At 43.6% G+C, this 57,671-nt stretch carries 56 protein-coding genes and 1 other RNA gene (1 of these 57 running past the window's edge); 34 read left to right on the top strand and 23 right to left on the bottom strand.

Annotated features, from left to right (window positions below):
• The 11 genes from dnaK to HOL16_05490 form a co-directional block, all read left to right on the top strand.
• A protein-coding gene (gene dnaK, locus HOL16_05540) for a molecular chaperone DnaK (protein ID MBT5390155.1) crosses the window boundary here: on the top strand, positions 1–1,387 show its 3' portion. Its footprint begins 548 nt before the window's first position; only the last 1,387 of its 1,935 coding nucleotides appear in the window; the start codon falls outside the window, past its left edge; it ends in the stop codon at positions 1,385–1,387.
• A gap of 74 nt (positions 1,388–1,461) precedes the next feature.
• On the top strand, positions 1,462–2,658 hold the full coding sequence (dnaJ, locus tag HOL16_05535) for a molecular chaperone DnaJ (GenBank protein MBT5390154.1): 1,197 nt from the start codon (positions 1,462–1,464) through the stop codon (positions 2,656–2,658).
• Complete coding sequence (gene nth, locus HOL16_05530) at positions 2,655–3,305, top strand: endonuclease III (protein ID MBT5390153.1); 651 nt, start codon at positions 2,655–2,657, stop codon at positions 3,303–3,305. Before dnaJ ends, nth begins: the two co-directional genes overlap by 4 nt.
• Before the next feature lie 62 nt (positions 3,306–3,367).
• A complete protein-coding gene (locus HOL16_05525) occupies positions 3,368–3,619 on the top strand; it encodes a hypothetical protein (GenBank protein MBT5390152.1) in 252 nt (83 codons plus the stop codon).
• The gene (locus tag HOL16_05520; GenBank protein MBT5390151.1) at positions 3,594–3,971 is read left to right on the top strand and encodes a type II toxin-antitoxin system death-on-curing family toxin; all 378 of its coding nucleotides are present in this window, start codon (positions 3,594–3,596) and stop codon (positions 3,969–3,971) included. Before HOL16_05525 ends, HOL16_05520 begins: the two co-directional genes overlap by 26 nt.
• 124 nt (positions 3,972–4,095) lie before the next feature.
• Positions 4,096–5,031 (top strand): tol-pal system protein YbgF, encoded by a 936-nt coding sequence (gene ybgF / locus HOL16_05515; protein MBT5390150.1) that lies wholly within the window; start codon positions 4,096–4,098, stop codon positions 5,029–5,031.
• Positions 5,018–6,406 carry a tRNA lysidine(34) synthetase TilS gene (gene tilS, locus HOL16_05510; GenBank protein ID MBT5390149.1) on the top strand — a complete coding sequence of 463 codons (1,389 nt, stop codon included), beginning with the start codon at positions 5,018–5,020 and terminating at the stop codon, positions 6,404–6,406. The genes ybgF and tilS overlap by 14 nt, the downstream gene beginning before the upstream one ends.
• Before the next feature lie 75 nt (positions 6,407–6,481).
• Positions 6,482–8,419 carry an ATP-dependent metallopeptidase FtsH/Yme1/Tma family protein gene (locus tag HOL16_05505; GenBank protein MBT5390148.1) on the top strand — a complete coding sequence of 646 codons (1,938 nt, stop codon included), beginning with the start codon at positions 6,482–6,484 and terminating at the stop codon, positions 8,417–8,419.
• Between the two features lie 21 nt (positions 8,420–8,440).
• Positions 8,441–9,832: a phosphoglucosamine mutase gene (locus tag HOL16_05500; GenBank protein ID MBT5390147.1), complete on the top strand. Its 1,392-nt coding sequence runs from the start codon at positions 8,441–8,443 to the stop codon at positions 9,830–9,832.
• Between the two features lie 232 nt (positions 9,833–10,064).
• Entirely contained in the window at positions 10,065–10,334 is a 270-nt protein-coding gene (locus HOL16_05495) for an MGMT family protein (GenBank protein MBT5390146.1), read from the top strand.
• Positions 10,312–10,938 (top strand): COQ9 family protein, encoded by a 627-nt coding sequence (locus HOL16_05490; GenBank protein ID MBT5390145.1) that lies wholly within the window; start codon positions 10,312–10,314, stop codon positions 10,936–10,938. The genes HOL16_05495 and HOL16_05490 overlap by 23 nt, the downstream gene beginning before the upstream one ends.
• A gap of 46 nt (positions 10,939–10,984) precedes the next feature.
• Here HOL16_05490 and HOL16_05485 read toward each other — a convergent pair whose 3' ends face one another.
• From HOL16_05485 to mutS, 3 genes are all read right to left on the bottom strand, one after another.
• Positions 10,985–11,248: a Txe/YoeB family addiction module toxin gene (locus tag HOL16_05485; GenBank protein ID MBT5390144.1), complete on the bottom strand. Its 264-nt coding sequence runs from the start codon at positions 11,246–11,248 to the stop codon at positions 10,985–10,987.
• Positions 11,233–11,490, bottom strand: a complete 258-nt coding sequence (locus HOL16_05480; protein MBT5390143.1) for a type II toxin-antitoxin system Phd/YefM family antitoxin — start codon at positions 11,488–11,490, stop codon at positions 11,233–11,235. The genes HOL16_05485 and HOL16_05480 overlap by 16 nt, the downstream gene beginning before the upstream one ends.
• A gap of 334 nt (positions 11,491–11,824) precedes the next feature.
• Positions 11,825–14,440, bottom strand: coding sequence for a DNA mismatch repair protein MutS (gene mutS / locus HOL16_05475; GenBank protein ID MBT5390142.1), 2,616 nt, complete (start codon positions 14,438–14,440; stop codon positions 11,825–11,827).
• Between the two features lie 164 nt (positions 14,441–14,604).
• Between mutS and HOL16_05470 the strand changes: the two genes are divergently transcribed.
• The 7 genes from HOL16_05470 (at position 14,605) to msrA (ending at position 22,591) form a co-directional block, all read left to right on the top strand.
• Positions 14,605–16,869, top strand: coding sequence for an NADP-dependent malic enzyme (locus tag HOL16_05470; protein ID MBT5390141.1), 2,265 nt, complete (start codon positions 14,605–14,607; stop codon positions 16,867–16,869).
• A gap of 4 nt (positions 16,870–16,873) precedes the next feature.
• The gene (locus HOL16_05465; protein ID MBT5390140.1) at positions 16,874–17,848 is read left to right on the top strand and encodes a phosphate ABC transporter substrate-binding protein; all 975 of its coding nucleotides are present in this window, start codon (positions 16,874–16,876) and stop codon (positions 17,846–17,848) included.
• Positions 17,849–17,944: 96 nt separating this feature from the next.
• On the top strand, positions 17,945–19,180 hold the full coding sequence (gene pstC, locus HOL16_05460) for a phosphate ABC transporter permease subunit PstC (protein ID MBT5390139.1): 1,236 nt from the start codon (positions 17,945–17,947) through the stop codon (positions 19,178–19,180).
• Entirely contained in the window at positions 19,173–20,456 is a 1,284-nt protein-coding gene (gene pstA, locus HOL16_05455; protein MBT5390138.1) for a phosphate ABC transporter permease PstA, read from the top strand. The genes pstC and pstA overlap by 8 nt, the downstream gene beginning before the upstream one ends.
• A gap of 10 nt (positions 20,457–20,466) precedes the next feature.
• A complete protein-coding gene (locus HOL16_05450; protein ID MBT5390137.1) occupies positions 20,467–21,234 on the top strand; it encodes a phosphate ABC transporter ATP-binding protein in 768 nt (255 codons plus the stop codon).
• Positions 21,235–21,245: 11 nt separating this feature from the next.
• Positions 21,246–21,980 (top strand): phosphate signaling complex protein PhoU, encoded by a 735-nt coding sequence (gene phoU, locus HOL16_05445; protein MBT5390136.1) that lies wholly within the window; start codon positions 21,246–21,248, stop codon positions 21,978–21,980.
• Between the two features lie 8 nt (positions 21,981–21,988).
• Entirely contained in the window at positions 21,989–22,591 is a 603-nt protein-coding gene (gene msrA / locus HOL16_05440; GenBank protein ID MBT5390135.1) for a peptide-methionine (S)-S-oxide reductase MsrA, read from the top strand.
• Between the two features lie 19 nt (positions 22,592–22,610).
• Here the strand turns inward: msrA and HOL16_05435 are convergent, their stop codons facing one another.
• The 5 genes from HOL16_05435 to ffs form a co-directional block, all read right to left on the bottom strand.
• A complete protein-coding gene (locus HOL16_05435; protein ID MBT5390134.1) occupies positions 22,611–23,198 on the bottom strand; it encodes a 5-formyltetrahydrofolate cyclo-ligase in 588 nt (195 codons plus the stop codon).
• Positions 23,199–23,210: 12 nt separating this feature from the next.
• Positions 23,211–23,810 carry a recombination protein RecR gene (gene recR / locus HOL16_05430; protein ID MBT5390133.1) on the bottom strand — a complete coding sequence of 200 codons (600 nt, stop codon included), beginning with the start codon at positions 23,808–23,810 and terminating at the stop codon, positions 23,211–23,213.
• A gap of 12 nt (positions 23,811–23,822) precedes the next feature.
• Positions 23,823–24,146 (bottom strand): YbaB/EbfC family nucleoid-associated protein, encoded by a 324-nt coding sequence (locus HOL16_05425; protein ID MBT5390132.1) that lies wholly within the window; start codon positions 24,144–24,146, stop codon positions 23,823–23,825.
• A 3-nt stretch (positions 24,147–24,149) separates the two neighbouring features.
• On the bottom strand, positions 24,150–25,769 hold the full coding sequence (locus HOL16_05420; GenBank protein MBT5390131.1) for a DNA polymerase III subunit gamma/tau: 1,620 nt from the start codon (positions 25,767–25,769) through the stop codon (positions 24,150–24,152).
• Positions 25,770–25,794: 25 nt separating this feature from the next.
• Positions 25,795–25,892: signal recognition particle sRNA small type (gene ffs / locus HOL16_05415), an RNA gene on the bottom strand.
• A gap of 120 nt (positions 25,893–26,012) precedes the next feature.
• On the opposite strand from ffs, the gene HOL16_05410 reads away from it, so the two are divergent.
• Both HOL16_05410 and HOL16_05405 read left to right on the top strand, forming a co-directional pair.
• A complete protein-coding gene (locus HOL16_05410; GenBank protein ID MBT5390130.1) occupies positions 26,013–26,657 on the top strand; it encodes a molybdenum cofactor biosynthesis protein in 645 nt (214 codons plus the stop codon).
• Between the two features lie 37 nt (positions 26,658–26,694).
• The gene (locus HOL16_05405) at positions 26,695–27,384 is read left to right on the top strand and encodes an RlmE family RNA methyltransferase (GenBank protein MBT5390129.1); all 690 of its coding nucleotides are present in this window, start codon (positions 26,695–26,697) and stop codon (positions 27,382–27,384) included.
• Between the two features lie 133 nt (positions 27,385–27,517).
• Here HOL16_05405 and HOL16_05400 read toward each other — a convergent pair whose 3' ends face one another.
• Positions 27,518–28,183, bottom strand: coding sequence for an OmpA family protein (locus HOL16_05400; protein ID MBT5390128.1), 666 nt, complete (start codon positions 28,181–28,183; stop codon positions 27,518–27,520).
• 447 nt (positions 28,184–28,630) lie between these two features.
• Here HOL16_05400 and HOL16_05395 point away from each other — a divergent pair, with 447 nt between their 5' ends.
• Genes HOL16_05395 through der form a run of 3 tightly spaced genes read left to right on the top strand, consistent with a single transcriptional unit; the run spans position 28,631 to position 32,010 of the window.
• Positions 28,631–29,335 (top strand): tetratricopeptide repeat protein, encoded by a 705-nt coding sequence (locus tag HOL16_05395; GenBank protein MBT5390127.1) that lies wholly within the window; start codon positions 28,631–28,633, stop codon positions 29,333–29,335.
• Between the two features lie 8 nt (positions 29,336–29,343).
• Positions 29,344–30,657, top strand: a complete 1,314-nt coding sequence (locus HOL16_05390) for a PQQ-binding-like beta-propeller repeat protein (protein MBT5390126.1) — start codon at positions 29,344–29,346, stop codon at positions 30,655–30,657.
• 6 nt (positions 30,658–30,663) lie between these two features.
• A complete protein-coding gene (gene der / locus HOL16_05385) occupies positions 30,664–32,010 on the top strand; it encodes a ribosome biogenesis GTPase Der (GenBank protein MBT5390125.1) in 1,347 nt (448 codons plus the stop codon).
• Between the two features lie 20 nt (positions 32,011–32,030).
• Here der and HOL16_05380 read toward each other — a convergent pair whose 3' ends face one another.
• From HOL16_05380 to HOL16_05370, 3 genes are all read right to left on the bottom strand, one after another.
• Positions 32,031–32,294, bottom strand: a complete 264-nt coding sequence (locus HOL16_05380; GenBank protein MBT5390124.1) for a Txe/YoeB family addiction module toxin — start codon at positions 32,292–32,294, stop codon at positions 32,031–32,033.
• Entirely contained in the window at positions 32,291–32,557 is a 267-nt protein-coding gene (locus HOL16_05375) for a type II toxin-antitoxin system prevent-host-death family antitoxin (GenBank protein ID MBT5390123.1), read from the bottom strand. The genes HOL16_05380 and HOL16_05375 overlap by 4 nt, the downstream gene beginning before the upstream one ends.
• Positions 32,558–32,632: 75 nt before the next feature.
• The gene (locus tag HOL16_05370) at positions 32,633–33,391 is read right to left on the bottom strand and encodes a 3-deoxy-manno-octulosonate cytidylyltransferase (protein ID MBT5390122.1); all 759 of its coding nucleotides are present in this window, start codon (positions 33,389–33,391) and stop codon (positions 32,633–32,635) included.
• 97 nt (positions 33,392–33,488) lie between these two features.
• Between HOL16_05370 and HOL16_05365 the strand changes: the two genes are divergently transcribed.
• Both HOL16_05365 and HOL16_05360 read left to right on the top strand, forming a co-directional pair.
• Positions 33,489–34,037 carry a cytochrome c family protein gene (locus HOL16_05365; protein MBT5390121.1) on the top strand — a complete coding sequence of 183 codons (549 nt, stop codon included), beginning with the start codon at positions 33,489–33,491 and terminating at the stop codon, positions 34,035–34,037.
• Positions 34,038–34,097: 60 nt separating this feature from the next.
• Positions 34,098–35,936 carry an ABC transporter substrate-binding protein gene (locus tag HOL16_05360; protein MBT5390120.1) on the top strand — a complete coding sequence of 613 codons (1,839 nt, stop codon included), beginning with the start codon at positions 34,098–34,100 and terminating at the stop codon, positions 35,934–35,936.
• A 70-nt stretch (positions 35,937–36,006) separates the two neighbouring features.
• Here HOL16_05360 and HOL16_05355 read toward each other — a convergent pair whose 3' ends face one another.
• Together HOL16_05355 and HOL16_05350 are read right to left on the bottom strand one after the other, a co-directional pair.
• Entirely contained in the window at positions 36,007–36,594 is a 588-nt protein-coding gene (locus tag HOL16_05355) for a redoxin domain-containing protein (GenBank protein MBT5390119.1), read from the bottom strand.
• Positions 36,595–36,726: 132 nt separating this feature from the next.
• Entirely contained in the window at positions 36,727–38,124 is a 1,398-nt protein-coding gene (locus HOL16_05350; GenBank protein ID MBT5390118.1) for a hypothetical protein, read from the bottom strand.
• Positions 38,125–38,425: 301 nt separating this feature from the next.
• Here HOL16_05350 and HOL16_05345 point away from each other — a divergent pair, with 301 nt between their 5' ends.
• Entirely contained in the window at positions 38,426–40,639 is a 2,214-nt protein-coding gene (locus HOL16_05345; GenBank protein MBT5390117.1) for an ATP-dependent RecD-like DNA helicase, read from the top strand.
• A gap of 14 nt (positions 40,640–40,653) precedes the next feature.
• On the opposite strand, the gene HOL16_05340 is transcribed toward HOL16_05345, so the two are convergent.
• Positions 40,654–41,016: an STAS/SEC14 domain-containing protein gene (locus tag HOL16_05340; GenBank protein ID MBT5390116.1), complete on the bottom strand. Its 363-nt coding sequence runs from the start codon at positions 41,014–41,016 to the stop codon at positions 40,654–40,656.
• A 29-nt stretch (positions 41,017–41,045) separates the two neighbouring features.
• Complete coding sequence (locus HOL16_05335; GenBank protein ID MBT5390115.1) at positions 41,046–41,402, bottom strand: STAS/SEC14 domain-containing protein; 357 nt, start codon at positions 41,400–41,402, stop codon at positions 41,046–41,048.
• 130 nt (positions 41,403–41,532) lie between these two features.
• On the opposite strand from HOL16_05335, the gene HOL16_05330 reads away from it, so the two are divergent.
• The 6 genes from HOL16_05330 (at position 41,533) to sucB (ending at position 49,342) form a co-directional block, all read left to right on the top strand.
• Positions 41,533–42,195: a phospholipase gene (locus HOL16_05330; protein MBT5390114.1), complete on the top strand. Its 663-nt coding sequence runs from the start codon at positions 41,533–41,535 to the stop codon at positions 42,193–42,195.
• Positions 42,196–42,252: 57 nt separating this feature from the next.
• Positions 42,253–43,215 carry a malate dehydrogenase gene (gene mdh, locus HOL16_05325; GenBank protein MBT5390113.1) on the top strand — a complete coding sequence of 321 codons (963 nt, stop codon included), beginning with the start codon at positions 42,253–42,255 and terminating at the stop codon, positions 43,213–43,215.
• 24 nt (positions 43,216–43,239) lie between these two features.
• Positions 43,240–44,409 (top strand): ADP-forming succinate--CoA ligase subunit beta, encoded by a 1,170-nt coding sequence (gene sucC, locus HOL16_05320; protein MBT5390112.1) that lies wholly within the window; start codon positions 43,240–43,242, stop codon positions 44,407–44,409.
• Positions 44,410–45,309 carry a succinate--CoA ligase subunit alpha gene (gene sucD, locus HOL16_05315; GenBank protein ID MBT5390111.1) on the top strand — a complete coding sequence of 300 codons (900 nt, stop codon included), beginning with the start codon at positions 44,410–44,412 and terminating at the stop codon, positions 45,307–45,309.
• Positions 45,310–45,375: 66 nt separating this feature from the next.
• Positions 45,376–48,264 carry a 2-oxoglutarate dehydrogenase E1 component gene (locus HOL16_05310; protein ID MBT5390110.1) on the top strand — a complete coding sequence of 963 codons (2,889 nt, stop codon included), beginning with the start codon at positions 45,376–45,378 and terminating at the stop codon, positions 48,262–48,264.
• Between the two features lies 1 nt (position 48,265).
• Entirely contained in the window at positions 48,266–49,342 is a 1,077-nt protein-coding gene (gene sucB / locus HOL16_05305) for a dihydrolipoyllysine-residue succinyltransferase (GenBank protein MBT5390109.1), read from the top strand.
• Between the two features lie 20 nt (positions 49,343–49,362).
• Here the strand turns inward: sucB and HOL16_05300 are convergent, their stop codons facing one another.
• Entirely contained in the window at positions 49,363–49,881 is a 519-nt protein-coding gene (locus tag HOL16_05300; protein MBT5390108.1) for a hypothetical protein, read from the bottom strand.
• A gap of 191 nt (positions 49,882–50,072) precedes the next feature.
• Here HOL16_05300 and HOL16_05295 point away from each other — a divergent pair, with 191 nt between their 5' ends.
• Together HOL16_05295 and HOL16_05290 are read left to right on the top strand one after the other, a co-directional pair.
• Positions 50,073–50,777: a response regulator transcription factor gene (locus HOL16_05295; GenBank protein MBT5390107.1), complete on the top strand. Its 705-nt coding sequence runs from the start codon at positions 50,073–50,075 to the stop codon at positions 50,775–50,777.
• A 98-nt stretch (positions 50,778–50,875) separates the two neighbouring features.
• The gene (locus HOL16_05290; GenBank protein ID MBT5390106.1) at positions 50,876–51,715 is read left to right on the top strand and encodes a phosphotransferase family protein; all 840 of its coding nucleotides are present in this window, start codon (positions 50,876–50,878) and stop codon (positions 51,713–51,715) included.
• Between the two features lie 24 nt (positions 51,716–51,739).
• Here HOL16_05290 and HOL16_05285 read toward each other — a convergent pair whose 3' ends face one another.
• The 6 genes from HOL16_05285 to HOL16_05260 all read right to left on the bottom strand — a co-directional run bounded on the left by HOL16_05285 (position 51,740) and on the right by HOL16_05260 (position 57,524).
• The gene (locus HOL16_05285; protein ID MBT5390105.1) at positions 51,740–52,438 is read right to left on the bottom strand and encodes a hypothetical protein; all 699 of its coding nucleotides are present in this window, start codon (positions 52,436–52,438) and stop codon (positions 51,740–51,742) included.
• 12 nt (positions 52,439–52,450) lie between these two features.
• Entirely contained in the window at positions 52,451–53,461 is a 1,011-nt protein-coding gene (gap, locus tag HOL16_05280) for a type I glyceraldehyde-3-phosphate dehydrogenase (protein MBT5390104.1), read from the bottom strand.
• Between the two features lie 9 nt (positions 53,462–53,470).
• Positions 53,471–55,495, bottom strand: a complete 2,025-nt coding sequence (tkt, locus tag HOL16_05275) for a transketolase (GenBank protein MBT5390103.1) — start codon at positions 55,493–55,495, stop codon at positions 53,471–53,473.
• Between the two features lie 168 nt (positions 55,496–55,663).
• Positions 55,664–56,482 carry a type II secretion system protein gene (locus HOL16_05270; GenBank protein MBT5390102.1) on the bottom strand — a complete coding sequence of 273 codons (819 nt, stop codon included), beginning with the start codon at positions 56,480–56,482 and terminating at the stop codon, positions 55,664–55,666.
• A 13-nt stretch (positions 56,483–56,495) separates the two neighbouring features.
• A complete protein-coding gene (locus HOL16_05265; GenBank protein ID MBT5390101.1) occupies positions 56,496–57,206 on the bottom strand; it encodes a prepilin-type N-terminal cleavage/methylation domain-containing protein in 711 nt (236 codons plus the stop codon).
• Between the two features lie 117 nt (positions 57,207–57,323).
• Complete coding sequence (locus tag HOL16_05260; GenBank protein MBT5390100.1) at positions 57,324–57,524, bottom strand: hypothetical protein; 201 nt, start codon at positions 57,522–57,524, stop codon at positions 57,324–57,326.
• Between the last annotated feature and the right edge of the window lie 147 nt (positions 57,525–57,671).

Genomic DNA, 57,671 nt, shown 5'->3' with positions numbered 1-57,671 from the left:
AAAAGGATCTGGAACCATCGCTGTTTTTGATTTGGGTGGTGGAACTTTTGACGTTTCCGTCTTGGAAATTGGAGATGGTGTCTTCGAAGTTAAATCAACGAACGGTGATACTTTCTTAGGAGGAGAAGACTTTGATCAGAACATTATCGATTATCTTGCCGATGAGTTCAAAAAGGATCAAGGAATCGATCTTAGAAAAGACAAGTTGGCTCTTCAGCGCCTCAAGGAAGCCGCTGAAAAAGCTAAGATCGAACTCTCCAGCGCTATCCAAACTGAGGTAAATCTGCCCTTTATTACGGCTGATTCTTCTGGACCCAAGCACTTGAATATCAAATTAACCCGCTCCAAATTGGAAGCACTGGTAGAAGACTTGGTTCAAAGAACAATCAAACCTTGTAAAGCAGCCCTTGCCGATGCTGGTATCACCGCAAGCCAAATCGATGAAGTTATTTTAGTTGGGGGCCAAACCCGGATGCCAAAAATCATCGAAACGGTTGAAAAATTCTTTGGACGCAAGCCCCATCAGGGTGTGAATCCTGATGAAGTGGTTGCCGTTGGCGCTGCCATTCAAGGAGGCGTCCTTAGTGGAGATGTTAAAGACGTACTACTTTTGGATGTAACCCCTCTATCTCTGGGGATTGAAACGCTCGGTGGTGTTTTCACCCGTCTTATCGAGCGCAACACGACCATCCCAACAAAGAAAAGTCAGACGTTTTCGACTGCAGAAGATAACCAATCTGCCGTAACCATTCGCGTGTTCCAAGGAGAGCGTGAAATGGCTTCTGATAACAAATTGCTGGGTCAGTTTGATCTCGTTGGTTTGCCTCCTGCTCCACGCGGCATGCCTCAAATCGAAGTTGCTTTTGATATCGATGCCAACGGAATCGTCCATGTTCATGCAAAAGACAAAGCAACGGGTAAAGAGCAGAAAATTCGTATACAAGCCTCTAGTGGATTGGGCGAAGACGAAATCGAAAAGATGGTCAAAGATGCCGAAGCACATGCAAGCGAAGACAAGGTCCGCCGTGAATTGGTTGAAACTAAAAACCAAGCGGAAGCTCTCGTCCATACGACGGAAAAAGGCCTTACCGAGCATGGTGACAAGATTTCAGAGGACGAGAAAAAGGCCATCGAATCTGCTTCTGAAGATTTGAAAAAGGCGCTGGAAGGCGAGGATCTCGAAGATATTCGCAAAAAGATCGAGGCCCTAACCACAACTTCTATGAAACTGGGAGAAGCCATCTACACTGAATCCCAAAAAGAAGCAACTGCTAATGCGGCTCCTGAAGAAGGTAAGACAGAAGAATCCTCAAAGGATGAAGCTGTGGTCGATGCTGATTTTGAAGAAGTTGACGATAAAAAAGATACAAAGGGCAAAAGCGCCTAAACAATAGCTAAAGCCCCCTCCCGCTTATAAACGGGAGGGGTTTATATATATTGAATACCGGATGGAATTGATTGATGGCTAAACAAGATTATTATGAACTGCTCGGTGTTGCCCGTTCAGCCTCCCACGATGAAATTAAAAAGGCTTACCGAAAGCTAGCCATGAAATACCATCCTGATAAAAATCAGGGAGATAAGGCTTCGGAACAAAAGTTCAAAGACATCTCCGAAGCTTATGAAGTGTTGAAAGATTCCCAAAAGAAAGCTGCCTACGATCGTTATGGACACCAAGCCTTTCAAGGCGGTCACGGTGCAGGTGGTCCTGGCGGCATGGGTGGATTTGATTTTCAATTCGATTTTGGAAATGCTGGTTTTTCAGACATGTTTGAAGACATTTTTGAAAACTTTACGGGTCAGCAAAGACAACAGCCTTCTCGGAGAGGGGATGATCTTCGATACGACATCGAAATTACCTTAGAAGAAGCCTTTAGCGGATGTACGAAAAACATTAATTTTCAATCGTTATCCTCCTGTGAAGAATGCGACGGCTCTGGAAGCGCGAAAGGCTCTGATCCCGACACCTGTTCCACATGTAGTGGATCGGGAAAAGTTCGTTCTCAACAAGGCTTTTTTATGATGGAACGGGCTTGCCCGACTTGCCAAGGATCTGGAGAAACCATTACCGATCCCTGTAAAAGCTGTCGAAGTACGGGTCGCATCCGGAAAGAAAAAACACTTGCCGTTAAAATTCCAGCTGGTGTAGATACGGGCGCACGCATCCGGCTATCTAGCGAAGGCGATATGGGTCTTCGAGGCGCCCAAGCAGGAGATTTATACATTTTTGTCCATGTAAAACCTCATGCTTATTTTGAGAGGGACAAACAAGATCTTTACTGCACATCAACCATCTCTATGGCGCGAGCTGCTCTGGGCGGAAGCGTTGAAGTTCCAACTATTGAAGGAACCAACGTAACCCTGAAAATCCCCGAGGGGACCCAAAGTGGCCAAAACTTCCGTCTATCACATAAAGGAATGTCATCCCTTAAAGGCAGCTCCCGTGGAAGCATGTTTGTCCAAGTGCATGTGGAAACCCCGTCAAAACTCACAAAAAGACAGAAAGAAATCCTCCGGGAGTTTGACAGTGACAGCTCCTCAAAAAAACCAAAAAAAAGGGAAAAATTGAGTGCTAGGATCTTTGGGTTTCTCTCAGGAATGAGAGAGATTTGGAATGCCTTGCACCCAACTTCTATCTGTTTTAAAAAAGGTGTATGAAACCTAAAACTTTCACCGTGCAAGAAGTTGATTCTTTCTTTGAACGTCTTTCTAAAGAAAGGCCTACACCCAAAAGTGAGCTGCAGTACACAAATTCCTACACGCTTTTAATTGCAGTAGTCCTTTCGGCTCAAGCAACGGATAAAGGCGTCAACAAAGCAACTCCTGCTCTATTTGCTATCGCAGACACCCCCGAAAAAATGCTTCAACTCGGCGAAGAAAAAGTCAGAGACTATGTCAAAACCATTGGCCTATATAAAACAAAGGCAAAAAATATAATTGGATTAAGTCAAAAGCTTTTGGAGAAACACAATGGTAATGTGCCCGAAAGCCGCGAAGCACTAGAGGACCTTCCCGGGGTGGGCCGCAAAACGGCCAACGTAGTTCTCAATGTAGCCTTTGGTCAAGATACCATTGCCGTTGATACCCACATCTTTCGCGTCTCGAACCGCACTGGGCTTGCGCCTGGAAAAACCCCTTTTGATGTGGAAAGAGCCTTAGAAAAAATTGTTCCGAAAAAATGGCGATTCTATGCCCATCATTGGCTTATCCTCCATGGTCGTTATACCTGCAAAGCACGAAAGCCCCTGTGTCCCCATTGCCCCGTCAAGGATCTGTGCAAATATAATGATAAAATAATAAGTTAAATTTCTTGATGTTTCTTGATGTTTCATGATAGTATGTTAGGTGTAGTAAGGAGAGAAGAGATATGGAAACAAGAAAAGAGAAATTTGCTTCTCAGGCAGACCCTACATTATTAGCAACAGTGAGACAGCTTGCAAAAGAGGAGGGTCGGCAGCTTCAAGGCTTACTGGATGAAGCCCTGAGAGACTATATTGCGAAACGAGAAGGTAAAAATCCTCGCAAAGACGTTCTTAAAGCTTTAGCCGAAAGCGTTAGCGAATTTGATTCACTGTACAAAAAGCTAGCTAGCGATGAGAAGATATCTAACGGTACTTGAGATCGCTTCTCTTCACAGAATTCTCATTGACCAGTATGGTGGTACTGCTGGAATAAGAGATCCTGGAGCTTTGGAATCAGCATGCTTCAGACCTCAATGTGGATATTATGAAAATATTATCGAGGAAGCTGCCGCGCTAATGGAAAGTCTAGCAATCAATCACCCATTTCTCGATGGAAATAAGCGCGTTTCTTTTGCTTCTGTTGACGTTTTTTTGAGACTAAATAAGTATAGGATAATAGCCGATTCAGATGAGCTCTACAAAAAAACAATGCAATTATTTTCAGAGAAAAAATTTGAATTTGTTGAACTTAATAAACTTCTCAAAAAATACGCTGTATACTTTCCCTAGTGGCTGCTACCTCTACATCACTCTTAAAAATGGGCGAAGCCTTAAAATCTCCTTCTTATTGCAATTTGAGATGACTCATCCTATGATGCGCCCACGGATACATTTATGAGGACACATGGTGGACATGAACTTTTATTTCAAAAAATTCCTAGCCTGTTTCGGGCTCATCATATTTTTGGCAAGTTTTTATACGCATCCTACGGACGCGCGTCAAAAGGATATGAACAGCATCATTCGCAAACTGGATCGTATCGAGGAAAAACTTGTCCGTATGGACGATTCGGATGAGGAAGACGAAGTTGAATCTATCTCAGTTAAGCATTCCCCAACTGAAATAAAAGAGATGGCTCAAAGGGTTCAAGCCCTCGAAAAAGAAAACAATCGTCTCACAAGGCTCCTGGAAAGGACAAATCGCACCATGGATAAATTGGTCGATAAAATGGAACAGATGGATGAAAAGCACCAAGTGTCTGAGGATAAAAAAATTGTTCAGTCACGTCTCCCCATGAAAAAATTGGAAAGGAAAGCTCCCAGGGAAGATATTATTGAAGAAAGAGAAGAACCCCTTAGGATTGATCTGACAAAACCCGATAAGAATTTACTACAAATGCCATCCCGGCCTGATGAAGAATCGACGGAGATTGTAAGTCAACCACTGCATGACCCTCTGCCCACGACGGCCGCAGAACAATATAATTACGCCCAGAGCCTTCTTAAAAAAGGAGATTTTCCAAGGGCCCAGGCTGTTTTGTCAACTTTCCTAAAAGATCACCCTAGGGACCCCTTGGCTGGAAATGCTCAATACTGGATTGGTGAAACTTTCTTTGCTCAACAAAATTACTCTGATGCCTCCGCGGCTTTTTTGACAGTCTTCAAAAACTACCCTAAACATCCGAAACAACCAGAAAGCCTCTTAAAGCTCAGTAAATGCCTTAGGCATTTGGGTAAAAAGCAAGAAGCTTGCGCCTCTCTTAAGAAGCTATCGACAACTTTTCCCTTAACATCTGGCTCTATTAAAAAGATGGCTGAAGAGGAAAAAAGCCGCCTTGGCTGTTCTTAACGCGCTCACATCTTCTTTCGATTCTCGGTCTGAGCCTTGTGCTCCATTAGGCAGCAAGGAATTTGAATCTCTTATGGATTTGGACTATGAATCCTGTCCAACAGTTGCTGTTGGCGTTTCAGGGGGAAGTGATAGCCTCTCCCTGTGCCTTTTAGCGAACGATTGGGCCAAGGCGCATTCAGGAAAAGTTATCGCCCTTACAGTTGATCACGGCCTCCGTCCAGAATCAAAGTCAGAAGCCGAAACAGTCAAATCCTGGCTCCAAGCCCATGCCATCGAACATCATATTTTGACCTGGAAAGGAGAGAAGCCACAAACACGTATCCAGGAAGAAGCAAGAAAAGCTCGTTATAATTTGCTGAAAACTTTTTGTTATAAGAATGGAATTTTGCACCTTCTTTTAGGGCACCATCAAGAAGACCAAGTAGAAACAGTTTTAGATCGTTTCCTACACGGAACAGGCCTCGATGGCCTTGCTGGGATTGCACCTGTTGTGGAACATGACCATGTTCGTGTTATTCGCCCTCTGCTTACCATCTCTAAAGTGCGCCTAATGGCAACATTATCCCAAAGACACCAAGCATTCTTGGACGATCCCAGCAATCAAAGTGACAAATTTACGCGCTCAAGATTACGTAAGATCTTGTCCAGTTTGGAGTCTGAAGGAGGAACGGCCTCCAGACTCGCTCAAGTTGCCTATCGCTCTGGCCTTTCTCGAGCAGCCCTGGATGAAATAGTAAATGATGTTCTCGTCAGAAATGCCTCACTTCATGGTGAAGGCTATATTTCTCTAAAAAAATCCGCTCTAGAAGATACCCCCAAAGATATCGCCCTTCGCGTTCTTATGAGAACGATCCAATGTATTGGAGGCAATGCTTATCCTCCCCGTCAAAAAAGCCTGGAGCCGCTTCTGAAAGCGCTGCAACGGGAAGAAAACCCCAAAACACTGGGAAATTGCTACTTTTTGCCCAGGAAAAAAACAATTATTATCTGTCGAGAAGCAATCCAAATTCCAGAGGCGTTCCCCATACCCCATACTGACTCCCATTTTGTGTGGAATGAACGTTTCATGTTTAAAAGCATAAAATCTCTGCCACAAGACTCTCAATATCTCGTAAGACCTTTTGGAGAAAAGGGGCTGCATATCTTACCTGCGGATTTTTGCCCAACAGAGCCGCAGGAAAACATACCAGGGCCCGTGTTATACACGCTCCCAGCCATCTGGAACAAAGAAAAGCTTGTCAGTGTACCCCATATAAGATACGGTCTGACGAAATTGGAGAAATTAGGACTGCAATTGGTTGGTTTTGCCCCAACCTATGCTTTAGGGAAACCACCCTATTTTTCCCATGAAAGATACCCAGAGTTCCCCTAAATTTTGAGTATCATATTTTCAAAAATAGTCTTATAATTTGTAGTCTAGAGAATGTTAGGTAAACGAGGGTAGAGAGTGAATAATTTCAATAAAAACTTGATTTTGTGGCTGATCTTAGGCTTGTTCCTTATTGCCCTCTTTAATATTTTCCAAGGCGGTGGACAAAGAACTTCTTCTAATACCCTCGCATTTTCCGATTTTCTGAATAATGTGGACCGCGGAAACGTTCAAGAAGTTCTCATAAAGGGCAACACTGTCACAGGAAAACTTTCCGATGGAACCCAGTTTGCAACCTATACCCCTAACGATCCTGGACTTGTTGATAAGTTAAGCAAACAAGATGTCAAAATTATGGCAGCTCCTCTCGAAGAGGAAGTCTCTATCTTTCAGATTTTTCTCTCACTCCTTCCCGTTTTGTTAATCGTTGGTGTTTGGGCTTTCTTCTTTAAGCAAATGCAAGGAGGAGGTGGAAAAGTTATGGGATTTGGTCGCTCCCGTGCCCGTCTTCTCTCTGAAAACAAAAACCGGATAACCTTTAAAGATGTAGCCGGTATTGACGAAGCTAAATTTGAACTAGAAGAAATCGTGGATTTTTTGAAAGATCCGAGAAAGTATGAACGTTTGGGGGGAAGAATCCCTAAAGGAGTCCTGTTGGTTGGTCCCCCTGGGACAGGAAAAACCCTTCTTGCACGCGCCATTTCAGGAGAAGCGAACGTTCCGTTTTTCTCTATTTCAGGATCTGACTTTGTAGAGATGTTTGTTGGTGTAGGAGCCAGCCGAGTCAGAGACATGTTCGAACAAGCCAAGAAGAATGCGCCGTGCATCGTCTTTATCGATGAAATTGATGCTGTAGGCCGACATCGTGGTGCCGGCCTTGGTGGCGGCAATGACGAACGTGAGCAAACCCTCAACCAACTCTTGGTCGAGATGGATGGATTTGAAAGTAATGAAGGAATTATTCTAGTAGCCGCAACAAACCGGCCAGATGTTCTTGATACTGCTCTCTTAAGGCCTGGACGATTTGATCGACAAGTTGTTGTTCCGAGTCCAGATGTTGCTGGTCGCGAAAAAATCCTGCTAGTCCACATGAAAAAAGTCAAACTTGCTGCCGATGTACAACCCAAAGTGATTGCCCGGGGTACACCTGGTTTTTCAGGAGCCGATTTAGAAAACATCGTCAATGAGGCCGCCCTTTTAGCAGCACGAAAAAACAAGCCGACCATTAGCATGCTGGATCTAGAAGAAGCCAAAGACAAAGTCATGATGGGGGCAGAACGTCGCTCTATGGTTATGACCGAAGAAGAGAAAAAACTGACTGCTTATCATGAGGCCGGGCATGCTCTGGTTGGAATTCATCTTCCAGATTCAGATCCCATTCACAAAGCAACTATTGTTCCTCGAGGTCGCGCCCTTGGGATGGTTATGCGCCTGCCAGAAAATGACCGCATCTCTATGCCCAGATCTAGACTACTGGCTGATTTGGCTGTCGCCATGGGAGGACGTATTGCCGAGGAACTTATCTTTGGAAAAAGCAAGGTGACGACTGGAGCTGCCTCTGATATTCAACAAGCAACCAACATCGCCCGCAAGATGGTTACCGAATGGGGAATGAGTGACAAGTTAGGACCTCTTACCTATGGAGAACCGGACCATGAAGTGTTTTTGGGGCATAGCGTCACCCAACATAAAAACGTCTCTAATGAGACCGCAAATGTTATTGATTCTGAGATAAGATCCATTGTGGATCAATCCTTTGACACAGCCAAGAAGATATTGGTGAAAAATGAGAAGCAATTGCACATATTAGCAAAAGCTCTCCTCGAATACGAAACGCTGAGTGGTGATGAAATTAAGGAAGTTATTTCTGGAAAAACTCTCTCACGTCCAGAAGAAAATGGCGCAAAAAAACCAAAAGGCAAGAAAACATCCGCTCCTAAAAAGAGCTCCATGCCTACGAGCACTCAAAAGAAAATACCGCGCCCCATAAAGCCCGAACCTGAACCCGGTGTTTAATTATTTCTTTGGCAGATATCCATGAAAAAGAAGCCCGAAAACTCTAAATATTCTAGCACATCCCAAAATTTATTTGGGACAGATGGTGTTCGGGGAATGGCAAATAAAGCCCCCATTACTGCAGATATCGTCTTACGTATTGCCCAAGCCGTTGGGCAAGAATTTCTCCGAGATTTAGCCCATCACACAGTTGTTATTGGGAAAGACACTCGGTTGTCTGGCTATATGATTGAGCCAGCATTAACCGCAGGATTTATATCTATTGGTATGGATGTGGTTCTCGTCGGCCCCATGCCTACTTCTGCCATTTCCATGCTAACCCGAACACTCCGAGCTGACCTAGGCGTAATGATAACTGCCTCCCACAATCCCTATAAGGATAATGGTTTAAAGTTCTTTGGGCCTGATGGTCATAAACTACCCGATCATATAGAAGCCCGCATTGAAGAAAATTTCGCAGAAGGCCCACAGAAAGCTCTTGCAGCTCCCTCTCGCCTAGGACGCGCACGACGCCTGGATGACGCTCAAGGGCGTTATATCGAATTCGTCAAAAACACGTTCCCAAAAGGTCTCCGACTTGATGGACTCAGGATTGTCGTCGACTGTGCCCACGGTGCAGGATATAAGGTTGCCCCTAGTGTCTTTTGGGAATTAGGTGCCGACGTCATCGCTATTGGGGATACCCCAGATGGGTGCAACATCAATAAAGATTGCGGCGCAACGATGCCAGACAAGCTTATCCAAACCGTCAAAGAACACAATGCAGATATTGGAATCGCACTTGATGGGGATGCCGATAGACTTATTCTTGTGGATGAAATAGGTAGCATAATAGATGGCGACAAGATTCTTGCTGCCATCGCAACGTCCTGGAAAAATCAGGGAAAGCTTAAAAGCAATGCCTTAGTTGCCACCGTTATGTCTAATATGGGCCTGGAAAAATATCTCCACTCTCAAGGCATTAAAATGTTCAGGTCAAAGGTCGGAGATCGCTACGTTTGTTCCGAGATGCGCGCTGAGGGGTTAAATCTTGGAGGGGAACAATCAGGCCATATTATTTGTGGAGATTATACAACCACCGGAGATGGCCTTATCGCGGCCCTTCAGGTTCTGGCTGTTTTGGTAGATAGCGATAAACCCGCTCGCTCCATTAACAAAATATATGATCCCCTTCCTCAAATTCTGGAAAGTGTCCCCATAGATGATAAAACTATCTTAGACTCCTCCGTTTTTCAAAGTGTCGTTAGAGAGTGTGAAGACTCCCTAGCAAATGAAGGACGGATTTTGATACGCCCCTCCGGCACAGAGCCCCTTCTCCGCATCATGGTCGAAGGAGAAAATACTTCTTTGCTTAAAAGCACCATTAATAAAATAAAGCAGGCCCTCCTACAATCGGAACAAAAAGTTGCGTAGCGCTCCAAACACCTTTTGTGGGTTTGGAAATTCGCCTGTTGGCAACACCTTTGTCGGTGTTGAAAACGGACAGATCGTGTTTTTAGGTTTTGGAGCTAAATCTTCCTTTTCCAGCTTAACCTATTGGAATTATGATAAAAATAACGAAGCAGCTGAAGAACTTATTGCAGATATTTTTTCCAGTTCTGACCATTCCTTTCCGACAAACCAAACGGGAACAGCCTTTCAAAAAATGGTCTGGAAAGCACTAGAAGAAATTCCCTATGGAGAAACTTGCACATACGAAGACATTGCAAAAACAATAGGGAACCCGCAAGGAACACGAGCAGTGGCCTCTGCCATTGGCAGAAATAACATCTCAGTCCTTATTCCGTGTCATCGCGTCATAGGAAAAAATGGAGCCCTCCGAGGCTATCGTTGGGGAATCTCCATCAAAGAACAGCTCTTAGAGTGGGAACAACAACAAGCGACCATGCAAAATGACAAAAGAAAAGTCTCTTGAGAAAATCAGATCTGAAACTGTTTTAAAGGCATTGGACCATGTGTCTTCTGAAGGCTGGACAACCTCAGCCCTTCAAAAGGCCCTCCAAAGTTTGGGCCATGATCCAGCCTTGTTTAGGGCTTTCTTTCCAAGAGGTGTTGAGCAAGCCATTGAGATTTTTTCCAATCATATTGATGAAAAAATGAAACAACGCCTGGAAAGCTCTGACTTTGACAGCCTAAAAATCAGGGAGCGCATTAGCCTTGCCGTCAAAACACGCCTGGAAATTTTAGATCCTTATCGGTCTGTTGCCTTAAAAACCCAAAGCTATTTTGTGCCTTTGACCCACAAAAAACTGGCTCTCAAGACCGTCTATCGTACCGTCGACACCATATGGCGACTAGCCGGAGATACCTCCACGGACTTTAATTTTTATACCAAACGAGGACTTCTCAGCTGGGTCTATACGTCGTCCTTACTATTTTGGTTAAACGACACTTCAGAGGGATATGAAGATACCCACGAATTTATTGACCGACGCATTAATGAAGTTCTCAAAATCCCCCGAATAAAACAGAAATTGAAGGAATTTTCCTTTTTTGGCTTCAGAAAGCAGAAAAGTTAACCCACATATTAAAAGCTAGGCTTAAAGGCTGTACTGGATAGTATTACTATTCATAATGCGTCCACATGCGAATTATTTGAACAATTTTATCCTCAGTGTAAATCTTGTAAATAAGCCGATGTTGGATGTTAATCCTTCTTGAATAAAAACCCTCTAACTTCCCTTTTAATTTCTCATAAGTGGGAGGATTTGAGAAAGGATCTAGTGCTAACATATCTAATAAAAAAGTGACCTTTTTCTGAAAGCTCGCTTGTTGAATTTTATAACTATCTTTTTGAGCTTGAGAGGTGAAAACTATTTTCCAGGCCAAAAGTCTATTCCCTCCGTACATTCTGAAGGTCGTTCTTCACCCCCTTCGATAATGGACTCCACCATACCGGGAATGGATACCAAATAGATTGTCTCCTGAATAGCTCTCCAGTCTTCTTCGGAAATCAAAACGGCATTATACCTTTTACCTTTTATCAAAGTCGGCTCATGGTTCATCTGAACCTCATCTATAAGACGATAAAGCTTCGATCTTGCTTCTGTTGCAGTTAAAAACGTCTTCATTCTATACCCCTCTTCATGATTCAATTATAGCGTACGTAAAAGCGTACGTCAAGGTAAATTCCCTTGGATTTCCGTGACATTTTTACTGATAAAGATAGAGCAATCGTCCAACTCAGAAGCTTTATCCACCCCACTAAGTTCAAAAAAATCTAAAAATGCCCATATGTTGAAAAAATTGGCCTGTTGAGTTTTCTTGTGAGAAATTAGTTCTCGAAAGAAAAGGAAACAACGTTGTAGTGTAATTTCTTTTAGGGTTCCTCGGCTCTTGTTTTTCTCGGAATATTCATGCACTTATTTCGACGAGCAAGATCGGGGAACTCTTTATTTTTCCATATTATGATTCAAGAAGTTCTTTTAGACGGAATAGAGTATCTAACGCTTCTTTAGGTGTCATAGAATTGGGATCCAATTCCTCGACTTCTCGCACGATGGGGGAAACATTTTCTTCTTGGAGGTCTTGGTGAACAAAAGGCGAAAATAGAGGCAGTTCCTCGGAAACCTGTTTACGCGTGGACCCTTTGTCTTGAGACTCTAACCGCTCAAGAATCTTGCTTGCTCTTTTTATGACGTCATTGGGCAAACCAGCCAATTGGGCCACATGGATCCCATAGGAACGATCTGCCACTCCTTTGATCACTTCGTGGAGGAATATAATGGAGTTCTCCCACTCCCGAATGCGCATGGTATGACAACTTAATCGAGATAGTTTTGTTTCAAGTTCTGTCATCTCATGATAGTGGGTTGCAAACAAAGTTCGACATTTGTTCTTTTCATGAAGATGCTCCAAACTTGCCCAAGCAAGGGACAGCCCGTCATAGGTGGCTGTTCCACGTCCAATCTCATCTAATATGACAAGGGAATGCTCGGTTGCTTGGTTCAAGATGGCCGCTGTCTCAACCATTTCGACCATAAAGGTAGATTGGCCCCGAGCAAGATCATCTGATGCTCCAACCCGGCTAAACAACTTATCGACGCATCCGATATGCGCCGATTCTGCGGGTATGAAAGATCCCATTTGGGCTAAAATAACCATCAGGGCATTCTGTCGCAAAAAAGTGCTTTTCCCTGCCATGTTTGGACCAGTTAGCAACCAAATGGACTCAGACTCCTGAAGAATGCAATCATTCACTACAAAAGGATCGCTCTCTGATTCTTGGAGAACCTTTTCCACAACAGGATGACGCCCCCCTTTGATCGTGAATGCTATCGAGTCATCGACCTGGGGGTGACAATAGTTATTCTGTGACGCCAATTCTGCAAGAGCCGTGCAAACATCCAGGCCCGCAATTCCACTGGCTACTTTTCCAATAGTGTCCCCTTGCGAAAGAATCTGTTGCACTAACTCCTCAAACAGATCCATCTCTAGCAAAAGGGATTTTTCCGATGACGAATTAATATTCTCTTCCAATTCGGATAATTCGACGGTCGTAAACCGAACTGAGTTTGCCAAAGTTTGCCGATGGATAAATTGATCTTGTAACTTTTCACGATGCATAGGCGTCACATCAACAAAGTACCCTAAAACATTATTGTGTTTTATCTTAAGAGACTGAACACCCGTTTGCTCTTTGTATTTCCCCTGGAGGTCTGCGACAAGTTTACGCCCTTGATCCCGCAATTCAATGAATTCATCCAGTTGGGAGCGATAACCTTGGGCAATGAAACCACCGTCCCTTGAGAGTAGAGGCAATGTTTCTGCTAAAGCACTTTCCAATTCTTGTATGAGCTCTTCATGGTTTCCCAAATTTTTACTAATTTTATTGATGCCTGCTGGAAATGGCTTCTGTTGTGGTTGACCAAGCATCTGAAGCAAGACCTTTCCAACTTTCAACCCATCGCGAATAGCGGCCAGATCCCGAGGGCCGCCACGCCCAAGAGTAAGTCGGGATAAAACACGCTCAATATCTGGCGATCTCTTTAACGCCTCACGCACCGATTGCAACAATTGGTCCTGACTTACAAAAGTGCTTACCATTTCAAGACGACTATTTATCGCACTAGGATCGGTAAGAGGCGTATTTAATCGTGCAGCGAACAGTCGCGCTCCGGCACTCGTAACGGTTTTATCAATCGTATGCAGCAAACTCCCCTGACTTTCGCCAGATAAAGTGCGATTCACTTCCAGACTATTGCGTGTAGAGGCGTCAATTTGAAGGGTTTTCTGGGCATTTATTTTCTTGGGGTGAGCAAGTCTCGGCGCTTTTCCTTTCTGTGTTAGCATCACATAGTCTAAGAGGGCTCCTCCGGCAGAGATTTCATCCTGTTGAAAATTTCCAAAGCCTTCTAGTGTCTTAACATTAAAAGCCTCCATTAAACGATCATGGCCATTCTTTGGGTCAAAGCGACTATCTGGCGTTGGTACCAGTGCCTTTCTGTAGGCACGAATACATTCCTGAAGTTCTGGATGACCATAAAGGCTATCTGGGATAATGATTTCGTTGGGATTAAATCTTGCCAGTACGGAAGATAGAGCATTCAAATTGCCCCTCTCTAGAAAAAAATCTCCCGTAGACATATCTAACCAAGCAAGACCTAATGTACTAGATTTCGGGAAAAGAGGACTTATGCTCAACAAAAAATTGTGAGCCCTGGCATCAAGAAGCGTATCTTCTGTAAGCGTTCCGGGAGTCACAATCCGCACCACATCCCGCTTTACGAGAGTTTTACCCTTTCTTTTCTTCGCTACTTCAGGTGATTCCATTTGTTCGCAAATAGCAACACGAAATCCTTGCTTGATCAGTCGGGCTAAATAAGCTTCATACGCATGAAAAGGTACTCCGCACATGGGAACCCCCTCCCCTTTTGTTCCCCCTCGTTGAGTTAAAGTAATATCCAATGCTTGTGCCGCCGTAACGGCATCCTCATAAAATAGCTCATAAAAATCCCCCAATCTGAAAAATAATAAGCAGCCGGGGTGAGCTTCCTTAATTTGCTTATACTGTGCAAGCATTGGAGAAGGCGCTGCATCTTTATAACTAATTGATTTTTCAGATAATTTTAAATTCACTTGATTTACATCCAATTCTAAGAGAGAAAGTCAGCATCGCTGTTCTTTTTATGATGATTGGAGAATAGTTTCAACTTTCTTGTTTTAAATAATTGTGATTGAGGCATATGACCAAAAATACTCGCTCCCTCGAAGATGAAGCTTTAGCACTCCACTCTTCTGGCCGTCCTGGTAAACTTGAAATTTCTCCAACAAAACCACTCACAACGCAAAGAGATCTCTCCCTCGCATATTCCCCCGGCGTTGCCATTCCATGTTTGAAAATTGCCGAGAATAACGATTGTGCTTACGATTATACCGCAAAAGGGAACTTAGTAGCCGTTATTTCAAATGGAACTGCCGTTCTTGGACTTGGAGACTTGGGAGCCTTAGCCTCTAAGCCTGTTATGGAAGGAAAAGCCGTTCTATTCAAACGATTCGCAGATATCGATGGTATTGATTTGGAAGTCGACACACGTGATGTTGATGAATTTATCAATAGCGTAAAGCACCTGGGACCTAGCTTTGGAGGAATTAATTTAGAAGACATTAAGGCCCCAGAATGTTTTATCATAGAAGACAAGCTCAAAGAAATAATGGATATTCCTGTGTTTCATGATGACCAACACGGAACTGCTATTATTGCTTTAGCAGCGCTGATCAATGGGCTAGACCTTACTAACCGTTCTATTGAAAAGACTAAGTTCGTTCTGAATGGAGCCGGGGCCGCCTCTCTTGCCTGTGTTGAACTTATTAAAAACTATGGTGCCCTTTCCAAAAATATTACCATCGTTGACCGAACCGGTGTCATTTATAAGGGGCGAAAAGAAGGCATGAACCCCTGGAAAGAAACCCATACCATAGAGACCAAAGATCGCACACTTTTAGACGCAATAGACGGTGCAGATGTTTTTATTGGATTATCTGCAAAGGGTGCTCTGTCTAAAGATATGGTCAAAAAAATGGCTAAAAATCCAATCATATTTGCCATGGCCAACCCTGACCCAGAAATTACGCCTGAGGAAGTCCAGTCGGTCAGAACCGATGCTATCGTTGCAACAGGTCGTTCCGACTATCCTAACCAAGTTAATAATGTTCTAGGATTTCCATATATTTTCCGGGGGGCCTTAGATGCACACGCAAAAACCATAAATGAAGAAATGAAAATCGCTGCTGCAGAAGCATTGGCCCGACTAGCAAGAGAAGATGTTCCCGACGAAGTTGCTGCCGCCTACTCTGGTCGACGTCTCCAATATGGCCCCGAGTATATCATTCCTGTCCCGTTCGACCCCAGATTGATCGCTACTATTTCTTCTGCCGTCGCCGAAGCCGCCATGAAGACTGGTGTTGCACGCCGTAAGATTAAAGATCTTTCAAAATACCAGGCTCAATTAAATAGCCGGCTTGATCCGATGGCTGCTACCCTCCAACTTATCTTTGAATCCGTTAAGGCAAACCCTAAGAGGATTGCTTTCGCAGAAGGGGAAGAAGATCAAATGATCCGCGCGGCAATAGCCTACTCCAGTGGAGGATATGGCGAAGCTATTTTGATAGGCCGTGATGATGTCATTCAACATAAGCTTTCCAATTTGGGATTGAAGCTACCGAAAGGCGTTACCATTCACAATGCTGCCCTTAGTGAGGCGAACGAAAAATATATTGAGTTCCTATACAAAAAACTCCAACGCAAGGGGTATCTACAGAGAGATGTTCAACGGATGGTTCACCAAGATCGTCATATTTTCGGTTCCTGCATGGTAGAATTTGGTCATGCAGATGGCTTGATTACGGGGCTTACACGCAGCTACCCCGTAATCTTTGATGAAATCCAAAGTGTGTTTGAACCAAAATCAGATAGAGAGATTTTCGGATTATCCCTCTTTGTAAATCAACACAGAGCTTTGTTTATCTCAGATACAACAATCCATGAAATTCCAACCTCTGAACAACTTGCAAATATTGCGATCCAAAGTGCTCAAAAAGTTCGCGAATTGGGACACGAGCCAAAAGTAGCCCTTTTATCTCATGCAAACTACGGGAATCCTGCGCGGAATTACTCAGAACGTGTTCGCAAAGCAGTCGAAATACTTGATCAGCGAAAAGTTGACTTTGAATACGACGGAGAGATGACAGCAGATGTTGCTCTTAATCCGCAAGTTCGCTCCTTATACCCCTTTTGTCGTCTAAAAGGTGAAGCAAATGTATTGATTATGCCTACTCTAGACGCTGCCCATATTTCTTCTAAACTCCTCCGGAATATTGGCCAAGGGACACTTATAGGACCTCTTCTAGTAGGGCTTAATAAACCTGTGCAAATTCTACAAAGAGGCTCCACAGTCTCCGAACTTGTGAACCTGGCCGTGTTGCTAGCCCATGAGGCCCAATCTGAGTAGATCCGTGAAGAATTTTCGCATACTCCTGTTCGTAATTGTTTGCATATTAGGGATTTCGCCTCTCTATGCTCAAGACTATATAAGGATCGTTGGCTCTTCCAATGTATTTCCTTTTTCCACAACAATATCAGAGTTAATGAGCGTGTTCTCCAAGTACCAGCCACCTGTTGTTGAAAAAACAGGAACGGGCGGAGGCATTAACCTCTTTTGTGCGGGTTCACACCCAGATTCACCAGAAATTGTGAATGCTTCACGCCCCATGAAAACCTCAGAAAAACGTGAATGCCATCGAAATGGCATCAACGAATTTAAGGAAATCAAGATCGGCTATGATGGAATCATTCTTGCTCACTCAGTAAAATCTCCCCCCTTTGATCTGACTTTGGAGCAACTCTTTAAAGCCTTAGCCATGGAAGTTTCCATAAATAACAAATGGGTTAAAAATCCCTACAAAAAATGGAGTGAAATTTCCCCACACCTGCCAGATCAAACCATCAAAATATTTGGCCCTCCTGCCACTTCAGGAACCCGGGAAGCTTTTGATGCTCTCGTCCTTAAACCCCGATGCCGTCAGGAAGCTATGTGCCAATACATCAGAGAAGATGGTGCCTACATAGAAATGAATGAAAATACAACTCTCATTGTAGAAAAATTGGTTAACAACCTTCATGCTATTGGCATTATGGGTTTTCGTCTCCTCGATCAAAACGAAGAGAAACTTCGCAGTTTTCCTGTAGACAGCATTAAACCAACATTATCAAATATTCTCTCAAAAACGTACCCACTCTCCAGAGCTTTATATGTTTATTTCAAAACAGATAATAAAGACAATTTTCTTGCAACTCTCCAGTATCTTGAGCTTTTTACGTCTGAAACACTATGGAATGAAAATGGTGAACTTGCCAGAAAAGGGCTGATTCCTCCCCCAAAACATGAAAGAGAAAAAATTCAAAAATGGCTCAAAGGAATGACGCCGTAAGTTGCAGATAAAAATTAAGAGCAATAACAACTTATTCCCATTGCCATAATTAGAAATCTATATATAACCTATCGTTAATTATGGGTGTGCCTTAGAATGCTATTGATGCTCTTTTTGATTGGCTGGGTTTTGTTTGGATATGTCCTTGGAAGACAGATAACGGGACGTCATGCACGAATTCGAAATTTCCACTCACTCCCAGGATATTATGGTCTTTACTTAGCAATTTGGTGTGCCTTACCGTCCCTTTTTCTTTTAGGCCTCTGGGAAACCGTCAGCCCTTTTATATTCAAACAATCACCAACCCTTTCAGAAAGTAGAATTTATGCTTTTTGGGGCCTGATATTTTCGGGAGCAGCCGTAGGGCTTTTTTTTGGAGCCCGCAAATTACGCCCAGAATTTCGCGCACGGATCTATGTTGATCACATGATACAACTCTTTTTTGTCCTTATATCATTTCTGGCATTATTGACGACACTCGGCATCGTATTTTCACTGGTTATCGAGGCATTTCGCTTTTTCACACTTGTTTCTCCCTATGATTTCCTATTTGGCCTCTATTGGAGTCCCCAAGCAGCTGTTAGTGAAGACATTTCTGGGACCGAAATTATTAATGCTCAAGCTTTTGGAGCCATTCCTCTTTTCTCGGGAACTTTCCTAATCACGATCATTGCAATGGGAGTCGCAATACCTGTGGGCCTTATGGCTGCAATTTACCTGTCTGAATATGCCCGCAAAGGAACACGAAACATTATTAAGCCTCTCTTGGAGGGATTGGCAGGAATCCCAACTGTCGTCTACGGTTTTTTTGCTGCAATTATGGTTGCCCCCTTTATTCGGGAAACAGGAGGCACGCTGGGATTGCATGTAACATCTGAAAGTGCTCTTGCTGCCGGACTCGTTATGGGCGTTATGCTCATTCCATTTATTTCATCTCTCTCAGATGACGTTATTCACGCTGTCCCAAAAAACCTCAGAGAAGGTGCCCTAGCCCTGGGTTCAACCTCATCGGAAACCATCCGTCGTGTTGTGTTGCCCACCGCCCTTCCAGGAATTGTGGGAGCTATTCTCTTGGCTGTTTCCAGAGCCATTGGGGAAACCATGTTGGTTGTGATGGCTGTAGGCCTTACCGCAAAACTAACCGCAAACCCTTTAGACTCCGTCACAACCGTGACTGTACAGATTGTAAACTTGCTTACTGGTGATCAAGAGTTTGATAGCCCTCAAACACTGGCTGCCTACGCTCTGGGATTCATTTTATTTCTTCTAACGTTCACTCTCAATATTATAGCGCTTAGAGTCAGGCGTAGATTCCAGGGGGGTTATGGTTAAACAAATTTCACCTTCTATATCGACTATTTTTACGCCCGAAGGGCAGTCGCTAGAGCAGAAAAAGCGTCTAAGAAAAAGGCATCGAAAAGAGTACGCCTTTAAAACCTTTGGCCGTGCCAGCGTAACACTTGCTCTCGGCATCTTATTTATTCTCCTTGGTGCTATCTCCCTAAAAGGACTTCCAGCTTTTTTTGTTACAGAGATCAAGATATCTGTTTATTTTAACCCGGAACATCGTTTGGCTGATCCAGTAAAAAAGTATGATGCTTATCAGGAAATGATCGCTGTCTCATTAAGCCAAAAATTCACAGACAAACTTTCCTCCGAAGATAAAACTGCCCTCATTAATCTCGTAAGTCTGGGAACCTTAAAGACAATCCATGCCATGACATCTGAAAATCCTTCCCTTTGGGGAAATCGAAGAGAACTTTGGGTTCCTGTAAGTAATGCTTTAAGCGATTACCTAAAGGGTAAAAAAAATGGAAAGCTAACAGAAAAACAAAAGGAATGGGTTCAAGATTTTCAATCTCATCACGACCTTAGAACTTCCTTCCGAACGAGCTTTTTTACGAACAGTGATTCCCAGGAACCTGAATTAGCCGGAATTCTTGGGGCCGTGTTTGGGTCTATCTTTACCCTTATGATTGCCCTCGCCATTGCCTTCCCTATAGGGACAATTACGGCTGTTTATCTTGAAGAGTTTGCCCCGCGCAGTTGGTGGGCTGATCTCATTGAAATCTCTCTCAACAATTTAGCGGCCGTTCCTTCTATCGTCTTTGGACTGCTCGCTCTTTCTGTTTTTCTGCTGCTATTCGGACTCCCTCGATCCGCTTCGCTGGTTGGAGGATTAACCCTGGCCCTTATGATGTTCCCTCTTATGATTATAGCAAGTCGTGAAGCCTTAAAAGCAGTTCCAAAAGCTCTAAGAGAAGCAGCACAAGGACTGGGAGCTTCCCGCATTCAAGTCGTTTTTCATCACGTTTTACCTTCGGCTATCCCTGGCATTATAACTGGAACCATTATAAGCATTGCACGCGCAATCGGAGAAAGTGCCCCCCTCCTTTTAATCGGTATGGTGGCTTTCATTCCGACCGTTCCTGAATCTCTCATGTCGCCAGCAACGGTCCTTCCGGTTCAAATCTATCAATGGGTTGAACAACCAGAAAGCGGTTTCATAGAAAATAGTTCTGCTGCTATCTTGGTATTGTTGCTCTTTCTCTTTATCTTAAACTTTATAGCTATCTACATACGCAAACATTTTGAGAAACAATGGTAAGAAGGACTAAATCTTGTTAACAAATACGCCTAAACTTTCAGTAAGAAAGCTCAGCCTCTTTTATGGGCGGCAGCAAGCTCTCTTCAATATCAATATGGATATTAGAAAAAATGAGGTGATGGCGCTCATTGGTCCATCTGGCTGTGGAAAAAGTTCCTTTCTGCGTTGTCTTAACCGCATGAATGATACATTTGATACTGTGCAAGTGGTGGGGAATGTGCTGTTAGATGGCAAGGATATATACGATAAGTCAGTAGATGTGGTTCAACTCAGAGCTTGTGTGGGAATGGTCTTTCAGCGGGCAAACCCCTTTCCCAAATCCATTTACGATAACGTAGCCTATGGCCCTAGAATTCACGGAATTGCCAAATCCTCTGCGGATCTTGACGCCATTGTTCAAAGCAGCCTCGAACGAGCCGGCCTTTTAAGAGAAGTACACGACCGACTTCATCAATTAGGAACGAGTCTTTCAGGGGGCCAGCAGCAACGACTTTGCATTGCCCGAGCCATCGCTGTAAATCCAGAAGTCATACTAATGGATGAGCCGTGCTCAGCCCTAGATCCCATCGCGACAGCACGAGTCGAAGAACTTATTGATGAATTACGGGAGCGTTTTACCATTGTCATGGTGACCCATAATTTACAACAAGCGGCACGTGTGTCTCAGCGGATCGCCTTTTTCCACTCAGGTGAACTCGTTGAAGCCGGCGAGACAGGAGATGTGTTCACCAATCCACAAGATAAGCGCACTCAAGACTACCTCACAGGACGATATTAAGGAAGAAAATCATGCCCCCAGTGACAGAACATATAGTAAAATCATATGAAGACGAGCTAAATCGCCTCGTTGCCATGATTACGAATCTAGGTCAGGAAGTTACTTCTCAGCTTCAAAAAGCCATTCAGGCCATTATAGATCATGATCTAAAAACAGCTGATAGAATTATCAAAGACGATCCAAAGATAGACCGACTAGAACATGAAATTGATGATTTTGCCGTACGCCTCATTGCTCTACGCCAACCGGTAGCTGCAGATCTCCGTCATGTGATTGTGGCTCTGAAAATTTCCAGCTCTCTAGAAAGAATTGCCGATAACGTTGGAAATGTCGCGGGTCGTTTTACAGAGTTGAAAAAGAACTCAAAGCTTGAACCTCTTAAAACTATTCCACCACTCATGAATTTAATCGAAGAGATGGTCGAAGGCATCATGACTGCTTATATTACCCAAGACGATAAAGCTGCCTATGAATTATGGATGCAAGACGATGAAGTAGACCATCTCTACAATAGCTTCATGCGAGAGCTGCTCACCTATATGATGGAAGATCCCCGTAATATTAGCCCCTGTATCCACATGCTTATTATGGGAAAAAATATCGAGAGAATGGGTGACCATATCACGAACATTGCTGAAAACATTCACTACCTAGTCCACGGCACTCTCTGGTCCAAAGACATCCTTGCAGACTATAAAAAAAGCAAAGGACGCATAAAAAAGAAGGCCCCGCGTAAAGGAAAGTAAGTAAAAACATGCTAAAATATATTTTCGCTTCTTTCATACTCCTTTTTAGTTTTCACGGAAAAGCCAACATGACACCCCAAACAAACGAACAAGAACGTGCCTATTTTTCTGGAGGATGTTTCTGGTGCATGGAGGCAGCGTTCGATGCCATACAAGGAGTGACTAAGACCACATCTGGATATATGGGAGGAACTGTGAAAAGACCGACCTATCCACAGGTTAGTTCCGGCATGACAGGTCACTATGAAACTGTTGAGGTTACTTACAACCCCAGCCAGATAACCTTTGAAGAACTGCTACAAGCCTTTTGGCATAATGTCGACCCCCTCGATGGAGATGGGCAATTTGCCGACCGTGGCCAACAGTATAGTACAGTAATTTTTCACCTAAATAATGCACAAAGGGATTTAGCCAAAAAATCAAAACAGTCCATTGAAAAGGAATTAGGACAAGTCGTCCAAACGCAAATTGTCCCTGCATCTGAGTTTTATCCTGCCGAGGAATATCACCAAGATTATTCAAAAAAAAATCCCTTGCGATATGAGTTCTATAAATATGGGAGCGGCAGACCTAAGAGGTTAAAAGAGTTGTGGAAAAGGGATACAAAGTAGGTGTCTAATTAAAAAGGTTCTACCCCAACTCTTGGCAGCCCATTTCGGTTATTACAAAATCCAAAGGCACATCATGAGTACTCACAGGAATAAAGGGTACTTCTTGTTCGGCAAAAGCTAGACCTATGATTAACTTCTTCTTTTTACGAAAAGATTCTATGTATTTATCATAATATCCTTTCCCATACCCCAATCGAGTCCCATGTATATCAAAAGCAAGTAAAGGCACTAATATCAAGTCAGGTTCGCAAACAAGATTCTTTTTCGGCGGTCCATAAATAGAAACACTATTAAAAAAGTTTTGAATCACCATTTCCGTTTCGCGCGTCCAAATACGAAAAACTAAGGGCTTTTCCGGCCCTCTTACGGTTGGAAGAAGACAAATATGTCCCTTTTCTAAAAGCTTATCCAAAATGGGTTGGGTCTTCACTTCGGTCCCTATAGACCAAAATGAAGCCACTTTTGATTTAGGTTGCAAAAAAAAAGTATCGAAGAAAGTCTTTTTGATTTTCTCAGCCACCTCTTCCCGAAAGTCCTCACCACGATTCCATATCTCTAAGCGCTTTTTCTTTGCATTTTCGCGCAGGAGAGCTTTTTCCTTATCCATTTGATTCATCTTTTATGCAGCTCGTCGAGCCCTTAAGGCCGCCATTAATGTTCCATCGTCTAAGTAATCTAACTCTCCCCCTACTGGAACACCATGGGCAAGGTGCGTTATTTTCAAATCAGGACACTCTGTATTGAGTCGATCTGTCAAATAGTGGATCGTGGTTTGTCCTTCAACAGTCGCATTAAGAGCCATGATGATTTCCTTTATTTCCACCCCTTTTGCCCGTAACAATAGCTTTTCAATAGTTAAATCATCGGGACCGCGCCCATCCAAAGCCGACAAGGTCCCGCCCAACACATGATAATATCCTTTATAGGCCATGGAACGCTCTAAAGCCCAAAGATCTCCGATATCTTCTACGACACATAGCAGACTCTTATCCCGATTTGCATTGGCGCAAATACCACATAAAGGTTGAGTATCCAGGTTACCACAGGTACTACAGGTATGAATTGTATCCGCAACCTGTTCCATAGCCTCACTAAGAGGCCGCAGCAATGTTTCCCGCTTTTTGATAAGCTGTAGCGCAATACGCCGCCCCGAACGGGGGCCTAAACCAGGTAGTTTTGCCAATAGCTGAATGAGTTTTTGAAGGTCCGTCCCTTCCATGGAGATTAACCTCTATACTGGAAAGTCCATACCACCAGGTAGCTTCATGCCACCAGTCAGTTTCCCCATTTCTTCTGATGACTGAGCCTCTACTTTGCTCTTAGCATCTGAAAAAGCAGCTACAATTAGGTCTTCTAACATATCCACTTCATCTGCCTTCATAAGGGAAGGATCTATCTTCACCCTTTTGGCTTCATTCTTGCCATTAATCGTTACTTCAACCATCCCAGCTCCAGAAGTCCCTGTCACTTCAAGTAGCTCCAATTTCTTTTGCACTTCTTCCATTTGTGCTTGAAGTTGCTTGGCCTGCTTCATCATTTGTGTGAAATCTCTCATAATCTAATCCTTTGCTTTTTCCATTGTAATATTTTTCAATGCAGTAACCTGGGCCCCTGGAAATGAAGCCAATGTCTTCTGAACCAGTGGATCCTGTTCCGCTGTTTGTGTTTGCTTCTTTTGGGCCTCGCCCACTTGATCTCCAACTGTTTTCTGGCCCTCTTGCTCAGATATAACGAGAACCCAGCGCTCTCCGGTCCATTCAGTCAGAAATTTACTTATCTTCTGACAAAAGTCCCTGGGAGCTTGATCCATCAAACGCAATTCTATCCTGCCCTTTTGGAAATTAACCAAACGCACATGCTGAACAAGGTATGTATGTAGTAGGGCTTCCCTCTTTTTATCAAATAATTGAATCACCTCTTCGAAACTATTTGGCGAAATGTCTTGATTTAGTTGGTGGGGGACGGTTGGTTGAGCCAACGAAGGTGCTGTGCTGTTGGGCGTTTGAGAAACTTCCGGCTTCACAACTCCTTGCTTTAACTCTTCAACAGAAGGAATATCCTTAACGTGTGCCAAGCGGATGAAAAGCATATCAATAGCAAGTTCACTTTGCGGAGCAGTAGAAACTTCACCCACGCCCTTAAGGAGCATCTGCCAAGTCCTCTGCAGAACGGCATTAGACAAAGTCTTGGAGAGCTCTAAACCGCGGACTCTTTCCGTTTCTGAAAGGGTTATATCATCTGCAAACTCAGAGGATATTTTTAATTTACTAATCCAATGGGTTACATCCAACAGGCTTTTTAGTATCCCCATAGGCTCTGCACCAACCTGATACAACCCCTGGAGTTGTCCTAAGGACTTTTGAATATCCCCCTTCAAAAGAATTTCAAATAAATCGAATAATTTGCTCTTATCCGCGTATCCAAGCATCTTCCGAACATGGTCCGCTGTAATACACGTGGTATCCATATTAAAAGCTTGATCTAAAAGAGACTGGCCATCTCGAACTGATCCATCAGCCGCTCGAGCAATAAGGGCCAGAGCCTGTTCCTCGATTTCAATCCCTTCATCTTTCGCATGGGTAGCAAAATAATCTTGCAGGACTTTTTGATCGATACGGCGTAAATCAAATCGCATACATCTGGACAGAATAGTCACAGGAACTTTTTGGATTTCAGTCGTCGCAAAAATAAATTTTACATGTTCAGGTGGTTCTTCAAGAGTCTTTAAAAGTGCATTAAATGCGTTTTTTGAGAGCATGTGGACTTCATCCACAATATAAACCTTAAAGCGCCCAAGAACTGGCTTATAGTGAACCCCTTCGATTAAATCTCGAATATCATCAACGCCCGTTCGGCTTGCTGCATCCATTTCAATGACATCAATATGGCGATCTTCTGAAATAGCTTTACAAGAATCACACTGTCCACAAGGATTTATGGTCGCCTTGCCTTTGCCATCAATTCCCACGCAATTGATAGCGCGAGCAATAAGCCGCGCTGTGGTCGTTTTTCCAACACCTCTTACACCTGTAAGGATAAAAGCATGAGGCAATCGATCTTTTTCGATGGCATTTTGGAGGACCTTCACAAGCACCTCTTGGCCAATGAGCGCCGAAAAAGTAGTTGGACGATATTTTCGAGCCAGAACTTGATAGGGTGTTGCTGATGATTTAGGCATGGATCTCTATACAGTTTTTAACAGGCGGGAAAGGGATAAACTTGACCCGAGAGAACACTTGGTGCGGCTGCTTTCTTCCGAATCTGACCGGGTTCCCAAGGCCTTCGTCCAAATCTCCCTTTCCCATCCCTGTTATAACAGCATCTAGAACCCAAAAGGCAAATGTTTTTTCAGGAATTTATCTCTGTCTCTGAAGATATTGGAAACAAATAGAGCTTGGCATTGAAATTAATCTCTCTTATCATGCCACTTTGTAGAATCGAGAGGTTACCTGTGAGATCCTGTCCCAAAGTTTTTATCATTTTGTTTTCGTTGACCGTATGTGGATCCCACAGTATTTCACCCGTCTATAGCAATGTCCAGCTTCTTCCTCAAAGCGTTCAGACCCAACGCGCGGAGCTTAAAAATCTTAAATTTGACGCAGCCGTCCTCATTACCTCTGATTCTGGAAAAAAAGAGGGTGGCATAGTAGCCGTAAACAAACTTGAAAGAGCCGGACATCGCGTCCTAAAAGTTGTACATCTTAAGAATGATCTGATGAACATTAAGAAATACCTATCGAAATTGACCGCCAGTAAAATTTCCATAGTGGTTTGTGTAGGTGGCACGGGGATTGCCCCTCGAAACAACACTGTGGAAGCCGTAGACTCATTCATTGAGAAAAAGTTGCCGGGTTTTGGCGAGCTTTTCCGTTATCTAACATACAAAAAGTGGCAGCATGTCTCTGAAGATGTTGGACTTCTCGCCATGGATACAAGGGCATGTGCTGGAACAAAGGATAAAACCGTAATTTATGCCGTTCCTGGCTCCCCGGATGCTGTTGAATTGGCTATGGATGAAATCATCATTCCAGAGACGCCTTATCTTCTTGGCCAATTAAACAAATAATGTTCTGGACATTTTATTTTCCTGAGGAAAAACTCAATTGAAAAAGAAACCCTCCTCCCGAACAACTAAGGAAGAACTTAAAAATGCGAGAAAGCACAAACCTTCTTCCCAAAGGTGGTTGAGGCGCCAACTGAGTGATCCTTACGTGCAAGAAGCCCAGCGCAAAGGGTATCGTTCACGAGCTGCATTTAAACTGTTGGAACTAAATGAGAAATATAAGTTTCTTTCTCCGGGGAAAATTGTAGTCGATTTGGGAGCTGCCCCTGGTGGCTGGACACAAGTTACTATTGAAAAAGTCCAAGCCCCTAAAAATGGAAAAGTATTTGCCCTTGATCTGCTAGAAATGGAGGATCTTCCGGGCGCTGTCCTGATGCAAGGTGATTTTTATGAGGACGATACGTACAATGAACTTATTCTAGCCCTCAAAGGGAAGCGTGCTGACGTTGTGTTAAGCGACATGGCCCCCTCAACCATGGGGCACCGACAAACAGATCACATCCGCATTATGGGGCTTGCTGAAGCCGCTTATGATTTTGCCCACGAAATTCTAGGCCCAGAAGGCGTTTTCGTTTCAAAAGTCTTCCAAGGAGGGGCCGAACAAACCCTTCTCACGCGCCTTAAAAAAGATTTTAAGAAAGTTGCACATGCCAAACCACCCTCTAGCAGGAAAGAATCCAGCGAAATGTACGTAGTTGCGATGGGGTTCCGAATGGCCAAGTCAGAATAAGCCAAAATTTTTATATCCGTCTTTACACGAATTGAGAGAAAAGCGCTGACTGTTTTAACATACCCATTATATTAGTCAGTCATCAAAAAGGGCCCCGAAGGGCCCTTAATGACATGGAATTTATATCTCTTATTTATCTAAAGAGGATAACAGAACGACGATTTTCACGGTTAGCCTTTGTTGTCTTAACAATAGGATCTTTTTCGCCCTGACCAACGCTTGTAATGCGCACGCTGTTTGCATCATCTCCTAAGAAATGTCTCAAAGCATTCTCCGCAGAATTTGCACGCTCCCCGGAAAGCTTCTGATTGTAAGCTTGTGGCCCCGTAAGGTCCGTATAGCCGAGAATGGTCACTTCCCTCACATCTCCTTCGGAAATAACCTTGGCAGCATTTTCTACTACGGCCAGGCCACCAGCGTCTATTTTGTGACTGTTAAGATCAAAGAATACCAAATAAGCCTCAGGAACGCCTTCTCCAGCAAAGAACAACTCTTCATCAATGGAAACTGATGGGCCATGCTCAAGTTCTTCCATCACACGATCGAACTCACTATGACAATCGTTGGATTTTTTTGTGCATCTATGAGCTTCAGCAACAAGCCAACAATCGAAATTAACTTGAGCTTCAGCAGCCAAAGTCGTATCTCTTTGGGTAGCTCCAGCTTCAAAGGCATACAAAAGTGCATCGCGTCCTTCTGCCAATTCTTGAATGCTCTCTGCAGGAATTTCTGGCCAACTGCCAATATCTTCTACAAAAACCAACTCACCTCCAGAAGCTTGAAGACCTTTTCGCGCCATTATGCTTGCTTGGCTAAAATCATGATCATCCACATCAACTTCGGACTGATATAGGTATTCTTGTGATAGGTCTTTCGTAAATTGGGTCCCTACAGGATCCGTTTGTCTTAGAACATCCACGTCATGGGTAGAACAAGCACCCAACGCCAAAACGGCCACAGATGCTAAACTCATTCCTAGAGATTTTATTAATTTCATTTTAGTTCCTCACTGCCTTATTTTTTGTAAAAGCCTTATAAACTCTGAGAGCACCCCCACTGTAAGCAAAACTCTCTATCCCTCTTGGCCCTCTTAATTCTTTATTGATCGACATAAAAACTGCCAACAGCTATTTACGAACGGCTAAAAATTTTATATAGGCTCAAGAGAGCTAACTTCTATTTTCCACAAATTTGGGGTTTCTGCAAGACTTGATTTCAGGAGCCCCGCCAAAAGACGGAGAAAATGGTGACAGATATATTTTCGGAAATTGAGCAAGAGGTCCGCCAAGACAACCTTCTTGCCCTTTGGAAACGATACGGACCATACATTATAGGTGCGGCAAGTGCTGTTGTTTTAGCAACCGCAGCTTACGTATTGTGGCAAAATTACGAAAACTCACGCCTCTCTGCCATTGCAAAGGAATACTCTACAGCTCTAAATTTAAATTCCGAAGAAAGATCAAGCGAAGCTGAGGAAATCCTAAATCGCATTGGAGAACAAGAAAAATCTGGATATGGCATTCTCGCTCGATTAACAGCCGCGCATCTTTTGGCAAGCAGAAATAAGGATGAAGCTATCGCTCTATATCAACAGCTTATAGCTGAATCAAGCATCGACCCAATCTTTAGAGATCTTGCTGTTCTTAGAATGACGCTTCTTCAACTAGGATCGCAAGAAGAGCAAACGCTTATAGATCAGTTGACACCCCTAACAAGAACGGATAATCCTTGGAGAATTTCTGCACTTGAGATTGTTGGTTCACTTGAGTATTCGTTGAATAATAAGGTGAAGGCAGTAGAAATTTACAAACTGCTTGTTCAGGCACCAGATGCTCCCCCGACCCTGAGGAAAAGGGCGCATCAAATGCTCATGGTATTGAGTGCTGCTGGCGAAAACATAGATTTAACATCCGGTGACTTGAAACATTCCCGTCATCAAACAAAAGAGTGAAGGATCGAATGAAAAAATTATATTATTTAGCTTTCCTGTTTCCACTTCTGGCTGGTTGCGACTGGATGGGGAAAACCCCCGAGCCCCCTCTGCCTGGTGAAAGGCAATCTGTTATTTTGTACGGTGAAGGAATTGAAGCTGACCCGATTTTGAAGAACCTTCCGATTACGATTGGTACCCCCGTAAAAAACAAGAGCTGGCTTCAAGCACATGGTTCCGCTAGCCATGCTATGCCCCCATTGGCTAATGCTGGGATGAGCCATGTACGTTGGCAAGAAAACATCGGTCGTGGAGCTGACGACAGTCACCGCATTCTATCAACCCCGGTTCTCCATGAAGGCAAAATTTTTGCCGTGGATGGTGATAATGATGTCGTAGCTTTAGACGCTTCTACAGGCGACGAATTATGGAGGACGGAAACCTCCCGAGAAGATAGGGAAAGTGCTCCTGTTCTTGGAGGTGGAATTGCGTGTCTCGATGGCCGTATTTTTGTCACAACGAGCGATGGAGACGTTCTGTCTCTCGACGAAAAAAATGGAAATGTTATTTGGAAAACCAGCTTAGATTATCCAGTCCGAGCGGCTCCAACCGTTAGTGATGGGCGTGTTTTTGTTGTGACTCTTGAAAATACCTTAGAAGCCTTTAGTGCAGCTACGGGCGATAAGCTTTGGTCCCATCGCGGCATTACAGAGACGGCCTGTCTCCTCGGATCTGCCAATCCGGCAGTCGAGGGAGATACTGTCATTGTTCCGTATTCTTCCGGGGAGATATATGCTTTACGCACCGATAATGGACAAGTTTTATGGCAAGACTCTCTTACATCTTTTAAGCGCTCAGACGCTGTTTCCAGCCTCCCACAAATCAAAGCATCCCCTGTAATAGATAGGGATCTTGTATTTGCTGTTAGCCACTGCGGTCGTATGGCAGCCATATATATGCGGTCTGGCATGCGTGTTTGGGAAAAAGAGATAGGAAGCGGCCAGACTCCTTTTGTAGCCGAACACTTCATCTTTCTCACAACAAATTCTGGGGAACTCATTTGCCTCACCCGTGAATCCGCCGGAGTTCGCTGGATTGCCCAATTGCCCAAATTTGACAGTGAGCAAGACAAGAAGGAGCCTATAACCTGGGCTGGTCCTGTCTTAGCTGGAGATAGATTAATCTTGGCCGGTTCAAATGGTAAGGCTATTGCTTTCTCGCCTTATACTGGGGAAAAGTTGGAAGAGATCGAGCTTCCTGGAACCACATACTTGCCCCCAATTGTTGCCGATGAGACCGTTTACTTCTTGACAGAAGAGGCAGATCTCGTCGCCTTAAAGTAGGTTCCCATGGCCTTAACCGTTGCCATCATAGGACGCCCAAATGTTGGGAAATCAACCCTTTTCAATCGCCTGGTTGGAAGAAGGACGGCTCTTGTCCATGAAACACCCGGTCTTACAAGGGACTGGAAGGAAGGAAAGGCAAAAATTGGAGACCTTTCCTTTACGGTTATTGATACGGCTGGTTACGAAGATGAATCAGGCACACATTTAGATAGCCGCATGTGGCAACAAAGCCAAAAAGCGCTCTTAAAATCAGACGTTGCTCTCTTCCTCATTGATGCCCGCGAGGGGCTCACGGAAATTGATCGTTACCTTGCCCAAAAGCTTCACAAGTCTGGAATTCCTGTCATTCTTATAGCGAACAAATGCGAAGGCAATCACCCCAAAGCCAATATTCAAGAAGCCTTTGCACTTGGATTTGAAACGCCCCTTCCCATATCTGCAGAACATGGGGAAGGACTCGTAATCCTATATGATGCCTTAAAGCCCCTTGCTGATAAGGCAGTACCAGAAGCAGAAAATGAGGAACAAGGCTCTCCGCTTCAACTGGCTATTGTAGGGCGCCCCAATTCTGGAAAATCTACCCTGATCAATAATTTAGTTGGCGAAGAGAGACTTTTGACTGGCCCAGAAGCCGGGATTACACGAGACGCCATTGGCGTTAACTGGTCCTACAAAAATAAGCCTATCCACTTAATTGATACGGCAGGATTAAGACGTAGAGCAAAAATAAAGGAAAAAGTAGAAAGAATTTCCGTCATAAGCACCAAAAAAGCCATTCAATATGCCGAATGTGTCATTCTCCTCCTAGATGCAACATCTCCCTTTGAAAAACAAGATTTAACTATCGCAAGACAGGTCGTAGAAGAGGGGAGGTGCCTTCTAATCGCTCTCAACAAGTGGGACCTGATTACCCCCTCCCAGAGAAAAGCCTATTTAAAGGATCTCGTGCAACAATTAGAATTAGCACTCCCCCAAGTACGAGGAATTCCCTGCCTTCCTATTTCTGCACTCGCCAAGGAGGGCTTCAATAAGCTCTTCGATTCGGTATTCAAACTTTATGAAATTTGGAATAAGCGCCTTCCCACCTCACCACTCAATAGGTGGTTAGAAGACGCACTATTTGATCATACGCCTCCCTTGATCCGCGGCAGACGGTTAAAAGTTCGATACATGACTCAAGTAAAATCTCGCCCCCCAACATTTGTCCTCTTTGCTAATTTCTCCAAAGAATTCCCAGAGAGTTACAAACGTTATCTGCTAAATGGGCTGCGAAAAACTTTTTCACTTGATGGCGTGCCTCTCCGTCTCAATATAAAGACTGGCAAAAACCCTTATGTGAAAGAGGATTGAAGTCACGACACACGCTTGTTTTATGTTCCATAATGATATCGACAAGCTAGAATATGAATATTATCATTTACAATTTTGTAGACGAGCCTATGTTCTGGATCGATTCTTCTAGACCAACAACCTTCTAGATCCCATTTAAGGGGCTCTGGTTTGCCAACGCCCGAGAATGGCCCTCGTGAAATATCTCTGATGAGATCATTTGTCCTTCTTAATTTTTTTTTATCATTTTTTTGCCAAAACAAATAGTCTTCCCACCCATTTGGAGTGAAAAGAATATTTCTCATTCCAAATTTTCCAAATCATTCATCGTAAACTCCTTCCCTGAAGCTTTGTTTGAATCCCGCAAGGATTCTAGGAGCCTCCTTGCGTTTTTAGGACTCCGAAGCAAATAAGCCGTCTCTCTTAAGGAATTATAGTCGGACTCTGATAGGAGTACAACATTCTCTCCCGACTTCCTGGTCACAAGAAAACTCACATGGTCTTGAATCGCTTGATCCATGAAATTCTTCAAATTTTCTCTCAAGGAACTATACGTGACTGTAACCATATCTAATCTCCTCCTATACTTGTACAATATACTGTACAGCCCAGAAAATCAAGATATAAAGAACATAGGAATAAACTAAGCGATCTTGGCGTGATCCTGTTTCGCCACAATACTGCGGGCCTTTTCAAGATCTTCAGGTGTATCAACACCGACTGGTATACTATCTACGAGGACGCCTTGTATGGTCATGCCTGCTTCAAGGGCTCTAAGCTGCTCAAGACGCTCAGCCTTTTCCAGTGCCGTTTGAGGCAAGGAGACAAAACGCTCTAATGCCTCTCTCTGAAAGGCATATAGCCCTATATGATAATAGAGTGGGCGCATCCCATGGGGAATGGGGGAACGGCTAAAATACAACGCACGCCCTTCAGTATCGCCTTCTTTTAATGAAAGAACAGCCTTAACCACGTTAGGATTATTTATTTCCTCTTCATCGGTAAAAGGACAAACAGGTGTCGAAATATCAATAGCTGGATTCGATAAAGTCCCTAAAATACGACTTACCGTTGTGGGATCCAATGTCGGCAAATCACCTTGAACATTGATAATTCGACTATACTTTCCACTAGGGTCAAGCGTTTCAACAGCTGCCCAAACACGATCAGTCCCGGAGGGAAGATTGGGATCAGTCAAAACAGCTTGGCCTCCACTCCGTTCCACAACCTCTTTAATCTCTGGCTCACCACAGGCAACAACCACTTCTCCTACTTGGGATGCTTGGGCCTGTTCCCACACACGAACAATCATAGGTTTTCCGCAAATATCGGCCAAAGGCTTATTGGGAAGTCTTGTTGCTTGAAGACGTGCTGGAATCACAATTAGAGTCTGTTCGGTCATAGCTCCACCTGTTAATCTGTGATATGAAGAATCGTTGCTTTCATTCTGGGTGTTTGATACATGAATTTAGAACACTTAAAAAGGAAAAAATAATAAAATGGACAGTCTAGAGTTCAATAAAATTGCGGCAGCTGTTCTGGTTACACTCATAATTGGTTTAGTGGCCAGCCTAATTGGAGACGCTCTAGTCACCCCTGAAGCTCTTGAACAAAATGTCTACCTTGTCCAAATCGACAACGCTGATCTAGGCCAACCTACCCATAAAGCCAAAGAAGAAAAGCCTCTTGACCCAATTAGCCCGATTCTTGCACACGCAGATATTGAAGCGGGCAAACGAATCGCTAAAAAATGCATCCAATGTCATACACTCGACAAAGGGGGGCCTAACAAAATTGGTCCAAACTTATGGGGAATCGTTAACCAAAAACTAGGTCATCTTGCTAATTTCGCCTACTCCAATTCCTTGAAAGAGAAGGGTGGAACTTGGACCTATGAAGCTTTGAATGAGTTTCTGGCAAAGCCCCGAAAATTCATCACCGGGACAAAAATGGCCTTTATTGGCTTAGTGAAGGAAAAAGAGAGAGCCGATCTCATCGCTTATATCCGGACGTTGAGCGATTCCCCAGCCCCCTTGCCAAAAGATTAGGCTGCGTGTAGAAATCCATAGTCTCAACAACTCACGGACGTGCAAATTCAAGGGAATAAAATGAGAAAATTTGCTTTTTACCTTCTAACAATTCTGCTGATATTCCAACATCAATGTGATGCCAAGAAAGAAGCCCCCATCGTCAAAAAGGCCCATGGCCTTGCTTTGTACGGGGAACCAAAATACGGTCCTGATTTTAAGCATTTTGATTATACTAACCCCTTGGCCCCAAAAGGGGGAACCGTACGACTGGGAACACCAGGAACCTTTGACAATTTAAATCCCTTTATCATAACAGGTGTGGCTGCAACAGGTATTATTTCAACCTATGCATCTCTAATGTCAAAAAGTGATGATGAACCATTTACCGTCTATTGCTACGCTGCAAAAAATATCGAAATACCTGAAGACCGATCATGGATTATTTTTAATCTTCGTGATGATGCCACCTTTCATGACGGGAGCCCCATTACGGCTGAAGATATTGCCTTTTCCATTGAGACGCATCGCACAAAGGGATTGCCTCTATTTAGAACCTATTTTGCAGGAATCGATACAGTTGAAATACTCGGAAAGAAAAGCATCAAATTCACTTTCAAACCTGGGGCAAATAGAGAGCTTCCCCTTATCATAGGGGCAGATGTCTTTATTCTTTCAAAAAAATATTATGAAAAAGTAGACTTTACAAAAACAACCCTTGTACCTCCCCTAGGATCTGGTCCCTACAAAATCAAAAATGCTGACCCTGGAAGATCCATAACCTATGAACGTGTCAAAAAATGGTGGGGCGAAAAATTACCTGCAAATAAAGGGCAATATAATTTTGATATCATGCGATATGACTACTATCGAGATAATACTGTCTCCTTGGAAGCCTTTAAGGCTGGAGATGTAAATTTTAGAAGTGAAATTATTTCAAGAGTCTGGGCCACTGGTTACAACTTTCCAGCGGTCAAAAAAGGACATGTAATTTTGGAAAAAGTTCGCCATGAAAACCCTATGGGACTAATAGGTTTTATATTCAACACTCGAAAGCCGATTTTCAAGGATCCTAAAGTTCGTCAAGCCCTAGCATATGCTTTCGACTTTGAATGGAGTAATAAGAATTTTTTCTATAATTACTACACAAGATCAAAAAGTTTCTTTAACAATTCCATCTTTGCATCCTCCGGACTCCCGAACAAAGAGGAATTAGAAATTCTGACCCCTTACAAAGACAAGTTGCCTAAAGAAGTCTTCTCGCAAGAATATTCCCCTCCGAAATCGGATGGCTCGGGAAATATACGTGAAAATCTTTCAATAGCTCTTTCCCTATTAAAAGAAGCAGGCTGGGTTCTCAAAGATCATAAACTTGTGAATAAAAAAACAGGGGATCCAATGAAATTTGAGATCCTGACCAACTCGCCAGCTTTTGAAAAAATTATTCTCGCTTTCATTCGTAATCTTGAACTCTTGGGGGTTGAGGGAAAAATAAGAGTCATTGATACTGCTCAATATCAAAATATCGTTGAAAATTTTGAATTTGATCTTCTTGCTGCTGGCGGTTTTGCTCAAAGTTCTAGTCCCGGAAATGAACAGAGAAATTTTTGGGGATCCGAAGCTGCAGATTTTCCTGGTTCAAGAAATCTTGCTGGCATCAAAAATTCCGTTGTTGATGCACTTGTAGAACAATTAACAGCATCTCAAGATTGGGAAACCCTTTTAAATACAACCCATGCTCTTGATCGCGTTCTATTATGGGGACACTACGTAATCCCCATGTGGTACTATAATTATTATCGACTTGCCTATTGGAATATGTTTGGACACCCCAAAATCACACCCAAGTATTCCATTGGCTTTGACACTTGGTGGATAGATCCTAAATTAGAAAAGAAACTTGATCAGTTTCCAAATTAAGTTTGTGTGCAGACATAAAAAAACCTCTGGCTCATTTGCACATCAGCCAGAGGTCCCGATTTCGTGATTACTAGCTTACTTTTTTATCCAAATAAGCGCCGACACTTTCTTGGGTTGTTTGGATAGCCTCATCATCTTGAGTCCAGTTAGCTGGGCAAACTTCCCCGTGCTTTTCATGATGTTGTAATGCATCAACCGTTCGAAGCACTTCTTCAACATTCCGCCCTAGTGGTAAATCATTCACCAACTGATGTCTCACGATTCCTTCCTTATCAATGACAAAAAGTCCTCTGTAGGCAACTTTTTCGTCACTCAAAACATCGTAACTCTTGGCAATATCCCCACCTATATCAGCAACAAGTCCGTACTCGATTCCCTGAATGCCGCCTTTATTTTTGGGTGTATTGAGCCAAGCAAGGTGCGAAAACTGGCTATCCACACTACAACCCAGCACTTCAACATTCCGCTTTTTGAAGGCGCTTAAACAACTCTGAAATGCATGAAGCTCCGTAGGGCAAACAAATGTAAAATCTAGAGGATAGAAAAAGAGGACCACATATTTTCCGCGATACTGGGTTAATTCTATGTCCTTGAATTCATTGCCGAATACTGTGACCGCCTTAAAATTCGGTGCTTCTTTTCCAGTTAGTACACTCATGATCTTCTCCTCTAATCAAATGGGGCTGAAAGTAAATTCTTTAGGCGCCTAAATCAAAGTTTTCCTTTGTTTTCTGCGCATTTGAAAGTCATATAACCACAAAACCCCAGCAATTGTCTAGGAAAATCAAAGTTATGCGCTTTCCGTGAGAATGGCTTTACCTGCACCTGAAAAAGTAGACGATTCCTCCGGAAATAGGATTGATCCAACGATTCCTGAAAGGAAAATAAGGGGGACTCCATAGACAGCCCAATACCAGGTATACAGGCCAGCTTCTCCATAATACAAATAGCTGGTGGTTCCCACGGCCAACCCGACAGCAATGGATGCGTAGACTCCCACTCGAGATGTTTTCTTCCAGTAAAACCCTCCGAGAAGAGCAAAGGCCAGAGCAACCACCGGAATGTTGGCCAAGATCATTTTGTTCAAAACACTATCAACGACTCCATTTCCTAGCGCATAGGAGAGGAACGCACATAATAGCATCAGAGACATACTGCGCTTTAAGCCTTCTTTCCCTGCCTCTAATCTTTTGCCCACCACTAGGGTCACCATGGCACTCCAAACCCCAGAAAGGGTTGTGGCCGCAATAGCAAAAAAGAGTCCATAATAAATGCCCTGCAAATTCTGGGGGACGGCAATGTTTAACAAGTACGGTAGGCTCAGCTCTGGATTATCACTCATGTATCCTTTCTGGGAAAAGAAATAGACACTAAGCACCCCAATGCCGTATAGAACAAAGACAAATAATGCCGACAGCAGGACTGCGCTCCTTGCAATGGAGGGAGATTTTGCCGACACAATTTTCTGGCCATACCAGGGCGCAATAATGTATGAAAACATCGTCAAAACGATCAAAGAGAAAACAAACTCCACCGGAAGTGCCATTTGCATCTGGGCAAAGCTCATCGGAGCAGCTGGAGCACTCTCTGGTATCTGTGCCACAAAAAGAAAAAGCAATGGCATTAAGCAACAGGCCAGGACGAAACTCACCAGATCTGTGCGAATAATCGACACCAATCCGCCCCGAAGCGTCATTAAAAGGACACTCCCCACCAGAACAGCACTTAAAGTCCAGGGAGACCAGTCGGGGAAGAGGGGAAGAAACATTAGCGTCAGAGACTTCACATAGGTTGCACTAAACATGGCCATGGCAGAAAACAAAATGACTGCTACCAATGCGCCAATGTCTTTGCCATAGCGTTGGGTAAAGAAATGAGCCACAGATACGCCATTAAAATTTTTCCATTTCTTGGCCACCGTCAGACCATAGAATAGAAGCCCAACGAAGAAGATAAACGGCAAAGCCAGCCCCCACCATCCCGCACCAATTCCAGCTCCAGAAAAAGCAATAAGCGTAGTCGTATTGAACTCTGTCATCACCAATGTTGCGATCAAGGCAAAGAGGCCCGTTTGTCGTCCTGCTAAAAGGTACTGATTTTCACTGGTGACTTTCTTAAGTTGGAGGGCCCCAATGGCGACGAGTATTCCTATAAAGGCAACTAACCCTATGAAGATTTCTAGAGTCATTTTCGTCTCCCTCTATTTTGTGGATATTTTTTTAGTTTCGCCTTCCTGAACCGTTTCTTCATCTAAAATTTCGGGATATCTGTATCAGGAACTTTGTCGCAAACAAGTCTTATTGGCTATAAATCTTGGCATGATGAATCAACGCATACCAAATATAGTAAAATTTTACAATGATCTGTTTGGTATGCTCCAAAAAAGTATGTTTCCATTTTTGCACGCCTTAATGTCTTATAAGGCTTGAAACGTAGGGGGTATTTCGTCCAAGATGGGCTGAGTTATTGTAAAATATTGGTTTAGCCCTATGTCCGTATCCCTGAATTCTGATCCTCAGTCCCCAGATATTAAAATCGTGGAGGGCATTATAGAACGTATTGTCTTTCACAACGAAGACAACGGGTTCTCGGTAATACGCGTTAAAGCCAAAGACCATAAGGGCCTGGTTACAGTTGTCGGCAATATCCTTCAAGCCTCTGAGGGGGAAAAGCTCCATGCGGAAGGGACCTGGATTCAAGATAAAAAATTCGGTCCCCAATTTAAAGCCACAGCCTTACGGGCCGTCCCTCCAGCAACCATCGAAGGCATTAAAAAATACCTTTCTTCTGGCTCGATAAGAGGCATCGGGCCTAAATATGCCAAACGACTTGTGGAAAAATTTGGAGAGAAAGTCTTAGAGATCATCGAGGACGAACCGGAACGGCTCCTCGAAGTAGAAGGAATAGGAGGCGTGCGCTATCACACCATCCGAAAAGATTGGGCTGGGCAAAAAACCATTCGTGACATTATGATTTTCCTATATCAAAATGGTATCAGCACCCTGAAAGCTTCCCAAATTTTTAAGGCATATGGGGCCAAATCTGTAGAGTTGCTAACTCAAAATCCCTATCGATTAGCAAATGATATCCGCGGCATCGGTTTCTTGACCGCCGACACCATTGCTCAAAAAATGGGCATTGAAAGAGACTCACCTCTTCGCGCCCAAGCAGGCCTTCTCTATGCACTTCAGCAAGCCAGGGAAAGTGGCCATTGTGGCTTTCCTCGTGAGTCTTTGCTTGATATGGCAGAAGATATTTTACAAGTCTCAAGAGATCTTGTTGAAACAGCCCTCCAAGCAGAACTTTTATCTGGCAAAGCTGTAGAAGCCACCATAGGGGACCAAAACTGCATTTTTCTAAAAGAACTCTATAATCTAGAAAAAAATTGCGCACAATTGCTTCAAAAACTAGCCGAGGGATCCGTTCCTTGGATAGATGTAGATCCTAAAACAGCGATCCCTCTGGTTGAAGAAAAGTTAAATATCGAGCTGGCAAATAGTCAAAAAGAAGCCCTGCATACAGCATTGCACTCGAAACTACTGATTCTGACGGGGGGACCCGGTGTTGGAAAAACAACGCTTGTAAATAGTCTTCTCAGCATTTTGGAGAAACAAAACCTAAAAGTTGCCCTTTGTGCCCCAACAGGAAGGGCCGCAAAAAAGCTTGCAGAAAGTACAAATAAGAAAGCAAAAACCATTCACAGACTTTTGGAAATGAATCCCCTCCAAAAGGTGTTTCAGCGCAATGAGACGGATCCCCTAGAATGCGACTTGTTGGTCGTCGATGAGTTTTCCATGGTGGATATTACTTTATTCCGTTCTCTCCTGCAGGCCATCCCCTCTTCAGCAGCTGTTCTATTCGTAGGAGACGTGGATCAGCTACCCTCCATTGGCCCAGGAAGTGTCTTGAAGGACATGATATCCTCGAAACAAATATCTGTTGTTCGCCTGACAGAAATATTCCGCCAAGGGGCTGGCAGCCAAATTATTCTGAATGCCCATATGATCAATCAGGGAATCACCCCTAATTTTCCAACGGCCCCTGTCGAATCCGACTGCTTTTTCGTCAAATGTGAGCACCCTGAAAATGCGCTTGAAAAAATCATGCACATCGTCAAAGAACGCATTCCGCAAAAATTTGGATTTGATCCCATGAAAGATATTCAGGTCCTTTCCCCCATGAACAGAGGCTTATTGGGCACCCAATCTTTAAATGTTGAACTTCAACAACTCCTGAATCCCATTTCCACGAAATCCATCAAGAAGAATGACATGACCTTTAGCATTGGAGATAAGGTCATGCAGATAGAAAATAACTACGATAAGGATGTGTACAATGGGGACATCGGCTATGTGGCCGATGTGAATAAAGAAGATGAACAGCTCATGGTATCCTATGAGGAGAAACTCATTTCCTATACATACAAGGAATTGGAACAGCTCACCTTGGCCTATGCCATCACCATCCACAAATCCCAAGGATCAGAATACCCCGCCATCGTCGTTCCTCTTATGACCCAACATTATCCCATGCTACAACGTAATTTGGTCTATACGGGCATGACCCGCGGAAAACAACTGGTCGTCCTCGTGGGACAAATGCGGGCCTTCGAAATGGCCATCAAGGAAAAACAAGTCCGCAACCGTTGGACCAAATTAAACGAGTGGTTGTCCGAGAGTGGTGAAGACAGCCCTCTTCTCTAAGCAGCTTCCCCTTCCTACTCTCCTATCCCCTTGGCCCAATCGAAGGCCATGAACTCGTCTTTGGGAAGAAAGTGCTTTATTTCCGCTTTGCTGAGTTTTGAGCTCATTTCTATGAGGGAATCCATCCAGGACTTCTTGCCAATGATGGCAATTCGTCCAAATTTCCCGCAGTATTTGTGACTAAATTTAAAGTCTTCAATGATCGCCTCCGTGGTGATTCCCGATACATCCCGAACGTCTATTACGAAATTTGCCTCTTTGTTTCCTTGAATATACTTTTCAATTTTGGGCATGACATCTTTGTAATCCAAAATGGAAAGGCTTCCGGATCCTTGGATTGCCAACAAGTTAGGCTCCTCGCTTATAATTTTAAACATAGATCAACTCCTCGAAAAAATGGACGCCGTCATTTTTCCTCTAACCACTCCATGGCTTGAGATTCTTCATCTTCATCGAAATACTGAATTTCGGCATTAGAAAGCGCATTACTAATAGCGGCCATCTCATCCATCCAGGACTTTTTGCCCATGATGGCAACTCTTTTAAAATCATCCTTGTGTCGATGACTCAGTTTGAAATCCTCAAGAATCCCGCCTGGCGTGATATCAGTTACCTTGGATACATCGATGAGACAGGAAAGCGTCCCATTCATTTTAATCAACTTATCTAACATGGGCGCAATAAGTTTATAGTCGTCCTCCGTAACTGTATCTGACGCACGAACCACCATGAACGGCCCTGATTCTTTTACAAATTCAAACATAGCTCTCCTCAACTACCTGATGTTAAAGCCTATTCTTAGCCTACCATCAAAAGGTTAACAAACCGTTAACGACGGAATATTTTGTGACCTTCCCATTGAAAACAAACTCAAATCAGAGTAAGCAATCTTTATGAACACCTTAGAAAATCTTTCCGGACCGATTCTGGAACCACTATCCAAAGGCACCCCCGAATGCGCTGTCATTTTTCTGCATGGATATGGAGCCAATGGGGCTGATCTTTTGTCCCTGGGAAAGGAATGGGCCCCAGCTTTCCCAAACATTTTATTTGCATCTCCAAATGCGCCCTTCCCATGCCAAGCAAATCCATCGGGCTACCAATGGTTCAATTTTACACCTGACGATATGAAGGGGATGATCCAAGAAATTCATCTCGCAACATCCATCCTCGACAAATACATAGAATCTCTTATGGGTAAATACGACCTTGATCCTGAAAAAATAGTCTTAGTAGGCTTTTCCCAAGGAACTGTTATGGCTTTTGCATCGGGACTTAAAAAATCCTTTGGGGGTATCCTAGGATACTCTGGCGCTGTCGTTAACGATGGCAAAATATTTAATCACTTGGCCAACCCGCTGCCTTTGGTCTCTTTGGTGCATGGCGAGCAAGATCAAGTTATCCCCGTATCAACCTTGCATTATTCCGTTGATCAACTTAAAAGCCATAATATCCCAGCTGAGTGGAAAATTATTAAGGGTTTGGAGCACGGCATAGATCGTCAAGGTCTCCAAATTGGCCAAGCATTCTTGGAGAAGATTTTTACCCCCCTTTAAGCAGTTCGCTTTTAAGTGTACACTCCCATCGTCAAATTCTTTAAAGAAGGAAAAACGATGACGTCACATATTCGTAATAAAATTGCACTGGTCGGCGCTGGAAATATTGGCGGAACTCTGGCGTATCTAGCTGGGCTCAAAGAACTGGGAGATGTGGTACTCCTTGATGTCGTCGATGGGATTCCCCAAGGGAAAGGGCTGGATATTGCCGAATCTATGCCCATTGAAGGCTGTGATGGTGCCTTTTATGGCAGCACAGATTTCCAAGAATTAGCCAATTCAGATGTCGTGATTGTGACAGCTGGCATCCCTAGAAAACCGGGCATGAGCCGCGATGATCTTATTTCCATCAACAGCGACGTCATCCAAAAAGTTGGGAAGGCCATTAAGACACATTGTCCCAAATCCTTTGTGATAGTCATTACAAATCCTCTCGATGCCATGGTATGGGAAATGCAGAAGGCGACTGGATTTCCCCATAAGCGAGTCGTGGGCATGGCAGGCGTTCTGGATAGTGCCCGTTTTCGATATTTTCTAGCCGAAGAGTTTAATGTCTCAGTAAAAGATGTTTCTGCTATGGTTTTAGGGGGACATGGAGACAGCATGGTCCCTCTTTTAAGATATTCATCCATAGGGGGCATCCCTCTGCCAGACTTAGTCAAAATGGGCTGGACAACTCAAAAGAAAATAGATGCCATCGTTGATCGTACTCGAAAGGGTGGTGGCGAAATCGTCGGCCTTCTTAAAACAGGATCCGCTTTTTACGCCCCAGCTTCTTCTGCCATTACTATGGCCGAAGCCCACCTAAAAGATACAAAACGCCTACTTCCTTGTGCCGCCTGGCTATCTGGCGAATACGGCATCAAAGATCTATACGTTGGTGTTCCAGTCATTATTGGAAAAGAGGGTGTCGAACGCATCGTAGAAGTTCCGTTAGACAGCAAGGAACAAGAAGAATTTGAAAGGTCTGTAGATTCCGTCAAAAGTCTGATAGATCAACTCAAAAATAGAGCCGCCTAAAAATAAGCCACTGGAAAATTATCCATGAATATCCATGAGTATCAAGCGAAGGAACTTTTATCAAAGTATGGAGTCCCTGTTCCAAAAGGGAAAATGGCCATAACAACCAGCGACGTAAAAACGGCCCTCCAGAATCTTGGAAAAGCCCCTTGGGTTATCAAGGCTCAGATTCATGCCGGCGGCAGAGGAAAAGCTGGCGGCGTAAAGCTCGTCAACACCATAGAAGAGGGGGTCATCTTCGCTGAGAATCTCTTGGGATCAACTCTCGTTACTCCTCAAACAGGCCCTCTGGGCAAAGTCGTTCAGCGGCTTTATGTAGAGGAAGCGTGCGATATTGATCAAGAAATATACTTCAGTATTCTCGTTGATCGCGATCAAAGCCGTATCGTTCTCGTGGCATCCTCTGCGGGAGGCATGGATATTGAGGAAGTCGCCGATAAGACGCCAGAAAAGATATTTAGAATAACGATTGATCCTTTAGTTGGTCTTCAACCTTTTCATCTTAGAGGCCTGACAGCCTCTCTCGAGCTCAAAGGAGATACCGCAAAAAATGCCATGAGACTGTTCCGAGGTGTTTATGAAACGTTTATAAAACTGGATGCAAATCTCATAGAAATTAATCCTGTATTCATCACAAAAGACGGTCAAGTTGTGGCTGGAGATGCCAAGATGAGTTTAGAAGAAAACTCTTTATATCGCCATAAAGAGCTCTTGGAACTTCGGGATGAACATGAGGAAGATCCTGAAGAGGTCAAAGCCAGTCATTTAGGGTTAAACTATGTGAAATTAGACGGCAATATTGGTTGTATGGTCAACGGTGCTGGCTTGGCTATGGCAACTATGGACATCATACAACTCTACGGAGGAAATCCTGCAAATTTCCTGGATGTGGGCGGCGGCGCAAGCCAAGAAATGGTCACCAATGCCTTTAAAATTATCCTGTCCGATAAAAGAGTCCAAGCCGTTTTGGTGAATATTTTTGGGGGCATTATGCACTGTGATGTTATTGCAGAAGGTATTATAGCAGCCGCAAAAGAGATAGAGTTGACTATTCCATTGGTGGTTCGTTTAGAGGGAACAAAAGTAAAAGAAGGAAAAGAGATCCTGTCAAAATCAGGTTTGGAAATTCTTTTGGCTGATAATTTGGGTCAGGCCGCAGAAATGGCCGTTAAAGAAACACAGAAAGCTGCATAAATGTCTATTTTAGTTGATAAAAATACACGAGTTCTTTGCCAAGGCATCACCGGATCCCATGGTACTTTTCATACAGAACAAGCCATCGCCTACGGAACAAAAATGGTTGGAGGTGTCACGCCTGGCAAGGGGGGACAAACTCATCTTGGCCTTCCGATTTTCAATACCGTTAAAGAAGCAGTTGACATAACCAAAGCAACCGCCTCTGTCATTTACGTGCCAGCACCGTTTGCTATGGATGCTATTTTAGAAGCAATTGATGCCGAAATTCCTCTTGTAACATGTATTACAGAAGGGATTCCCGTGTTGGATATGGTCAAGGTAAAACGGGCACTTGAAGGCTCTAAAACGAGACTTATTGGGCCAAATTGCCCAGGAATTATTACGCCAGAACAATGTAAAATTGGCATTATGCCTGGATACATCCACACACCGGGTAGTATTGGCGTAATCTCACGCTCCGGAACATTAACCTATGAAGCCGTGGATCAAATTTCTAAAATCGGCCTTGGACAATCCACATGTGTTGGCATTGGAGGAGATCCCGTCCATGGATTGTCTTTCATCGACTGCTTGGACTTGTTCTTTAAGGATCCAAAAACGGAAGGCGTTGTGCTTATTGGGGAAATCGGTGGTTCCGATGAGGAAGCTGCCGCTGAGTACTATAAATCCCTTAAGGTTAAAAAGCCCCTCGTTGCTTTTATCGCCGGCATCACGGCTCCTCCTGGAAGACGTATGGGACACGCAGGGGCTATTGTTTCCGGATCAAGTGGCGGAGCTCTTGATAAGATTGAAGCCCTTAAGTCAGCGGGAATGATCGTCGCTGAATCTCCTGCTCTTTTGGGCAAAACCATCTACGAAGTATGCAAAGGCTCCAATCGATCTTCCGCTTCAGGATAGTAAAAAAAACTAGCAATACGTCCCCTAAAAGCGCAAAATGAATAAAATATTAAGGGTGTGGAAAGCATGTCGTTCGATGAAAATGAATTCTTGTACTCACAAAATGCTGAATTCATTGAAAAACTTTATCATCAGTATTTGAATGGGAATGATTCAATCCCGTCTGAATGGCTGCCTTTTTTTAAGAAAATGGGACCTCCTCAAAAAGGGCAAACACCCACACTTACCCATCCCCAAAGACCATCTTCATCAAAATCCACAACTCTTCAAAAAGCCCCCTCAAAAACAGAAACGAGCGTGGTTTCCCAAGCTACTCTAGATTCTATTCGCGCAAGCATGATGATCAGAGCCTATCGCGTCCGAGGACACCTCTACGCTCAGCTTGATCCTCTGGGTTTAAGCAAGCCCGAACATCATTCAGAATTAGACCCACAGAACTATGGCTTCACAGAACAGGATTATGACCGAGAAATATATATAGATAATATGCTCGGCCGCAAAACAGCAACTCTAAGAGAAATTCTGGGTATTCTAGAACAAACCTACTGTGCTTCCGTAGGCATTGAATTCTTGCATATTCAAAGTCCCGCACAGAAAAGCTGGATTCAAGAACGAATTGAAAATACAGATTCCCGCAACTTTTTAAATTCGGAACAAAAAAAGAAGATTCTTCAAAGCATTATAGACTCTCAGTCATTGGAAAAGTTCCTGCACAAAAAGTTTGTCGGCACTAAAAGATTTGGCCTTGATGGTGCGGAAAGCCTTATTCCTCTCCTGGAAGTATACTTAGAAAGATCCGCAGAATTGGGGATAGAAAGTGCCGTTCTTGGGATGGCTCACAGAGGACGTCTGAATGTCCTGGCAAATATTTTAAACAAGCCTATTGTTGAGATTATCTCTGAATTCCACGGGAACGGCAATCATGCCCATTTTGTACAAGGATCTGGAGACGTTAAATATCACCTTGGAACTTCATCAGATCGAAAGTTTGGTGATCATAAAATGCATCTTTCCCTAACAGCAAATCCTTCCCACTTGGAAGCCGTTGATCCAGTGGTAATGGGGAAAGTACGTGGTAAGCAGTTTATGTCCAGGGACCTAGAACGCAGCAAAACAACCGGATTACTTATACATGGGGATGCGGCCTTCGCAGGACAAGGACTTGTCGCTGAGACCTTAGATCTTTCTGAACTCAATGGCTACCGAACAGGGGGAACTCTTCATCTTATTATAAACAACCAGATTGGATTCACCACTTGCCCATCGAAATCTCGATCCTCTCCATACAGTTCTGATATAGCTAAGGGTATTCAGGCCCCTATATTTCACGTAAATGGGGATGATCCAGAAGCTGTCGCCTACATTGCACAACTTGCAGCAGAGTTTCGCCATCATTTTAAGAAAGATGTCATCATAGATATGTTTTGCTACAGGCGCTTTGGGCATAACGAGGCCGACGAACCTTCCTTTACACAACCTCTCATGTACAAGGCCATCGCGAAACATCCCTCCGTGAGAGAAATTTACGAGGAGAAACTACGAGCAGATAGCACCATCTCCACAGCAGAAATTTCTCAATATGACGAAAAAAACTCCCAGAAATTCGACAAGGCTTTTAAAGAAGCGACAAAACTTGAATCAAAGGGCTTAGATTGGCTCAAGGGTGAATGGTCACATTTGGAAAGCGCCTCAAAGGAATTTACGAAAACACGAGGAGAAACAGCTGTCCCCCTGGAGTTGCTTAGAAAAGTGGGGCACGCGATTTCAAGAGAGCCAACAGATATTCACTTTCACCCTAAACTTAAACGTATATTGGAGCAGCGCAAAACATCTATTGATACGGGAACAGCTATTGATTGGTCAATGGCTGAAGCGTTAGCCTTTGGAACTTTGCTTTGTGAGAACACCCCTATCCGCTTAAGCGGACAAGATAGTGCTCGTGGGACCTTTTCCCAGCGTCACGCCGTTCTCATAGATCAACAAACAGAAGAAGAGTATGTCCCCTTAAATCACATTCAAAAATCTCAAGCTCATATTGAAATCGTTGATAGTCCTCTTGCCGAAGCTTCTGTCTTGGGTTTTGAGTATGGTTATAGTTCGTCAAATCCTCATTCGCTCACTCTTTGGGAAGCACAATTCGGTGATTTTTCAAATGGAGCACAGTTGATCATCGATCAGTTTATCTCATCTGGTGAAAGAAAGTGGTTTCGTATGTCAGGGCTTGTCATGCTTCTTCCCCACGGCTATGAGGGTCAGGGGCCCGAACATTCTTCTGCTCGACTAGAGCGCTTTCTCCAACTCTGCGCCGAAGATAATATTCAGGTGATCAATTGTTCAACACCAGCTAATTACTTTCATGTTCTTCGACGTCAGGTCCGCCGAAAGTTTCGGAAACCCTTGGTCCTTATGACGCCAAAATCTCTACTCCGCCATAAAAGTGCGAAATCCACAATTCAAGAAATGGCCAAAGATACTAGCTTTGAACGCATTTATCCTGACACACTGGCAAAAACAGCCAAAAAAGATGTAAGGAGAATCATCCTATGCTCAGGAAAAGTCTACTATGATTTGGAGGAAGGAATTCACGAGCGTGGTCTGCAAGATATTGCCATCATTCGTGTTGAACAGTTGTATCCGTTCCCCAATGAACTTTTGACAAAACATCTCAAAGAATCACCCCAAGCGCAGGTGGTTTGGTGTCAAGAAGAGCCGCAAAATATGGGAGCATGGACATATATTGACCGCCGTCTTGAGAAGGTTATGAATGCTGCAAACATGAAAGAAAAACGTCCTGTATATGTGGGACGCCCTGAAGCAGCTTCCCCAGCAACAGGACTCATGCAAAAACATCTTGAAGAACAAAGAACCATCGCAAACAATGCGTTAGTTTTCGATGAAGCGCTCTCTTCCTCAAAATCAAAGAGGACGAACAAACAAAGACTAAAGGAAAAATAGAATGGAAATTAAGGTCCCAGCTCTCGGCGAATCTATAACAGAGGCAACGGTTGCCCGATGGATGAAGGCAGAAGGAGATACTGTTGAAGAAGATGAGGCTGTATTAGAGTTGGAAACTGATAAAGTTTCTGTAGAAGTGATGGCTCCCCAATCTGGAACCCTTACCAACATCCTTGTACAAGAAGGAGAAACTGTTGAAATCGGAAGTATATTGGGAAATGTTGATAGGGGTAAAAAATCATCCTCTAAGCAAAAAAAGGCCTCCCAATCAAAAAAAAGCTCCTCCAAAACAAACGATAATAAGTCAAAGAAGAGTGCTTCTGTAGAGCCTCCCAAAGGGGCGGAAAAAGGTGCTTCGACCCCCCGAAAATTAGACAAAGATCGTGAAGAACGAGTTCCTATGACTACCTTGCGCAAGCGCATTGCCGAGCGTATGAAGGCGTCTCAAAATACCGCCGCTATGCTCACCAGCTTTAGCGAAGTAGACATGTCCGCTGTCATGAGACTTCGCAAAAAATACAAGGAAATATTCGAAGAAAAGTATGGCATTAAATTGGGCCTTATGTCCTTTTTTACAAAGGCTACCGTCCGCGCCTTAAAGGAGTTTCCAGTTATTAATGCGGAAGTGGAAAACGAAGATATTATCTATAAGAACTACTACAACATCGGCATTGCCGTCAGCTTAGATAAAGGGTTAGTCGTCCCCGTTGTCCGTGATGCGGATACCCTTAGTTTAGCAGATGTAGAAAAAGAAATAGCTGCCCTCGCAGGAAAAGCTCGTGAAAATAAGCTTACAATTGAAGATCTAAGCAAAGGTACCTTTACAATCACGAATGGAGGCGTATTTGGATCCCTTCTCTCTACGCCCATTTTAAATCCCCCTCAATCTGCTATTCTTGGCCTTCATAAAATAGAAGAAAGGCCCGTGGCTATTGACGGGCAAGTCCAAATACGCCCAATGATGTACCTAGCGCTTACTTATGACCATCGTATTATTGACGGGAAAGAAGCGGTTTCATTCCTGGTACACTTAAAAGATTCAATTGAGAATCCTGATCGATTATTCTTGGACATATAGACACTGAGGCTTCTCTCAGATTATTTCTTCTTTTTGAGAATGACGTAATAGGCGCCGCTTCCACCGTCTTGTTGATAGGATGTTCGTACGCCAACAATTTTTCCGCTGAACCTTGAATCTTCTAGCCATAGAGGCAAACTTTTCTGCAAAATCCCTGCCCCTTTCCCTGTTATAATCAACAAGACACGTTTTTGCTGCTGATAGGCACGTTCCACAAAATCAAGCAACATTCTAAAAGCTGCATCTTGCGTCATGCCATGAAGATCTAGTTGGGCGTCAAAGGAAAGTTTTCCACGTTTTAACTGTCGCAAAGTATGCGTGTTGATGGCAAAGGAGGAGGCCCTTTCATGCCTTTTTGAAGGAACAACTTCCGATTTTATTTCAGGAGAAACAGTCTGTTTTTTTTGACTTACTTTAGGCACTACCTTCCTTTTATCCAACATCTTACCAGAAAGAGGTTGGATTGATTCTTTAACAATCTCCCATAGGGTTTTTTCTTTATCCGTAAGGGATCTGTTCTTTTTACTATCTTTTTCCATGGATTTAAAAGGTCAATTTAGTATGGGTGAAAACTATGAATCCTTTGAATATAGCAAAACCTAACATAAAATAAAAGTGTATCCTGTTGTTATTCATATGTTTTTCTTAACAATTCCCTAACATACTTACAAAAAAGTAAAAATAAGGTTAAAATGAAAAGAAAAAGCATTGAGACGGAGGTCCAGAACGGATGAGAATTCTTCTAATAGAAGATGACAAACTGGCGGCAAAAAATTTGCAATTAATCCTCAAAGAAGAAGGATTTGTTGTTGACTGCGTTCGTCTCGGAGAAGAGGGGCTCCAGATAGGGCATATATATGACTACGATCTCATCATTCTCGATATTATGCTCCCTGATATTGACGGTTACGAAGTTCTCCAGCGCTTGCGGCTAAAAAGAATTAGAGCACCCGTTTTGATCCTATCCGGACTGTCTCAAATATCTAATAAAGTCAAAGGGTTGGGATTCGGGGCGGATGATTACCTGACGAAACCTTTCCATAAGGAAGAGCTATTAGCGCGTGTAAACGCCCTTATTCGGCGTGATAAAGGATATGAAAAGCCCATTATAAGCATGGGAAAACTTTCTCTCGATCTTCAAGCACAAACGGCATTTTATGATGGAAAGCCTATTGTCCTTACGACAAAAGAGTACGCCACCCTCGAGCTCTTAATTCTTCGCAAAGGAACTACATTGACGAAGGAAGTTTTCCTGAGCCATTTATACGGAGGCGTTGATGAGCCGCACCTTAAGATTATTGATGTCTTCATCTGTAAATTACGTAAAAAATTAGCGAAGATGAGCGGTGGGCATAACTATATCGTTACAGTTTGGGGACGGGGATATATCTTCAAGGAACATCCCATCCTAAAATCTAAAAACCTGCCTGCATAATCCCAGGTATGATCAAGTTCTTAGCCTTCCTAATTTTAGTACTGGTTGAATTCTCTCTACCAGACACAAGCCCTCCCACGGAGTGGGGAAACTATGTGATGAAACTAGACCCTTCAGAAATCCAAAGGATTGAGAAGGGAAGCACCAATGAAACCTACAAGCTGAATAGAGATGGAAAAACATATGCTCTAAGATACGGCACCCCTTTTCCCTCTAGACTACATATAGACAGAAAAAAGGAACTCATGTTCCATCAATATGGGAGCACAAAAGGCTTCTCCCCTAAACTCCACTTTGCATCACCAGACAAAGGCATTCTCGTCAGCGAGTATATAAAGGGCTTATCACTTGAGCGGCAGGATCTTAAGGACCCTAAACTCCTCAAGCTGGCCGTACACATTATCCAAGAGAAAAATACTTTGAAGCGAGTCAAGTACCACAGAATTGGGGACGATCTGCTGGGAGCCATAAATGCTCTGTTAAAGCAAATGAAGCAGCTCCACAGTGACGATATGGAAAAGATAAGAGCTGCATTTACGGCAGCAACATCCCTCCATGCCAGCATGCCCCTTAAGAAGTTCCAATTCCCTGCCCACAACGACTTTTTGGCACGCAATCTTATATATGATGGAAAAAAAATGTGGCTTATAGACTGGGAATACGCCGATTGGGGAGGGGAGTATAATGATTTGGCCGGCCTGTTTATTGCCGACGAACTCAACGCAGAACAAATTGTCAGTGTTATCAATCAGTATTTTGAGACATTCACTGAGAATGAACGACGGGAACTTATGTACACATGCGCCCTCTACGGCCTCTATTCTTCCATTTGGGCCTACGCTCAATCAAATACAGGTCCCCAACACAAGAAAAAGCACAACGTCCTTAAAGCAAGGCATCATTTAAATCAGTTTTGGGAATATATTGTACAGGTATGAGGGAGATAAAGGCGGGTGAAAGCTCTATTTAGTTAGCGTAAATGTAATAGAGTTTATCTTATCGCCTTGGTTAGGAGCTGTCTTAAGAGCTAATGATATCCCCAAGAGAGCCCCATAGAACAAAATACAATGTGCCAAAATTGTCTTTAGGGATACTTTATCCGACTCAATTTCATCCAAAGAATTTACCTGAAGAAATTGTCGCACATCATCCTGGATGAAATATATTGAGGCCTCCCCATGAACCGTAAAGCTCCCTGATTCCCTACTCACAATGATCTTTCCCCCTTCATGGGAAGATTCCTTTATGAACAAGATAAGACCAAAGATCATTTTCTGCATTAAAGAATCGTGAGCTTCCTTGATGCCATCTACTTGTAGGGTGTCTGTTTTCCACTCAATGGTCATGTCATCTAATTGTAGAAAATTTTCGACGGCCTTTCGGGCTTGATCCATTGGCAATGGATCAGATTCCCCAAAAATCATTCGATAAAACGTTAATTGATGGGAAATTTTATCAATACTTTGGGAAAGAAGGTTGATGGATTCTTCACACTTGGTCAGATCTTTCTGGCTATGGATAAAATCCACTCCCAAACGACTACTTCCAACAGGCGCTATCAGATCGTGAAGAATCTTGGAACACAATAATTGTGTTATTCGAAGTGCCGCAGTTGGTTCAATTTTTGGTGTCTCGGATAATTTTTGAACTGACTGGATCATTATTTTATTACCTTAAAGGGTCCCCATGACGGCTGCTGTTTGCAACATACGGTTAGAAAATCCCCATTCGTTATCATACCATGCAAGCACGCGACAAAAGTCCCCTTGAACGACTTGTGTTTGCGTCAAATCAAAAATCGAACTCGCGGCACAATGATTAAAGTCTATGGATACCAGAGGTAACTCGTTCGTCTCTAGAATCCCTCTAAATTGGGGCTTTTTCGAGGCTGTTATGATGGCATCGTTGATTTCAGAAGGAGACGTTTTCTTTGACGAGACAAAGGTAAAATCGACGACAGATACATTGGGGGTTGGAACACGAATGGCAGTCCCATCAAGTTTGCCAGCCAATTCAGGCAAAACAAGCCCCACTGCCTTGGCCGCCCCTGTAGATGTTGGGATCAAAGAAAGACCTGACGCCCGGGCCCGTCTTGGATCTATAGGGTGATACCCATCCACCAAATTTTGATCCCCTGTGTACGCATGAATTGTCGTCATAAAGCCTTTCTGAATGCCCACCGCTCGTTGTAATACGTCAGCTATCGGCGCCAGACAATTTGTTGTGCAAGAAGCATTAGAGACAATCACGTCCTCAGGCTGAAGCGTTTGTTGATTTACACCATAAACAATGGTTGCATCTGCATTAGCGGCAGGAGCAGAAATCAAAACTTTCTTAGCGCCCGCTTTTAGGTGAAGCTCGGCCTTCTCTCGTGAGGTGAACCGACCAGAGCATTCAAAGACTATATCGACATCCAAATCCTGCCACGGCAGAGCAGCAGGATCTGACTCTGAAAGAACCTTTATGGCATGACCATCGACGACAAAAGCATCCGCCGCTATATTTATTTTCTTGTCGTAGCGCCCATGAACTGAATCATACTGAAAAAGATGTACATTGGTCTCAAGGGACCCTAAATCATTAATTGCAACAATTTCAATATCCGTTTTAGAAGACTCAAGGAAGGCACGAAGGACGAGACGTCCTATACGACCAAACCCGTTTATTGCAACTCGTATTGCCATGCCGCCTCCTTACTTATTCAATGAAAGTTTATGTAGCACCCGTTTTACAATGGCTTCTGGGGTTATGCCAAAGTGCTCATATACGTCTGACGCCTTTCCAGAGGCCCCAAAGTCTGTGAGACCTATAATATTTTGGTCGCTTTCCACAAATTTCTCCCAGCCAAAAGTAGAAGCCGCTTCGATGGCAAATCGGCTTTCTCTAGGTCCTAGAATGCTAGCTTTATACGCGTCCGTTTGGCCCTCAAAAGCCTCCCAACACGGCATGGAGACAACCGTTGTTGGAAGTTTCTCTCGTTCCAGTATTTCTTTGGCTTTTACCGCAATCTCTACTTCAGATCCCGTTGCTAAAAGGGTGATTTTCCTTTTTCCTTTTGGCTCTCGTATAATATAGGCCCCACGGGCAGATAGGTTCTCAGACACACTCTCCCGCAACGTCGCAACTCCCTGCCGAGACAGGGCAAGGACAGAGGGCGTATGTCGGCTCTGAACAGCCAACATCCAACATTCCACAACTTCGATAGCATCCGCCGGCCTGTACACTCGAAGATTTGGCATGGCCCGCAAAGAAGCTATTTGTTCGATTGGTTGATGTGTTGGGCCATCTTCACCCAAACCAATGGAGTCATGGGTCATGACGTAGACAACACCCAAATTCATGAGGGCAGATAAACGCATTGCTGGACGGGCATAATCGGCAAAGACGAGAAAGGTTCCCCCATAGGGAATAAAGCCTCCGTGAAGGGCCAGGCCATTCATTATACTGGCCATCCCATGCTCTCGGACGCCATAATTAACGTAATTTCCTTTAAAATTGTTTTTTGTAACAACAGTCATTCCCGCGACTTTAGTATTGTTGGATCCGGTTAAATCTGCGGATCCACCAACAAGCTCAGGAATTTTCGGAACCAATACCTCCAGAGCTTTTTGGGAAGATTGTCTTGTCGCCAAAGTTGGTCTTTCTTTAGCGAACGTCTCTATTAAAGCTTTTGCCCCCACGTCCCATCCATCAGGCAATTGCCCTTCTAATTCCTGTTGCAATGCATGCGCTTTTTTCTGTGGAAGATCCCCCACTTTTTTATTCCATGAGTGATACTCAGCATTACCTCTTCGACCAATATGTCTCCATTGATCTAGAATTTCCTTGGGAACATCGAATGGTTCATGGGGCCATTTAAGACTCGCACGAGTCGCTTCAATTTCTTCTTCTCCCAGAGGAGCTCCATGACTTGAGGAAGTTCCTGCCTTCGTCGGGGCTCCGTACCCAATAGTCGTACGACAAGCAATTAGGCTTGGAAAAGGCGATACCTTTGCTTCGGTAATGGCAATCTTAATTTCTTCCATATCGTGTCCATCAACAGATTGAACATGCCAACCACTTGCTTTGAATCGCTCAATTTGATCATCGGAAGTTGATAAATCCGTTGCCCCATCAATGGTAATCTCATTATCATCAAACAGAACAATAAGCTTGTTAAGCTTTAAATGGCCCGCAAAAGAAATAGCCTCTTGAGAAATTCCTTCCATCAAACAGCCATCTCCAGCAATTACATAGGTGAAGTGATCGAAAAGGTCATCACCGTAGCGGGCGGCCATCATACGCTCCCCTAATGCCATCCCCACGGCATTTGCCAATCCTTGCCCCAAGGGGCCAGTAGTCGTTTCGATTCCACCAGCATGGCCATATTCTGGATGGCCTGCGGTTCGACTTCCCAGTTGGCGAAAGTTCTTTAATTCTTGAAGGGACAAGTCCTTGTAGCCGGTCAAATATAAAAGAGAGTACAACAGCATGGATCCATGCCCCGCAGACAAGACAAAACGATCTCGATCAGCCCATTTTGGATGCGCTGGATTGAATTTTAGAAAATCACTAAACAAAACGGTAGCGACATCTGCCATTCCCATTGGCATCCCCGGATGACCCGATTTTGCTTTTTGAACAGCATCCATGGCCAAAAACCGAATAGCATTGGCCATTTTTTGTTTAAGAGGGATTGCCAAATCTTCTTTAGAATCTCGCATAGCACTTAACGACATATTTATATAATCTCGTTTTCACATCTGTTTAAAAAAACTTTCACCCAATTGCATGTATACTTGACTTCAGGCCTGGGGAAAAGCCTTGATTTTTATTAATCAGATTGTTGAAAACTTTGACATCAAAAAATCTCCAAAAACAGATAAATATTTTTTAATATCAATTTGTTATAGTGAAAACTGACCATATAATGGAAGTAAATTATTGCGCGTTACCCACCTAATTTCATTATCAAATGCAGCGAGTTCGTTGCGAGAGTAGGGCATATCAACAAAGCTTAGATCTCCATTGGCATTTTCTTGCTCCCACGCTCCTGCATTTGGGTTCTTAATACGTACACCTGATTCTGTTATGGCACCATGTCCCTTTTCCCCATGGCTTACCACAACAAGAGCAATAAAATCCCTGGCATCCTCCACAGAAGCTGACTTCTGCACTGGAGAATGCGACTCAAGCACCGGCTCACCCTTATCGTTTCTCACAATCAAGTTCTGTACAGGCAGAACCTGGTAAAACCCAGTTAACATTGTCTGCTTTTTTACGGGAACTCCCATGCCATCAATAGTTTCAGTTTTTTCAAACCCTTCTTTCGTTAACTCTGGAGAAACTCCATATGTCATATATCTTCCAAAGCCATCTTTGGCCATGGCTTCAGGAATCCCAAGTGTCTGAAAAGGAATCAATCCAACCGCCTGTACTCCTTGGCAAGTTTGCAAGGCTGCCCCTCTGCGCCCCAAAGGATCAGAGGGGCAAGGCAATCTACCATTCAAAAGGACATAGGCTGCAAATACTGTCAGAATTTTCTCTTGAATTTCCTTTGTTTTCAGAAATTTATGATTTATCTGACTGTGGGTTAAGATTGGAATCGCTATCCCACTCACGAGTCCCAAGATCATGAGAACGATCGTCACTTCTAACAAGGAAAAACCTTCCTCCTTTTTCAACAAAGCCATTCCCTTACGTTTAAAGGATTTCATTTTCCACATAAACTTGATTCCTTCAAAATTGGAAATAAAGAACACAGGCAGGATCTTTTACACTTCCGTTATAGGCTCCATTTTTGACACAATTTCCGGCGGGAGTCCCTGCACCTTCACGGGCACGAATCCATCCTGTTTCAGGATTTCCATCATCGTCTGCCTGATCCAAGCTCATGGCTTGTGCAGGCGTCAATAGCCCCTTATTCCCGTGGGGACCATTTTCTGCTCCCAAAATAAACCAAAGCCCCTTCAAATCCGTTCCAACTGGATCCATTTCTATGGTCATTCCCCCACCCATTTTTGACTTTGGAGCCCCTTTTCCAAAGGTTGCATGGGCTCCTGATAAAGGCTTTCCTGTATCTGAAATAAATCCTGCTCCAGAAAGATGCGCCCAAAAGGAAACAGCTTCTCGCACGCTCCCACTGCGGGATTCAAGCCCTCCACCTCTTATAAATCCATCATTATCTCCATCCCATAGCTCTGGTTGAATATATTGGGAAGCCTTGTCATAGTCTCCTGGAAGAGCCCCGTAGCGATCGTAAAATCCATGTGCGGCCATACGATATTCATTGATTTGTGCAATCACCGTTCTTAGTCGAGCGTTTTCGACCAGTGTATATCCTTTTAATATTCCTCCCATAATGAGCCCCATAATCACGAGGGCAACGGCGATTTCAACCAAACCAAAACCATCCTCTGAGCTAAAAACCTTCCAAAATATCATCCTCAAATTACCGCCCTCCTGTACATCCGATCCTGAAGCTCCTCTTGCCTGAACACTGAAAATGAATGTCCCAACCCTCCGTCCAATTCACAAAATTTCATGGCCGAAAAGTTTTGGAGAGAGCTAAACATTTAAAATAGTAGCCTTTAAAAGGATAACCAGTTCTATCATCCGATTCTCTACACTTTTTCCCTTAAAAAGCGCTCCCAAAAGCGGCACTTCGGACAAACCAGGAATGCCTGCATGTTCCTCTTGTTCACGCTCTTGCATAAGCCCGCCCAAGACAATCATTTGCCCCGAGTTCAGTCGCAGAACAGAATCCATTTCCCTAATTGGGCGCCTCTATTAACCTCTAGACATGACGTAAACATCTGATATAAAGAGATAGTTGGTTATTTTTGGAGGGTTTATAAATGTCACAGCCAGGATTTTTTGATGTTGAGAATAGATTGGAAGCGCTATCTGAGTTTG

The organism is Alphaproteobacteria bacterium (assembly GCA_018662925.1).
Classification (GTDB): domain Bacteria; phylum Pseudomonadota; class Alphaproteobacteria; order 16-39-46; family JABJFC01; genus JABJFC01.
The sequence above is the reverse complement of the archived record's forward strand: the minus strand, read 5'-3'. Positions and strand labels throughout refer to the sequence as shown.

Bases quoted from the DNA above. Each gene is read 5' to 3' on its own strand.
- dnaJ (MBT5390154.1), top strand. From the start codon at position 1,462: ATGGCTAAACAAGATTATTATGAACTGCTCGGTGTTGCCCGTTCAGCC.
- nth (MBT5390153.1), top strand. From the start codon at position 2,655: ATGAAACCTAAAACTTTCACCGTGCAAGAAGTTGATTCTTTCTTTGAA.
- HOL16_05525 (MBT5390152.1), top strand. From the start codon at position 3,368: ATGGAAACAAGAAAAGAGAAATTTGCTTCTCAGGCAGACCCTACATTA.
- HOL16_05520 (MBT5390151.1), top strand. From the start codon at position 3,594: ATGAGAAGATATCTAACGGTACTTGAGATCGCTTCTCTTCACAGAATT.
- ybgF (MBT5390150.1), top strand. From the start codon at position 4,096: ATGAACTTTTATTTCAAAAAATTCCTAGCCTGTTTCGGGCTCATCATA.
- HOL16_05500 (MBT5390147.1), top strand. From the start codon at position 8,441: ATGAAAAAGAAGCCCGAAAACTCTAAATATTCTAGCACATCCCAAAAT.
- HOL16_05495 (MBT5390146.1), top strand. From the start codon at position 10,065: ATGGTCTGGAAAGCACTAGAAGAAATTCCCTATGGAGAAACTTGCACA.
- HOL16_05490 (MBT5390145.1), top strand. From the start codon at position 10,312: ATGACAAAAGAAAAGTCTCTTGAGAAAATCAGATCTGAAACTGTTTTA.
- HOL16_05480 (MBT5390143.1), bottom strand. From the start codon at position 11,490: ATGAAGACGTTTTTAACTGCAACAGAAGCAAGATCGAAGCTTTATCGT.
- mutS (MBT5390142.1), bottom strand. From the start codon at position 14,440: ATGCTTGCACAGTATAAGCAAATTAAGGAAGCTCACCCCGGCTGCTTA.
- HOL16_05470 (MBT5390141.1), top strand. From the start codon at position 14,605: ATGACCAAAAATACTCGCTCCCTCGAAGATGAAGCTTTAGCACTCCAC.
- pstC (MBT5390139.1), top strand. From the start codon at position 17,945: ATGCTATTGATGCTCTTTTTGATTGGCTGGGTTTTGTTTGGATATGTC.
- pstA (MBT5390138.1), top strand. From the start codon at position 19,173: ATGGTTAAACAAATTTCACCTTCTATATCGACTATTTTTACGCCCGAA.
- phoU (MBT5390136.1), top strand. From the start codon at position 21,246: ATGCCCCCAGTGACAGAACATATAGTAAAATCATATGAAGACGAGCTA.
- msrA (MBT5390135.1), top strand. From the start codon at position 21,989: ATGCTAAAATATATTTTCGCTTCTTTCATACTCCTTTTTAGTTTTCAC.
- HOL16_05435 (MBT5390134.1), bottom strand. From the start codon at position 23,198: ATGGATAAGGAAAAAGCTCTCCTGCGCGAAAATGCAAAGAAAAAGCGC.
- recR (MBT5390133.1), bottom strand. From the start codon at position 23,810: ATGGAAGGGACGGACCTTCAAAAACTCATTCAGCTATTGGCAAAACTA.
- HOL16_05425 (MBT5390132.1), bottom strand. From the start codon at position 24,146: ATGAGAGATTTCACACAAATGATGAAGCAGGCCAAGCAACTTCAAGCA.
- HOL16_05420 (MBT5390131.1), bottom strand. From the start codon at position 25,769: ATGCCTAAATCATCAGCAACACCCTATCAAGTTCTGGCTCGAAAATAT.
- HOL16_05410 (MBT5390130.1), top strand. From the start codon at position 26,013: ATGCCACTTTGTAGAATCGAGAGGTTACCTGTGAGATCCTGTCCCAAA.
- HOL16_05400 (MBT5390128.1), bottom strand. From the start codon at position 28,183: ATGGCGCGAAAAGGTCTTCAAGCTTCTGGAGGTGAGTTGGTTTTTGTA.
- HOL16_05390 (MBT5390126.1), top strand. From the start codon at position 29,344: ATGAAAAAATTATATTATTTAGCTTTCCTGTTTCCACTTCTGGCTGGT.
- der (MBT5390125.1), top strand. From the start codon at position 30,664: ATGGCCTTAACCGTTGCCATCATAGGACGCCCAAATGTTGGGAAATCA.
- HOL16_05380 (MBT5390124.1), bottom strand. From the start codon at position 32,294: ATGAGAAATATTCTTTTCACTCCAAATGGGTGGGAAGACTATTTGTTT.
- HOL16_05375 (MBT5390123.1), bottom strand. From the start codon at position 32,557: ATGGTTACAGTCACGTATAGTTCCTTGAGAGAAAATTTGAAGAATTTC.
- HOL16_05370 (MBT5390122.1), bottom strand. From the start codon at position 33,391: ATGACCGAACAGACTCTAATTGTGATTCCAGCACGTCTTCAAGCAACA.
- HOL16_05365 (MBT5390121.1), top strand. From the start codon at position 33,489: ATGGACAGTCTAGAGTTCAATAAAATTGCGGCAGCTGTTCTGGTTACA.
- HOL16_05360 (MBT5390120.1), top strand. From the start codon at position 34,098: ATGAGAAAATTTGCTTTTTACCTTCTAACAATTCTGCTGATATTCCAA.
- HOL16_05355 (MBT5390119.1), bottom strand. From the start codon at position 36,594: ATGAGTGTACTAACTGGAAAAGAAGCACCGAATTTTAAGGCGGTCACA.
- HOL16_05350 (MBT5390118.1), bottom strand. From the start codon at position 38,124: ATGACTCTAGAAATCTTCATAGGGTTAGTTGCCTTTATAGGAATACTC.
- HOL16_05345 (MBT5390117.1), top strand. From the start codon at position 38,426: ATGTCCGTATCCCTGAATTCTGATCCTCAGTCCCCAGATATTAAAATC.
- HOL16_05340 (MBT5390116.1), bottom strand. From the start codon at position 41,016: ATGTTTAAAATTATAAGCGAGGAGCCTAACTTGTTGGCAATCCAAGGA.
- HOL16_05335 (MBT5390115.1), bottom strand. From the start codon at position 41,402: ATGTTTGAATTTGTAAAAGAATCAGGGCCGTTCATGGTGGTTCGTGCG.
- HOL16_05330 (MBT5390114.1), top strand. From the start codon at position 41,533: ATGAACACCTTAGAAAATCTTTCCGGACCGATTCTGGAACCACTATCC.
- mdh (MBT5390113.1), top strand. From the start codon at position 42,253: ATGACGTCACATATTCGTAATAAAATTGCACTGGTCGGCGCTGGAAAT.
- sucC (MBT5390112.1), top strand. From the start codon at position 43,240: ATGAATATCCATGAGTATCAAGCGAAGGAACTTTTATCAAAGTATGGA.
- sucD (MBT5390111.1), top strand. From the start codon at position 44,410: ATGTCTATTTTAGTTGATAAAAATACACGAGTTCTTTGCCAAGGCATC.
- HOL16_05310 (MBT5390110.1), top strand. From the start codon at position 45,376: ATGTCGTTCGATGAAAATGAATTCTTGTACTCACAAAATGCTGAATTC.
- sucB (MBT5390109.1), top strand. From the start codon at position 48,266: ATGGAAATTAAGGTCCCAGCTCTCGGCGAATCTATAACAGAGGCAACG.
- HOL16_05300 (MBT5390108.1), bottom strand. From the start codon at position 49,881: ATGGAAAAAGATAGTAAAAAGAACAGATCCCTTACGGATAAAGAAAAA.
- HOL16_05295 (MBT5390107.1), top strand. From the start codon at position 50,073: ATGAGAATTCTTCTAATAGAAGATGACAAACTGGCGGCAAAAAATTTG.
- HOL16_05290 (MBT5390106.1), top strand. From the start codon at position 50,876: ATGAAACTAGACCCTTCAGAAATCCAAAGGATTGAGAAGGGAAGCACC.
- HOL16_05285 (MBT5390105.1), bottom strand. From the start codon at position 52,438: ATGATCCAGTCAGTTCAAAAATTATCCGAGACACCAAAAATTGAACCA.
- gap (MBT5390104.1), bottom strand. From the start codon at position 53,461: ATGGCAATACGAGTTGCAATAAACGGGTTTGGTCGTATAGGACGTCTC.
- tkt (MBT5390103.1), bottom strand. From the start codon at position 55,495: ATGTCGTTAAGTGCTATGCGAGATTCTAAAGAAGATTTGGCAATCCCT.
- HOL16_05270 (MBT5390102.1), bottom strand. From the start codon at position 56,482: ATGTGGAAAATGAAATCCTTTAAACGTAAGGGAATGGCTTTGTTGAAA.
- HOL16_05260 (MBT5390100.1), bottom strand. From the start codon at position 57,524: ATGGATTCTGTTCTGCGACTGAACTCGGGGCAAATGATTGTCTTGGGC.